At 58.7% G+C, this 57,671-nt stretch carries 51 protein-coding genes and 1 pseudogene (2 of these 52 only partly in view); 25 read left to right on the top strand and 27 right to left on the bottom strand.

Going from position 1 to position 57,671, the window contains the following annotated elements; genetic code table 11:
- Window positions 1-447: the 3' portion of a LysR family transcriptional regulator gene (locus AB7933_RS14155; protein ID WP_024074874.1), read on the top strand. Its footprint begins 435 nt before the window's first position; the window shows 447 of its 882 coding nt (coding positions 436-882); the start codon falls outside the window, past its left edge; it ends in the stop codon at window positions 445-447.
- Here AB7933_RS14155 and AB7933_RS14160 read toward each other — a convergent pair.
- Both AB7933_RS14160 and AB7933_RS14165 read right to left on the bottom strand, forming a co-directional pair.
- Window positions 434-1,471: an AraC family transcriptional regulator gene (locus tag AB7933_RS14160; protein ID WP_024074875.1), complete on the bottom strand. Its 1,038-nt coding sequence runs from the start codon at window positions 1,469-1,471 to the stop codon at window positions 434-436. The genes AB7933_RS14155 and AB7933_RS14160 overlap by 14 nt on opposite strands.
- A gap of 1 nt (window position 1,472) precedes the next feature.
- A complete protein-coding gene (locus tag AB7933_RS14165; RefSeq protein ID WP_024074876.1) occupies window positions 1,473-2,387 on the bottom strand; it encodes a GGDEF domain-containing protein in 915 nt (304 codons plus the stop codon).
- A 777-nt stretch (window positions 2,388-3,164) separates the two neighbouring features.
- On the opposite strand from AB7933_RS14165, the gene AB7933_RS14170 reads away from it, so the two are divergent.
- The 5 genes from AB7933_RS14170 to AB7933_RS14190 all read left to right on the top strand — a co-directional run bounded on the left by AB7933_RS14170 (window position 3,165) and on the right by AB7933_RS14190 (window position 9,647).
- Entirely contained in the window at window positions 3,165-5,678 is a 2,514-nt protein-coding gene (locus AB7933_RS14170; protein WP_024074877.1) for a TonB-dependent receptor, read from the top strand.
- A gap of 138 nt (window positions 5,679-5,816) precedes the next feature.
- The gene (locus AB7933_RS14175; RefSeq protein WP_024074878.1) at window positions 5,817-7,682 is read left to right on the top strand and encodes a phytase; all 1,866 of its coding nucleotides are present in this window, start codon (window positions 5,817-5,819) and stop codon (window positions 7,680-7,682) included.
- 47 nt (window positions 7,683-7,729) lie between these two features.
- Window positions 7,730-8,422, top strand: coding sequence for a protein TolQ (tolQ, locus tag AB7933_RS14180; protein WP_024074879.1), 693 nt, complete (start codon window positions 7,730-7,732; stop codon window positions 8,420-8,422).
- A gap of 14 nt (window positions 8,423-8,436) precedes the next feature.
- The gene (gene tolR / locus AB7933_RS14185; protein ID WP_024074880.1) at window positions 8,437-8,883 is read left to right on the top strand and encodes a protein TolR; all 447 of its coding nucleotides are present in this window, start codon (window positions 8,437-8,439) and stop codon (window positions 8,881-8,883) included.
- Window positions 8,880-9,647 (top strand): energy transducer TonB, encoded by a 768-nt coding sequence (locus tag AB7933_RS14190; RefSeq protein WP_024074881.1) that lies wholly within the window; start codon window positions 8,880-8,882, stop codon window positions 9,645-9,647. Before tolR ends, AB7933_RS14190 begins: the two co-directional genes overlap by 4 nt.
- A gap of 284 nt (window positions 9,648-9,931) precedes the next feature.
- Here the strand turns inward: AB7933_RS14190 and AB7933_RS14195 are convergent, their stop codons facing one another.
- The 6 genes from AB7933_RS14195 to AB7933_RS14220 form a co-directional block, all read right to left on the bottom strand.
- Entirely contained in the window at window positions 9,932-10,879 is a 948-nt protein-coding gene (locus tag AB7933_RS14195) for a D-isomer specific 2-hydroxyacid dehydrogenase family protein (RefSeq protein ID WP_024074882.1), read from the bottom strand.
- On the bottom strand, window positions 10,876-12,045 hold the full coding sequence (locus tag AB7933_RS14200) for an acyl-CoA dehydrogenase family protein (RefSeq protein ID WP_024074883.1): 1,170 nt from the start codon (window positions 12,043-12,045) through the stop codon (window positions 10,876-10,878). The genes AB7933_RS14195 and AB7933_RS14200 overlap by 4 nt, the downstream gene beginning before the upstream one ends.
- A 10-nt stretch (window positions 12,046-12,055) precedes the next feature.
- Entirely contained in the window at window positions 12,056-13,396 is a 1,341-nt protein-coding gene (locus tag AB7933_RS14205; protein ID WP_024074884.1) for an LLM class flavin-dependent oxidoreductase, read from the bottom strand.
- 10 nt (window positions 13,397-13,406) lie between these two features.
- Window positions 13,407-14,381, bottom strand: coding sequence for an ABC transporter substrate-binding protein (locus AB7933_RS14210; protein ID WP_024074885.1), 975 nt, complete (start codon window positions 14,379-14,381; stop codon window positions 13,407-13,409).
- Between the two features lie 272 nt (window positions 14,382-14,653).
- Entirely contained in the window at window positions 14,654-16,237 is a 1,584-nt protein-coding gene (locus AB7933_RS14215) for a rhodanese-related sulfurtransferase (RefSeq protein WP_024074886.1), read from the bottom strand.
- The gene (locus AB7933_RS14220; protein WP_024074887.1) at window positions 16,234-16,845 is read right to left on the bottom strand and encodes a cysteine dioxygenase; all 612 of its coding nucleotides are present in this window, start codon (window positions 16,843-16,845) and stop codon (window positions 16,234-16,236) included. Before AB7933_RS14220 ends, AB7933_RS14215 begins: the two co-directional genes overlap by 4 nt.
- Window positions 16,846-17,072: 227 nt before the next feature.
- Between AB7933_RS14220 and AB7933_RS14225 the strand changes: the two genes are divergently transcribed.
- Window positions 17,073-17,978, top strand: a complete 906-nt coding sequence (locus tag AB7933_RS14225) for a LysR family transcriptional regulator (RefSeq protein WP_024074888.1) — start codon at window positions 17,073-17,075, stop codon at window positions 17,976-17,978.
- A gap of 121 nt (window positions 17,979-18,099) precedes the next feature.
- Here the strand turns inward: AB7933_RS14225 and AB7933_RS14230 are convergent, their stop codons facing one another.
- Window positions 18,100-19,248 (bottom strand): integrase core domain-containing protein, encoded by a 1,149-nt coding sequence (locus tag AB7933_RS14230; protein WP_024074889.1) that lies wholly within the window; start codon window positions 19,246-19,248, stop codon window positions 18,100-18,102.
- Between the two features lie 333 nt (window positions 19,249-19,581).
- Here AB7933_RS14230 and AB7933_RS14235 point away from each other — a divergent pair, with 333 nt between their 5' ends.
- Window positions 19,582-20,376 carry a class II aldolase/adducin family protein gene (locus AB7933_RS14235; RefSeq protein ID WP_024074890.1) on the top strand — a complete coding sequence of 265 codons (795 nt, stop codon included), beginning with the start codon at window positions 19,582-19,584 and terminating at the stop codon, window positions 20,374-20,376.
- A 162-nt stretch (window positions 20,377-20,538) separates the two neighbouring features.
- Here the strand turns inward: AB7933_RS14235 and AB7933_RS14240 are convergent, their stop codons facing one another.
- Complete coding sequence (locus tag AB7933_RS14240) at window positions 20,539-21,615, bottom strand: LLM class flavin-dependent oxidoreductase (RefSeq protein ID WP_024074891.1); 1,077 nt, start codon at window positions 21,613-21,615, stop codon at window positions 20,539-20,541.
- 258 nt (window positions 21,616-21,873) lie between these two features.
- On the opposite strand from AB7933_RS14240, the gene AB7933_RS14245 reads away from it, so the two are divergent.
- Window positions 21,874-22,494: a phosphatase PAP2 family protein gene (locus tag AB7933_RS14245; protein WP_024074892.1), complete on the top strand. Its 621-nt coding sequence runs from the start codon at window positions 21,874-21,876 to the stop codon at window positions 22,492-22,494.
- On the opposite strand, the gene AB7933_RS14250 is transcribed toward AB7933_RS14245, so the two are convergent.
- The 10 genes from AB7933_RS14250 to AB7933_RS14295 all read right to left on the bottom strand — a co-directional run bounded on the left by AB7933_RS14250 (window position 22,446) and on the right by AB7933_RS14295 (window position 33,689).
- Entirely contained in the window at window positions 22,446-22,778 is a 333-nt protein-coding gene (locus tag AB7933_RS14250; protein WP_024074893.1) for a hypothetical protein, read from the bottom strand. The two genes, AB7933_RS14245 and AB7933_RS14250, sit on opposite strands and share 49 nt — an antisense overlap.
- On the bottom strand, window positions 22,775-23,083 hold the full coding sequence (locus AB7933_RS14255) for a hypothetical protein (protein ID WP_024074894.1): 309 nt from the start codon (window positions 23,081-23,083) through the stop codon (window positions 22,775-22,777). Before AB7933_RS14255 ends, AB7933_RS14250 begins: the two co-directional genes overlap by 4 nt.
- Window positions 23,084-23,261: 178 nt before the next feature.
- Window positions 23,262-24,404, bottom strand: a complete 1,143-nt coding sequence (locus AB7933_RS14260) for an acyltransferase family protein (RefSeq protein ID WP_024074895.1) — start codon at window positions 24,402-24,404, stop codon at window positions 23,262-23,264.
- Between the two features lie 239 nt (window positions 24,405-24,643).
- Entirely contained in the window at window positions 24,644-25,792 is a 1,149-nt protein-coding gene (locus AB7933_RS14265) for a glycosyltransferase family 4 protein (protein ID WP_024074896.1), read from the bottom strand.
- Between the two features lie 17 nt (window positions 25,793-25,809).
- Window positions 25,810-26,592, bottom strand: coding sequence for a glycosyltransferase family 2 protein (locus AB7933_RS14270; protein ID WP_024074897.1), 783 nt, complete (start codon window positions 26,590-26,592; stop codon window positions 25,810-25,812).
- Window positions 26,589-27,899 carry a hypothetical protein gene (locus tag AB7933_RS14275; RefSeq protein ID WP_143036969.1) on the bottom strand — a complete coding sequence of 437 codons (1,311 nt, stop codon included), beginning with the start codon at window positions 27,897-27,899 and terminating at the stop codon, window positions 26,589-26,591. The genes AB7933_RS14270 and AB7933_RS14275 overlap by 4 nt, the downstream gene beginning before the upstream one ends.
- A 153-nt stretch (window positions 27,900-28,052) precedes the next feature.
- Entirely contained in the window at window positions 28,053-29,291 is a 1,239-nt protein-coding gene (locus AB7933_RS14280; RefSeq protein WP_024074899.1) for a hypothetical protein, read from the bottom strand.
- Window positions 29,292-29,461: 170 nt separating this feature from the next.
- Window positions 29,462-30,784: a UDP-glucose dehydrogenase family protein gene (locus AB7933_RS14285; protein WP_024074900.1), complete on the bottom strand. Its 1,323-nt coding sequence runs from the start codon at window positions 30,782-30,784 to the stop codon at window positions 29,462-29,464.
- A gap of 196 nt (window positions 30,785-30,980) precedes the next feature.
- Entirely contained in the window at window positions 30,981-33,206 is a 2,226-nt protein-coding gene (locus tag AB7933_RS14290) for a polysaccharide biosynthesis tyrosine autokinase (RefSeq protein ID WP_024074901.1), read from the bottom strand.
- Window positions 33,207-33,248: 42 nt separating this feature from the next.
- Window positions 33,249-33,689 (bottom strand): low molecular weight protein-tyrosine-phosphatase, encoded by a 441-nt coding sequence (locus AB7933_RS14295; RefSeq protein ID WP_024074902.1) that lies wholly within the window; start codon window positions 33,687-33,689, stop codon window positions 33,249-33,251.
- A gap of 358 nt (window positions 33,690-34,047) precedes the next feature.
- Here AB7933_RS14295 and rfaH point away from each other — a divergent pair, with 358 nt between their 5' ends.
- The 14 genes from rfaH to AB7933_RS14365 all read left to right on the top strand — a co-directional run bounded on the left by rfaH (window position 34,048) and on the right by AB7933_RS14365 (window position 47,884).
- The gene (gene rfaH, locus AB7933_RS14300) at window positions 34,048-34,581 is read left to right on the top strand and encodes a transcription/translation regulatory transformer protein RfaH (RefSeq protein ID WP_219734135.1); all 534 of its coding nucleotides are present in this window, start codon (window positions 34,048-34,050) and stop codon (window positions 34,579-34,581) included.
- A gap of 249 nt (window positions 34,582-34,830) precedes the next feature.
- Window positions 34,831-35,976: a glycosyltransferase gene (locus AB7933_RS14305; protein ID WP_041161166.1), complete on the top strand. Its 1,146-nt coding sequence runs from the start codon at window positions 34,831-34,833 to the stop codon at window positions 35,974-35,976.
- Entirely contained in the window at window positions 35,973-36,542 is a 570-nt protein-coding gene (locus AB7933_RS14310) for an acetyltransferase (protein WP_041160909.1), read from the top strand. Before AB7933_RS14305 ends, AB7933_RS14310 begins: the two co-directional genes overlap by 4 nt.
- The gene (locus AB7933_RS14315; RefSeq protein WP_024074906.1) at window positions 36,539-37,474 is read left to right on the top strand and encodes a glycosyltransferase family 2 protein; all 936 of its coding nucleotides are present in this window, start codon (window positions 36,539-36,541) and stop codon (window positions 37,472-37,474) included. The genes AB7933_RS14310 and AB7933_RS14315 overlap by 4 nt, the downstream gene beginning before the upstream one ends.
- 69 nt (window positions 37,475-37,543) lie before the next feature.
- Window positions 37,544-38,665, top strand: a complete 1,122-nt coding sequence (gene gmd / locus AB7933_RS14320; RefSeq protein ID WP_024074907.1) for a GDP-mannose 4,6-dehydratase — start codon at window positions 37,544-37,546, stop codon at window positions 38,663-38,665.
- A 2-nt stretch (window positions 38,666-38,667) separates the two neighbouring features.
- On the top strand, window positions 38,668-39,645 hold the full coding sequence (gene fcl / locus AB7933_RS14325; protein WP_024074908.1) for a GDP-L-fucose synthase: 978 nt from the start codon (window positions 38,668-38,670) through the stop codon (window positions 39,643-39,645).
- Window positions 39,645-40,853, top strand: coding sequence for a glycosyltransferase WbuB (locus AB7933_RS14330; protein WP_024074909.1), 1,209 nt, complete (start codon window positions 39,645-39,647; stop codon window positions 40,851-40,853). The genes fcl and AB7933_RS14330 overlap by 1 nt, the downstream gene beginning before the upstream one ends.
- 5 nt (window positions 40,854-40,858) lie before the next feature.
- On the top strand, window positions 40,859-41,317 hold the full coding sequence (locus AB7933_RS14335) for a GDP-mannose mannosyl hydrolase (protein WP_041161167.1): 459 nt from the start codon (window positions 40,859-40,861) through the stop codon (window positions 41,315-41,317).
- Between the two features lie 23 nt (window positions 41,318-41,340).
- Window positions 41,341-42,750, top strand: coding sequence for a mannose-1-phosphate guanylyltransferase/mannose-6-phosphate isomerase (locus tag AB7933_RS14340; RefSeq protein WP_024074911.1), 1,410 nt, complete (start codon window positions 41,341-41,343; stop codon window positions 42,748-42,750).
- A gap of 180 nt (window positions 42,751-42,930) precedes the next feature.
- Window positions 42,931-43,170, top strand: a complete 240-nt coding sequence (locus AB7933_RS14345) for a hypothetical protein (RefSeq protein WP_024074912.1) — start codon at window positions 42,931-42,933, stop codon at window positions 43,168-43,170.
- Between the two features lie 93 nt (window positions 43,171-43,263).
- Complete coding sequence (locus tag AB7933_RS14350) at window positions 43,264-44,376, top strand: polysaccharide biosynthesis/export family protein (protein ID WP_024074913.1); 1,113 nt, start codon at window positions 43,264-43,266, stop codon at window positions 44,374-44,376.
- A gap of 12 nt (window positions 44,377-44,388) precedes the next feature.
- Window positions 44,389-45,048 carry a YjbF family lipoprotein gene (locus tag AB7933_RS14355; protein ID WP_024074914.1) on the top strand — a complete coding sequence of 220 codons (660 nt, stop codon included), beginning with the start codon at window positions 44,389-44,391 and terminating at the stop codon, window positions 45,046-45,048.
- Window positions 45,045-45,812 (top strand): capsule biosynthesis GfcC family protein, encoded by a 768-nt coding sequence (locus tag AB7933_RS14360; RefSeq protein WP_024074915.1) that lies wholly within the window; start codon window positions 45,045-45,047, stop codon window positions 45,810-45,812. The genes AB7933_RS14355 and AB7933_RS14360 overlap by 4 nt, the downstream gene beginning before the upstream one ends.
- Window positions 45,809-47,884, top strand: coding sequence for a YjbH domain-containing protein (locus tag AB7933_RS14365; RefSeq protein WP_024074916.1), 2,076 nt, complete (start codon window positions 45,809-45,811; stop codon window positions 47,882-47,884). Before AB7933_RS14360 ends, AB7933_RS14365 begins: the two co-directional genes overlap by 4 nt.
- A gap of 493 nt (window positions 47,885-48,377) precedes the next feature.
- Here the strand turns inward: AB7933_RS14365 and AB7933_RS14370 are convergent, their stop codons facing one another.
- The 4 genes from AB7933_RS14370 to AB7933_RS14385 form a co-directional block, all read right to left on the bottom strand.
- Entirely contained in the window at window positions 48,378-49,769 is a 1,392-nt protein-coding gene (locus AB7933_RS14370) for an undecaprenyl-phosphate glucose phosphotransferase (RefSeq protein ID WP_069076429.1), read from the bottom strand.
- Window positions 49,770-50,024: 255 nt separating this feature from the next.
- Window positions 50,025-50,708: a winged helix-turn-helix domain-containing protein gene (locus tag AB7933_RS14375; protein ID WP_024074918.1), complete on the bottom strand. Its 684-nt coding sequence runs from the start codon at window positions 50,706-50,708 to the stop codon at window positions 50,025-50,027.
- Between the two features lie 31 nt (window positions 50,709-50,739).
- Complete coding sequence (locus AB7933_RS14380) at window positions 50,740-51,495, bottom strand: hypothetical protein (RefSeq protein ID WP_024074919.1); 756 nt, start codon at window positions 51,493-51,495, stop codon at window positions 50,740-50,742.
- Window positions 51,488-52,216: a winged helix-turn-helix domain-containing protein gene (locus tag AB7933_RS14385; RefSeq protein WP_024074920.1), complete on the bottom strand. Its 729-nt coding sequence runs from the start codon at window positions 52,214-52,216 to the stop codon at window positions 51,488-51,490. The genes AB7933_RS14380 and AB7933_RS14385 overlap by 8 nt, the downstream gene beginning before the upstream one ends.
- A 296-nt stretch (window positions 52,217-52,512) precedes the next feature.
- Between AB7933_RS14385 and AB7933_RS14390 the strand changes: the two genes are divergently transcribed.
- Complete coding sequence (locus AB7933_RS14390) at window positions 52,513-53,475, top strand: IS30-like element ISPpu17 family transposase (RefSeq protein WP_004577240.1); 963 nt, start codon at window positions 52,513-52,515, stop codon at window positions 53,473-53,475.
- Window positions 53,476-53,582: 107 nt separating this feature from the next.
- Here AB7933_RS14390 and AB7933_RS14395 read toward each other — a convergent pair whose 3' ends face one another.
- Both AB7933_RS14395 and AB7933_RS14400 read right to left on the bottom strand, forming a co-directional pair.
- Entirely contained in the window at window positions 53,583-54,914 is a 1,332-nt protein-coding gene (locus tag AB7933_RS14395) for an ATP-binding protein (RefSeq protein ID WP_024074921.1), read from the bottom strand.
- Window positions 54,911-55,651 (bottom strand): response regulator, encoded by a 741-nt coding sequence (locus AB7933_RS14400; RefSeq protein WP_024074922.1) that lies wholly within the window; start codon window positions 55,649-55,651, stop codon window positions 54,911-54,913. The genes AB7933_RS14395 and AB7933_RS14400 overlap by 4 nt, the downstream gene beginning before the upstream one ends.
- Before the next feature lie 317 nt (window positions 55,652-55,968).
- Here AB7933_RS14400 and AB7933_RS14405 point away from each other — a divergent pair.
- Window positions 55,969-56,418 (top strand): annotated as a pseudogene (locus AB7933_RS14405) (thioredoxin family protein); the annotation flags it as partial.
- A 20-nt stretch (window positions 56,419-56,438) separates the two neighbouring features.
- Here AB7933_RS14405 and AB7933_RS14410 read toward each other — a convergent pair.
- Window positions 56,439-57,671: the 3' portion of a PLP-dependent aminotransferase family protein gene (locus tag AB7933_RS14410; RefSeq protein ID WP_024074924.1), read on the bottom strand. The gene runs 168 nt beyond the window's last position; the window shows 1,233 of its 1,401 coding nt (coding positions 169-1,401); the start codon falls outside the window, past its right edge; it ends in the stop codon at window positions 56,439-56,441.

Consider the following 57,671-nt stretch of genomic DNA (forward strand, 5'->3'; position numbering starts at 1 on the left):
GGCACCCTGGAAGACTCCACCCTGATCGCCCGCCGTATCGCCAGCATCCCGCGGGTGTATTGCGCCAGTCCCGACTACCTGGCCCTGCGCGGTACCCCGCAAAAACCCGAGGACCTCGCCGACCACGACTGCCTGCCCTATGGCCATGGCCGCCAGGTGCAGTGGCGCTTCAAAGGCAAGGTGCAGGCACTGCAGGTCAGTGGCCGCATACGTGTGAATAACGGCGACCTGCTGCGCGACACCGCCATCGCAGGGCTGGGTGTGACCTACTTGCCGACCTTTATCGTCGGCGATGCCTTGAAGGACGGGCGCCTGGTGAGCGTACTGGACGACTTCGCCCCCGAAGACCTGACCTTGTCGGCGGTGTATCCCCAGCATCGGCAAAGCTCACGGCCGGTGCAGGCGCTGGTGGCGTTCCTGCGCGAGCGCCTGGCTAGTGGCTGTTGAATAGCTGGCGGATCAGGCTCGGCGTGCTGCCGGTCCAGCGCTTGAATGAGCGCCGGAAGTTCGCCGCGTCGTTGAAGTTCAGGTACGCCGCCACCTCATCGTTGCTGTAGCCCTTCACCTGATACAGGTGCAACGCGACTTGCTTGCGCACCCGATCCACCTGCTCCTGGAAGCCGGTGTCGTGTTTGTGCAGCTTGCGCTTGAGGGTCGCCGGGCTCATGGCGAAGGCCTGGGCTGCCTGTTCCAGGCTCGGCGGCTGGCGCACCTGGTCGTGCAGGTAGTCGTACAGGCAGTCGAGAAAGCTGCAGGCAAAACCCAATTGTTCGATCTGCTCGCGCGCTTGCTGGCGGGCGACCTGGCCAGCGGTGGCCGAGGCGCCCGGCCAGGCGCGGGTGAGGTATTCGCGCGGGATGCTCATCATGTCCAGCGGGCGCTCGAAGCGCGTGTGTTCGCCCAGGTTGACCCAGTACTGTTCGACATAGCGCGGCTCGCCGTGGCTGAAACTGCACGCCCACGGCAGGCGCTGGCCGCTGAGCCATTGGCTCATGGCAACCAGCGAGGTCATGCTCGCTTCCAGCAGGAAGCGCCAATGCTCGCCGGCGCCGCAACTGTCCCGCCAGTACAGGTAGGCGTGGTGTTCATCCAGCTCCAGTTGCAGCGTGGCCAATGGGCTGAGCAGCACCTGTTGCTGGATCAGGATCTCCAGCGCCTGGTGCAGGTGTTGCGCATGGCCCAGAGCGTGACTGGCCGCGCCGTAGTAACCGGGCAATAGCCGCTGCCCCAACAAAAAGCTGCTGTCGTCGGCGTCCAACAGCTTGCGGCTGTTGCCGATCAAGCCGAGAAACTGCTGTGGGCTCAGGCGTGCGGTACCCGCCAGGATGTCCTCATGAAACAGCCCGGTGCCGCGCAGCAGGCGGTGGCTGTCGATGTCGCGGGACAGCGCCAGGTCGATCAGCGTGGCGGGTTGGTAATGGCCGGGGATGAAGCGGCTGTCGGCTTCATACCAGCTGGTTTTCACGGCCATCTCAGGCACTTTTCGCAAGCGGTTGCTTGGCCCTGGCCAACGCCAGGTTCAGACGCTTGAGCAAGTCCTGGGGCGGTTCTTCAAGCGCCATCACCACGGCGGTGGTCGCAGCCAGTTGCAGGCGTTCGCCCTGTTGCCGGGTCTTGTGGGCCAGGCCGCGCACCGCTTGCTGCAACTCCAGCGCCAGCTCCTTGGCCTGGCGTTCGCCGGTATTGGGCAGCAGCACGACAAAGCGGTCACCGGCCAGGCGGCACAGCAAGTCCTGGCGGCGCAGGTTGAGCAGGAGCAAATGGCTCAACGCCTGCAACACCGCATCGCCCTCGGCGTGGCCGTAGGCCTGGTTGATGGCGGCGAAATTGTCCAGGTCCAGGGCCAGCAACGACAGCGGTTGTTGTTGCTCGCGGCTGTCTTGCAGGCTGTCGGCCAACTGACGCTTGAGGTAATCGGCGCCGGCCAGCGGCGTGAGTTTGTCGAACAGGCGATGTTCGCGAAACAGCCGTTCGCGTTTCTCCATCTGCGCGCTGATCGCCAGTTGTTCGCGGTGCCAATGGTAGATGCCGATGGTCAGCAGGATCATGCCCACCGGCATCGGCCCGGACTCCAGCCAGTGGTCCCAGGTGATGCTGTCGGGCAGGCGGATGAATTCGTCGAGGCTGTCGATCCACCAGGAGAAAAAGATGCACGACAGGCCCAGCGCCAGGTAGTTGGTGACGCGGCCGGCGGGGCGGCTTTTCAGCACCAGGCCCAGCCACACCAGGGCGAGCAGGGCGGAACCGCCTTCGCCGAAGATATCCAGCCATACCCACTCACTGACGCTTTTCAACTCGCCACAGGCCAGGTGCAGGATCAGCCCGAGGTTGGCGGCGATCAGCAGCAACGAGAGTTTCCAGCGGTGGGGCTTGAGCACGGAAAACATGGCCGCGGGTCCTTGGACAAGTGAGCGAGGAGGCCAGCACAGCAGATGCATGTGACCGTTGGATGACGGTGGGGGAGGGTCGAATCAGCTCATCTCAAACACACTGGAGATCAAAAAATGTGGGAGGGGGCTTGCCCCCGATGGCTGTGTATCAGTCAACAGATATACCAGCTGACCCACCGCCATCGGGGCATGGGTATCTACACAATGTTGTATTAGCCAACGCTAACCACGATGCGAAGCGAGCCGCTCTTGATCTTGCTTTAGATCTTGATCTCAGGCGCCCCGTTAAACCACGCTGGCCGCAATTCGACAGTGATTTGGGGGGTAAACCGGCAGGGATGCCGGTTTAGCCGCCCCGCGCCATGGATGGCGCGTGGCGGCGGCCCCCCAAATCACTGTCGGATTGCGGGCACACCGAGCCTGGGCGAGGTGCCGAGTGGTGGGGCAAGAGCCCTTTGCTTACTTTGGGGCTTTTCCAAAGTGAGCCGCCGTAAGGGCGGAACCCTAAGTGGCCGTTACCGCAGCAACGGATATGTACCCGGTCCAAACCAAAAAAATAGTCGGCCCAGAGGCCGCCATCGGGGGCAAGCCCCCTCCCACAGGGGATCTTCACAGGTCATATCAGCTCATTCCACATCCAGAATCGGGCAAAACCCCCGGTTTACGGGGCTTCGCGCCGATCCCTGTCACAGAACCGTCATCCCCCACCCCTAGCTTGCCCTCCCAGTTGCCGGGCCACTTGCCTGGCGCCAACGGACTCTTGGGGAGGATTTCATGTACAAGCGCACCGGGCTCGTCAGCTTTACGCTTACTGCCTTGGCCCTGGCCATCGCCAGTGAACGGCTCAACGCGGCGGAAGCGGCCACCACCGAACACGTTGAAGTGGTCGGCCAGGCTGCGGCCATCGACAAGGCCCTCAAGGAGCAGCGTTCCTCCGACAGCATCAAGAGCGTGGTGCATGCCGACGGTGTGGCGCAGTTGCCCGACGAAAACGTTGCCGAAGCGGCGCAGCGCCTGCCGGGGATCAGCGTCGAGCGTGACCAGGGCGAAGGGCGCTTTGTCAGCGTGCGTGGCCTGGGCCCGGACCTTAACAGCGTGACCATCAACGGTACCCTGGTGCCATCGCCCGAGAGCAAGCGGCGCGCCGTGGCCCTTGATGTGCTGCCCTCGGAACTGGTGCAGTCGCTGTCGGTGATCAAGACCCTGACCCCAGACATGGACGCCAACTCCCTGGGCGGTACCGTCGACGTGAAGAGTCTCTCGGCCTTCGACCACAACGGCCTGTTCTACACCGGCAGCACCGAAGCCAGCTACGACAAGAATACCGGGCAGACCAGCCCGAAATTCTCCGGCGCCGCCAGTAACCGTTTCAGCCTCGGCGACGGCATCGACAACTTCGGCGTGGCGGCGGCGCTGAGCTGGCAAAAGCGCGACTTCGGCTCGGACAACGTCGAAACCGGCGGCGCCTGGGACTTCAGCCGGGGCGCGCGGCTTAACGAGTTCGAACAGCGCGACTACGACATCAGCCGCGAACGCGCCGGCGGTGGCCTGAACTTCGACTACAAGCCCGACGACCTCAGCAGCTACTACCTGCGCACCCTCTACAGCCGCTACAAAGACAGCGAAACCCGCAACTCCACCAGTATTGAATTTGCCGACCCCCAGGCCGCTGGCGAACTGGGCGATGCCGAGGGCAAGCGCAAGCTGAAGAACCGTGAAGAAACCCAGGAAATCCAGTCCTACGTGTTCGGCGGCGAACGCATGCTGGGCCTTTGGACCTTGAGCGGCCAGGCCGGTTACAGCCAGTCCAGCGAAGACAGCCCGGCGCATATCGCAGGCGCCACCTTCGACGGCGGCGACTTTGCCAACAGCGGTTTCTACGACAAGGACAAGCCCCGCCCGATCATCGGCAGCGGCTTCTACGACGCCAGCAACTTCACCCTCGACAAGGTCGACTGGGAAAAACAGAACACCCAGGACACCGAGAAAAACCTGCGCCTGGACCTGGCCCGCGACTATGACCTGAGCGGTTACGCCTCCCAGGTCAAGTTCGGCGGCAAGGTCAGTCGACGGAACAAGGACAACGACCTCGAAGCCTGGGTCTATAAAGACTTCGACACCCTGGGCTACAGTGCCGACCAGCTCAACCTCACCCAGTTCCAGAAGGGCAGCGTCGACTATCGCCTCGGCAACTACGGCCCAGGCATCAGCCCCGGCGCCATCAAACAACTGATTGGCAGCCTCAACCCGGCGGATTTCTACGACGAGACCGAATCGCGGGTCAACGACTTCACCCTCCGCGAAGACATCAACGCCGGCTACCTGATGAACACCATCGACATCGACGACTGGCGTTTTATCGCCGGCCTGCGTTACGAAGGCACCGAGTTCGAAGCCAAGGGGACCGGCGCCACCGACGGCCAGTTCACCGCCACCGAGACCAAGCGCCGTTATCACCACTGGCTGCCGGGCCTGCATGCGCGCTACCAGATCGACAAGAACACCCAGGTGCGCGCGGCCTGGACCAAATCGGTGGTGCGCCCGACCTTTGGCCAGCTGGCACCGGGCTTTGTGATCGACGATGACGAAGCCACCTTCGGCAACCCGGACCTCAAGCCCCTGGAGTCGAGCAACCTGGACCTGGGCATTGAACACTTCATGGGCCGCGCCGGGACCGTGTCGGCGTTCGTGTTCTACAAGGACATCAAGCATTTCGTCTACAACACCGACCTCGCCGGCACCGGCGCCTGGGCCAACTTCGCCGAGGCCCATACCTACGCCAACGGCGACAGCGCCAAGCTCTACGGCCTGGAACTGGCCTACTCACAGAAGTTCGACTGGCTGCCCGCACCGTGGAACGGTTTGCTGATCGGCGCCAACAGCACCTTCAGCCGGTCCAGCGCGGATATCGAAGGCTTCGACGCTGCCAGCGGCACGAACCGCAAGCGCACTATCAGCCTGCCCAACCAGTCGGACACCGTCGGTAACCTGATGCTCGGTTGGGAAGACGACACGCTCAGCCTGCGCCTGTCGGCCAACTACAAGTCGGCCTACCTGTATGAACTGGCGTCGATCAACGACAAGGCCCACGACCGGCACGTCGACGCGCAGACCTTCGTCGATTTCAGCGCGCGTTACTCGCTGACCAAGAACCTGCAAGTCAGCTTCGAGGCCCAGAACCTCACCGACGAGTCGTACTTCGTCTACACCGGCAACCGCAGCTACAACGGCCAATACGAAGAGTACGGCCCGACCTACAAAGTGGGCCTGACCTTCACCCATTTCTAACCCACCCCATACCCCACTGTAGGAGCGAGCTTGCTCGCGAAAAAGCCCGGAACACCGCGTGCATCCAGACAGCCCGCGACATCGTTGACGTTCTTCGCGAGCAAGCTCGCTCCTACAAGACAAGGATTTTGTTTGTTCATGAGACTTTCCAAGCTATACCTGCTGATCGCCCTGGCCACCGGCGGCAATGCATTCGCCGCCGACCTGGCGCTGACCCCTTGGGCACCCAGCCTGAAGGCCGAAGCCGTGGCCTTCCTGCCCAACGCCAGCGAGCGCGTGGCCGCCAGCACCCGTGACGGCCTGCAACTGCTCGACAGCAAAGGCGCCGAACTGGCGCGTTTCAAAGGCAACTTCAGCAGCCTCGACACCCGCGCCGCAGGCACCCACGTGCTGGTCGCCAGCCTCGACAACGACCGCCAGCAGGCGCTGCTGATCAACCTGGACAGCGCCAGCAAAACCTGGGGCACGCCGGTCTACCTGCCGACCCGCGACTACCCGGTGAATGGCCTGTGCCTGTACCGCGACGCAGCGGCCAACCTGTTTGTGTTCCTGGTGGGCGAGGAGGGCAAGGGCGAGCAATGGCTGGTGGGCAACGGCTCGACCTTGCTCGCTGAACCCCAGCGCGTACGCGGTTTGCCGCTGCCGCCGTCGGCGCAGTTCTGCCAGGTGGACGACGCCACCCAGCAATTGGTGGTGAATGAAGAGAATGTGGGCTGGTGGGCCTACCCGGCGCACCCGGAAGCCGATGTGAAACGCACCCCGGTGGCGCTGTTCGACAACCCCAAACGCGAAGCCGGGGCCATGGCGCTGGTACCCGGTGGCGTGGTCGCGCTGGACCCGAAGACCGCCCGGTTGCACCTGTTCCAGCAAACCGGCGAGCGCTGGGTGGAGCAATCGAGCCTGAGCCTGCCGGGCCTGAAAGAGCCGGAACAACTGGCGATCAATGGCCGCCAACTGCTGGTGCGCGATGACGACAGCGGCGCGCTCTACCAGGCCAGGCTCGACTGGCAGGCCAAGCCCGTCGCGGTGGCGCCGCTGCTGCCGGAGGTCGCGGCCTTGCGCCAGAGCGACCCGGTTGGCCGCCAGGGCGATGCGGCGGATGACCCGGCGATCTGGATTCACCCCGAAACACCGGGCAAAAGCCGTGTGCTCGGCACCAACAAAAAGCAAGGCCTGCTCGCCTACGACCTCGACGGCAAGCTGTTGCAGGAACTGGCGGTGGGCCGCCTGAATAACGTCGATGTACGCCCCCGCTTCAAGCTCGGCCAGCAAACGGTCGACCTGGCCGTGGCGAGCAACCGCGATCACAACAGCCTGAGCCTGTTCAGCATCGACCGTCAGAGCGGCGAGCTGCGTGAAGCCGGTGAAGTGCCCACGCCGCTCAAGGAAATCTACGGCATTTGCCTGTTCCAGCCAGCCAGCGGCGAGATCTACGCAATCGCCAACGGCAAGGACGGCACCTTCCTGCAATACCGCCTCAGCGCGCCGGACGGCCGGGTGCAGGGCGAGCTGGTGCGCCAGTTCAAGGTCGACAGCCAACCCGAAGGCTGTGTGGCCGACGACCAGCGCCAGCGCCTGTTTATCGGTGAAGAAGATGTGGGCGTGTGGGCGGTGGATGCGCGTGCCGATCAACCGGCGACCTTGACCAGCGTGATCAAGGTCGGCCCACAGTTGCATGCGGATGTCGAAGGCCTGGCGCTGTATCAGAGCGATAAGCATGACTACCTGGTGATCTCGAGCCAAGGCAATGACAGCTACCTGGTGGTGGATGCCGAGCCGCCGTTTGCCGTGCATGGCGGCTTCCGCGTCGGCTTGAACGCCGCTGCCGGGATCGACGGCGCTTCGGAAACCGATGGCCTGGAAGTCACCGCCATCAACCTCGGCGGGCCGTGGAGCCAGGGCATGCTGGTGGTGCAGGACGGGCGCAAGCGTATGCCCGAGCAAACCCAGAACTTCAAGTTCGTGCCCTGGGCCGAGGTCACCCGCGCATTGAAATTGCCGTGAACCGTCATCAACCGGTCATCACTTTTTAATCGAATGGGAGATTCACTATGCACGCGACGATGGAACATATGACGATCTGGGGTTTGATCAGCGACGCCAGCCTGTTGGTCAAGGCGGTCATGGTCACCTTGCTGTTGGCGTCCTTGCTCAGCTGGTACCTGATTATCCAGCGCGGCAGTGTGCTGCGCCGCCTGGAACGGCAGTTGAACGGTTTTGTGCAACGCTTTCGCGCCGCGCCGGACTTGCAGGCGCTGTACCGCGACACGTTGCAGGCGGGCGAGGGCGGCGTGGCGCCGATCTTTATTGCCGGGGTCCAGGAATACCAGCACCTGCACAGCCATGATCCGCAGGTGCTCGAAGGCGTCGAGCGGGCCTTGCAGGTAGCGATCACCGAGCAGGAAATCGAGCTGGAAAAGGGCCTGCAATTTCTCGCCACCGTGGGGTCGGTCAGCCCGTACATCGGTCTGTTCGGCACGGTGTGGGGCATCATGAATTCCTTTATCGGCCTTTCCCAGGTGCAGCAGGCCACGTTATCCACCGTAGCGCCGGGCATCGCCGAAGCCTTGATCGCCACGGCCATCGGCCTGTTTGCCGCCATCCCGGCGGTGATCGCCTATAACCGTTTCGCGGCGCGCGGCCAGACTCTGCTCACCCGTTACTACGCGTTTGGCAATGAGCTGCAAGTGCGCCTGCACCGCAGCCTGCGCGGTGCCGCGATCAACCTGGCCGTGGCCGCCTGAACAGGAGCGCTCCCATGTTAGTAAGGCCGCAACGCAAGCACGGGCCCAAGGCCGAGATGAACGTGGTGCCGTATATCGATGTGATGCTGGTGCTGCTGGTGATCTTCATGGTGACCGCGCCGATGTTGACCCAGGGCGTGAAGATCGAACTGCCCAAGGTCGCCGCCGAGGCGTTGGCCACCGACACCCGCCAGCAGATCCTCACGCTGTCGGTAAAGGCCGACGGTGGCTATTACTGGAACCTCGGCGGCGAACTCGATACCCAACACCAGACCGACAGCGCCGTGAGCCTGGAGGAAATGGGCGCCAAGGTCATGCAGGTGGTGGCCGCGCGCAGCGACACCCAGGTCTACATCCGCGCCGACGACAACGCCGGTTACGGCCGTGTGGTCGCGGCCATGGCGGTGTTGCAGAAGGGCGGGGTCAGCAACCTGGGGCTGGTGACCGAGGCCCCGCAATGACGGCGATGATCATGCACAGTCCGACCCTGCCGATGGCGCCCCGGGATGCTTCGGGTTTTTGCAGAAACAGCCTCGCCGCCAGCCTGGCGGTGGCGCTGCACGTGGGCGTGCTGGCCGCGTTGATGCTGGGCTGGTCGACGGAGAAGCCTGTGGTGGATGCCCCTCGGGTGATGCACACGCAGTTGGTCATGCTGCCACCGGCGCCAGCGCCCGAGCCTGAACCGGTGGTGGCCGCGCCCGCACCGTCGGAGCCGCTGGTGGTACCGGTGCCGGCCCCGGCAAAGCCCACGGTCGACCCGCAGATCCAGGCGCAAAAACTCGAGAAAGCCGCCTTGGCGCGTAAACGCGTCGAAGACAAGAAAATCGAGCAGCAGCAGGAACGCCTGGCCACCGAACAACGCCATCGTGAGCTGGAACAACAGCGCCTCGATCAGCAACGCCTGGCCGCTGAAAAAGCCCGAGCTGCTACCCCAGCCCCGGCAGCGGCCTTCGACAGCCGCCAATACCAACCCCTGAGCAAGGAGGCACCGGACTATCCCGAACGCGCCCTGGACAAGCACATCGAAGGCGACTGCTCGGTGGAATACACCGTCAACCCCCAGGGCCGGGTAGAGAACCCCAAGGTGCTGGACGGCTGCCACCCCTTGTTTATCCGGCCTTCATTGGCGGCGGCGAATACTTTCCGTTACCAGCCGCGGATCGTCGAAGGCAAGGCCGTGGCCGTACCAGCGGTGCGCAACACCTTCCACTACCGCATCAAATAAGATTTTCCAATGGACACAGGCGCCATGTGGGAGAGGGGGCAAGCCCTAATGAGGAACACTGTAACTGTGGCGGGCGGACTTGTTGTGGCGAGCGGGCTTGCCCCGCGTTGGGCTGCGAAGCGGCCCCAAAACCAGGCAGCGCGGTGTGTCAGTTAAAAACACATCGCCTGTGATGGGGCCGCTTCGCGCCCCAACGCGGGGCAAGCCCGCTCGCCACAACAAGCCCGATCACCACAGTAAGCCCGCTCGCCACGGCAAGCCCTCTCCCACATGGTTGAACGGCGTCAGGCGTTAGCTAGATTCGATAGTTCGATACCTGAAACGTAGCGTTCCAGATTCGCCAGGAACGTATCGGCAATCTCGTTGCGGCTATTGGTCGAGATCGCCGAGGTGTGCGGCGATAACCGCACCCGTGGGTGGCTGTACAGCGGGTGCCCATCCGGCAGCGGCTCCGGCTCAGTCACGTCAAGCGATGCCAGGCCGATTTGGCCGTTATCCAACGCCTCCAACAACGCCTCCTGATCCAGCAACCCACCGCGTGCGATGTTGATCAGGTGCAGCCCCGGCTTGGCGCTGCCCAGCACATCACGGTTGATGATATGCCGCGTGGCCTCCGTCAGCGGCGCTGCCACCACCAAGTGGTCGGCGCGGGCGAACAGGTCATGGATATCCGCCGCCGCCTGCACACCGTCAACACCCAACGGCGTCGAACGGTGGCGCAGCGCGACCACCTTGATGCCCAGGCCCAGGGCTTTGTGCGCCAGGCTTTGGCCAATTGCGCCGAAGCCGAGGATGCCCAGGGTGGTGCCCTTGAGCGGACGCAGGGCGGTGAAGTTCCATTGCGAGTCCTTCACCCAGATGTCCGGCAAATGCTTGGAGGCGGCAAAGATCGCCGCCAGGGCGAACTCGGCCAGGTTGTCGGCGGCGCTGCCCCGGGAGGTGGTCACCGGTGGGCCGTTGAACAGCCACTGCGGGTAGAAGTCGATACCCGATGAGACCAGGTGCACCCATTGCGCACCATAGGGCCAGCCCGGCGGTGGGGTGTCCGGTGCCGTGTAGCCGTGCACGTTGATCGGGCGCAGCAGCAGGATATTCGCCTGGGGCGGCAGGTCGCCTGGCACGCCCACCGGCACGCCGATCACCTGGGCTTGAGGGTGGATCGCAGTGACGCGCGCGCGGATCACGTCGTTGTAGTCTTCGCCCAGTTGGCTGGCAATAATCACCTGGCTCATGTGCGTTCCTTCTGGCGTTGGGCGAAGACGGCTTTGCCGACGCCTTGCAGCACGGCGTCGTTCTGTGGGGTATGCACGCGGCTGCACAGCACGTCGCGGTAATGCCGTTGCAGTGGGTTGTGTCGCGACAGGCCGGGGTTGCCGGACGCCTCAATGGCCAGCTCCACCGCACGGATGGCGTTACCGGTTACCAGGTACTTCAATTGAGCCGCATTGGCTGCCGGGGTGTGGCCTTCGGCGGCAGCGTCCAACAGGCTGCGGTTGGCAAACAACAGGGTGTCGATATGCCCAACGGTTTCCTGGAAACGCGGCAGGGTGGACAGCGCCGCGCCGAGGTTGGACGGCCTGCGTTCTTCCAGCCAATTCACCAGCCAGTCCCGCGCGGCCTGGGCCACGGCGTCATACACCGAGGACAACAACACCGACATCCATAGGAAATCCTCGCTATCCAGCTCGGGCTTTGGCGCGCTCCAGGGGCTGACGCTGACGGCGTGATCCAGCGGCACCAGCACGTTGTCGAGCACCACTTCATGGCTGCAAGTGGCGCGCATGCCCAGGTGGTCCCAGGTGTCGATGATGCTCACGCCGGGGCTGTCCTTGGGCACCAGCCAGATGCCCACCAGTGGGTCTGGGTCATCGCTGCGTGCCCATACGCTGAACCAGCTCAGGCCATGGCTGCCGGTGGAGTAGATCTTGCGCCCGCTGATGCGCCAGCCATCAACGGTGCGCACCGCCGTGGTCGCCGGCAGGCCCCCGCGGGCCGGGGTGCCGAGGTCGGGTTCGACGCGCAGGGCATTGATCAGCGCGCCGTTGCGTACCGCCTCTTCGGCGACTCGCACGCGCAGGTGCCGGGGCCAGGTCTTGCTGTCTTGCAGGCGGGTGTGTTGCAGGTACTGCATGACCAGGATCAGTGCAGTGGACGGTTCACCCTTGGCAATCGCGCTGATCGCCTTGCGCGCCTGGGGCAGGCTGGCTCCGCCGCCACCGAGGGCCTTGGGCACGGTGAGGGCGAGCAGGCCATGTTCATGCAGCAACGTGAAATTGTCGTGGGGGAAGGCACCGCTTTCGTCGTACAGGTGCGCGGTGCTGGCCAGCTCGGCGCCGAGGCGTTCGAGCAGGGCATCGAAGTGGGCGACTTCCACGGAGCGTAGAGACGGTTGGGTCATAAGAATGTACTCAGGCCAGGGCCTTTTCGGGGGCGTCGATCACGCTGTAGCGGTTGGCCGGTACGTCCAGGCCGAGATTGTCGCGCAGGGTCTGGCCGCTGTACTCGGTGCGGAACAGGCCGCGCTGTTGGAGCACCGGCACCACCAGCTCGGTGAAGTACTGCAAGCCATCCGGCAGTACCGAATTGACGATAAAACCATCGCTGGCGCCAGTCTCGAACCAGGTCTGGATCGCGTCGGCGACCTGTTCCGGGGTGCCGACGAAATCACGCTTGGGCCGTGAGAACCGCAGGGCCACTTCGCGCAGGGTCAACCCTTCGTCCCTGGCCAGTTGCTTGATGCGGTCCGAGCCGCCTTTCTGGCTGTTGGAGCCCAGGTCGCCGAGTTCCGGGAAGGGGGCGTCCAGGGGGTACTGGCTGAAGTCATGGTCATTGAACGGGCGGCCCAGGGCGACGATCGCGTCTTCCACGGTGACCAGGTCCACGGCCTGCTGATAGCGGCTTTCCACTTCGGCCTCGTCGCGGCCGACAATCGGGCGGATGCCCGGCAGGATAGACAGGCTGTCGGCGTCGCGGCCAAAGCCTTTGGCGCGGCGTTTGAGGTCCTGGGTGTAGGCCAGGCCTTCTTCGATGCTCTCCACGTGCACAAAGATGGCGTCGGCGTTCTGCGCCGCAAAGTTACGCCCATCTTCGGACGTGCCCGCCTGGAAAATCACCGGTTGGCCCTGGCGCGAGCGCGCAATGTTCAGCGGGCCTTTTACCGAGAAAAACTCGCCCTTGTGGTTCAGCGCATGCAGCTTGCTCGGCGTAAAGAATTCGCCGCTTTGCTTGTTGTAGGCAAAGGCGTCGTCTTCCCAGGAATCCCACAGGCCCTTGACCACGTTGAGGTGTTCCTTGGCGATGCGATAGCGCACGGCGTGCGGCGGGTGCTCTACCTTGCCGAAGTTGTCGGCGGTGCCGCTGAGCCACGAGGTGACCACGTTCCAACCGGCACGACCGCCGCTGATATGGTCCAGCGACGCGAACTGGCGCGCGACCTGATAGGGCTCGGTGTAGCTGACGGTCACGGTGGCGACCAGGCCGATGTGCGTGGTCAGTGCCGCGAGGGCCGAGAGGATGGTCAGCGGCTCGAAACGGTTGAGGTAATGCGGGCTGGACTTGGCGTGGATGTGAAGGCTGTCGGCGATGAACACGAAGTCGAACTTGGCCGCTTCGGCGAGCTCGGTCTGCTGCTTGTAGAAGCCGAAATTCGTGCTGGCGTTGGGTTGCGCCTGCGGGTGGCGCCATTCGCCCCAGCCGTGGCCGACACCGTGGACCATGGCCCCCAATTTCAATTGACGTGGCTTGCTCATGTTCTGCTCCTTAGCGCGAGGCTTGATTGTTGGGGGCACGCTTGGCGTTAAAGCTCTTGTCGAAGCCCTGGGACACGTCGATGTGCCTGGTCAGCAGGCCTTCTTGTTGGTAGGTGTCGGCGGTGGCTTGCAGGCCACTGATCACGCTGTCGTCAATCAGCACCGGGCTCAGGCGGGTCTCCTTGGCCACGGCCACATGCACGGCCAGCGGCAGCCCGGTGATTTTGGCCTGGGCGGCGGCGTACTCGTTGGGGTGGGTATTGGCCCAGGCGTAGGCGCGGTCGACGCGGGCGACAAAGTCGTCCAACTGCGTGCGCTTGTCGGCGATGGCCTGGCTGGTGGCGGCAAGGTACAGGTGGTTGCTCAACAGCGTGTTGCCGCTGGCCACGATCCGCGCCTGGCTTTGTGAGGTGACCACCGTGGTGTAAGGGTCCCAGGTCGACCAGGCGTCGACGGTGCCGTTATCCAGCACCAGGCGCGACTCGCTGGGCAACAGGAAAATGAACTGCACATCCTTGGTGGTCAGGCCGGCCGTGGCCAGGGCCTTGATCACCAGGTAGTGGCCGATGGACCCGCGTCCGGTCACGATTTTCTTGCCCTTGAGGTCGGCCACCGTCTTGATCGGCGAATCCTTGGGCACCAGCAGGGCGGTGGTGTTACGCCCTTCGGCGTGGATGATGCTGACCACCTTGAGCGACGCTCCGGCCCCCAAGGCAAACACGTAGGGTGCGTCACCCAAGGCGCCGATATCCACGGCCCCGGCATTCAAGGCTTCGCCCAGGGGCGAAGCGGACGGGAACTCCGACCACTGGATTTCATAAGGCACGTTTTTCGCCTCGCCCGAGACTTCCAGCAGCGTCTTGATCGTCGATTTCTGGTTGGCCACCCGCAGCGGTTGCAGGTCGGCGGCGTGGGCGCTGGTGGCCAGGCCAAGGGCCAGGGCGGTGCTCAGGAGCAGGCGCTTGAATGGGGTAGTAAAGACCATGGGATGCAGGCTCCAGGCAGATCAGAAAAAAGGTTTGGCTACCTCCGCCTGGAGAAGGGGTCGGTGAGGAGTTTACGTTATGCTCATAAAAACATACTGTGAAGTTCTTTTTGGTTATATGTTAATTATTAAAATAACTGATTATGTATTTATTGATTATTCTAAAATTGCATGGATTAACCCTGAGGTGGATGCGGTCCATGTGGGAGAGGCGGTGCGACGATTCGACTTGCTTCCTCCCACAGGGATCTGTGCCGGGTATGGAAAAGTGATCAGATCACATAGAACCCATGGGTGCCGTCGCGGGCCAGTTGGTCGACTAAACCGAACTCCCAGTCCAGGTAGGCCTGCATGGCTTCCTTGGGGTTGTCCGTGCCTTCGTAAGGGCGGCGGTAGCGGTCGATACGCGGTGAGGCCAGGTGGGTTTCACCTTCTTCCAGCGGCAGTTGCGCGTTGATCCAGCCAGCGGTGCCGTCTTGCAGCAGGAACACTTGCTTGCCGGTGATGGCTTCGACTTCGGCCACGGCCAGGCGCGCCAGTTGGCTGCTGCCGCAGGTCAGCACGTAGCGCTGGGCGGCCGGCACCTTGGCCAGCGCCTGGGGCAGTTGCGCGCGCAAGGCCCACCAGGCACCAGGGATATGGCGTTTGACGTAGTTGGCGCTGGCGGTGAAATCCAGTACCGCCGTGTCGCCATGGGCCAGCCACTCGGCGAGGGTGTGCGGGCTGATCAGTTCGGCCTGGGGCGGTGCGGGCACCGGCGCGACCCAGGCGCCATGCTCGCTGAAATCTGCGGCTTGCAGGCCGTCCAGCACATGCACTTCCCAGCCCAGTTGGGCCAGCCATGAAGCCGACATATTGGCGCGCACACCGTCATCATCGACCAGTACCAGGCGTGCACCGCGCACGCTGGCAACGTGATCGGTTTCCTGCACCAACTGCCCACCCGGGGTCGAGCGCGCGCCGCGCAGGTGGCCGGCTTCGAATTCCTCCGGGGTGCGCACATCGAACAAGTAGGTGGTACGGGACGCCTGCTGTTGCCAGCGCTGCAGGTCGGCGAGGGTGGCGCGGCCGACGCGGGCCTTGTCAGCCACACGCCGCGCATCCGCGGCGGCGACCTGGCGGTGGGCTTCCGAGGTCGGGGCAAAGCGTCGCGACTGACCATGGGCGAGCTTCTGCCCGGCCAACGTCCAGCCGATGGTGCCGTTGCGCAGGGCCGAGACCGGGTTGGCCACGCCGGCATTGATCAGTGACTGCGTGCCGATAATGCTGCGGGTGCGTCCGGCGCAGTTGACGATGATGCGGGTGGCCGGGTCCGGCGCCAGCTCACGGACGCGCAACACCAGTTCGGCACCCGGCACGCTGATGCCGGTGGGGATGCTCATGGTCTGGTATTCATCAAAACGGCGCGCGTCGAGCACCACCACATCGGCTTGGCTGTCGAGCAGCGCCTGCACGTCTTCAGCGGCCAGGGACGGCGTGTGACGCTCACTTTCGACCAGCTCGCCAAACGCCTTGCTCGGCACGTTGACGTCGATAAACAGCTCGCCACCGGCCTTGCGCCAACCGTCGAGCCCACCCTCGAGCAGGCTGACCTGGGTATAGCCCAGCGCGAGCAAACGTTCGGCCGCGCGGGCGGCCAGCCCTTCACCGTTGTCGTAGACGGTGACCTGGGTATCCCGGCGCGGAATGCGCGAGTACACCTCAAGCTCCAGCTTCGACAGCGGGATATTCGCGGCGAACAGGGGGTGGGATTCGGCAAACGGTGCTTCTTCGCGCACGTCTACCAGGGCGACTTCTTCACGGTCCAACAGGGCCTGGCGAATCTGGGCGTAGCTGCGGGTGGATACGGTGCTCATAGGGCGGGGCTCTTTTCTTTGGACAAATCCCAGATATTCGGGAGGAAGGCATTGGAATAGCCGGAGATAAACAGTTTCTCGCTGCCGTCGGGCTGGTACACCGCGCGGCGCACGGCACCGATATTGGCGCCGTACACATGAATGCTGATCGACACTTGGTCGCTGTGGGCATTGCTGACTTGATGGATGTCGCCGATCTTGGGCGATACCGCCTCGACCTGGCCCGGCACCAACTGGACCGGCTTGCCTTCGGCGACCAGGCGCCCGTCGGGCGCGCGCTGAAAGCCCTGGGAAAACTCCGCACCGCGCAACATGCCGATCAGCCCCCACACCCGATGGTCATGAATCGGCGTGCTTTGCCCCGGCCCCCACACAAAACTGACGATGCTGAACCGCTGGCGCGAATCGGCGTGCAGCAAAAATTGCTGATAGCGCTCGGGGTCGGGTTGGGCGAACTCATCGGGGAGCCAGTCGTCATGGCTGACCAGTTGCGCCAGCAGCTTGCCGCCACGGTGCAACAGGTCGCCTTCGCGTGGATTGCCGTCGATCAATTCCGCCAGGGCGCCTATGAAGGCTCTGAGTCTCTCGGGGTGCTTGGCTTGGGTCATGACAATTCCATCGGATACGTTTGATAGGAATGGGTTGATGGGTTTATATAAGCATAATGTTTATAGTTAATATGCTATTTTTTAATGATTAGCTTATAGCTGCAGGTAATTTAGAACCGGTCTGAATAGCGTTAGACGTTATCGATCACACGCTGGGCTATCCAGATAATCGTCCTGCAACTATGCTTTGCACACATCTTAATGACTGTTCTCTATGTGCGGCCCAAATGAAAATTGACGATATCGATGCCTTTGTCGAAGTGATTCGTTGCCAGTCCATCAGCCATGCCGCCGAGTCGTTGCAACTGACCCAGCCGGCCATCACCCGCCGCGTGCAGAACTTCGAGCAGGCGCTGGGCGTGGAGTTGTTCGACCGCAACACCAAGCCGCTCAAGCCTACGTTGATCGGCACCCGCGTCTATGAACAGTGCCGGTTGATCCTGCGCGAGATGGACGCCCTGCGCGAATTGGTCGCCACCGACGCACCGCCCACCGGCCTGTTACGCCTGGGCGTGCCGCAGACCATTGGTGACGTGGTGCTGCTCGATGCACTCAAGCACCTGCGCAGCGAATACCCCGACTTGCGCGCCCAGGTCGCCACTGGCTGGGGCAGCCAACTGGTGGGCAAGATCGAGCGCGGTGAGTTGGACGCGGCGGCGGCCCTGTTTCCGGCGGGCAAGATTTTCCCGGACAACGTGGTCGGCGAGTCCATCGGCAAGATGGAATTGGTGGTGGTCTGCGCCAAGGCCCAACTGCCGAAGAAGCCCTGCAAGCTGGCGGACGTGTACCAGAACGGTTGGATCCTCAACCCGGATGGCTGCGGTTTCCGCGCCGGTTTGCAGCGCACCTTGTCCGATCAAGGCCTGGCCCTGCGGGTCAACCTGGAGACGTTCGGCACTGAGTTGCAACTGGGCCTGGTGGCTGACGGCTTGGGCTTGGGCCTGGTGCCGCGGCCCTTGCTGGAGCGCAGTGCCCACCGCGAGCAACTGGCGGTGATGCCGCTCAAGGATTTCAAGCCGGTGATGGATTTGTGGCTGATCTACCCGCACTTCCTCGGTAACTTGCAGGGGCCGGTGGACGCGTTTGGCAAACTGGTGGCGGCGTCCCTGCATAAGATCCGCAACGCAGCCTGATCCATGTGGGAGGGGGCTTGCCCCTGATTGCGGTGTATCAGTCAGCTCGTCTGTCGCTGACCCACTGCCATCGGGGTGTAGAACCGTAGACATCGTTTACATCTGAAACCGGGGACATCGTTTACACATTTGAGGCTTGGACGCGGGTCGTACCTCGTCCAAGCCTCCCCAAGGGATAGTCACACAGGTACAAATCCCAGGCATCATCCTCAGCTTCTTTAAGCCCTATCCTTTCTCCGGATAGGGCCTCGCTGACAAATACCAACTTGCCATTCCACTTGATCGATCCATCCTGCCTGACGCTTCGCACCCGCATTTCTGCCGGATACTCCACATCGGGCAAGCATCCTGGGTACAGTCGGGTAGATGGTACGTACACCTCTCCCGGGCGCTTCATACCAAGCGCTTCATGAGGGCGTACGTAATTGAACTCATGTCGGAAATGTTCCAACAAAAGCTGCTGCTCGACCAAGTTGTTCCCTAGCGGTAGCTCAAGTTTCAGGCTGCGATGCATTCGTTCGTGTCGACCATTCTGGGCAGGTCTTCCTGGTATGGTGCGCTCGGGATAGATACCTAAACGGATCCACCAAACGGCCAGTGTGGACATTCTCGCCAAGCCAGGAGAGGCGAAGGGAACGCCATTGTCAGAACGAATGACTTCCGGCATGCCGTAATCCTGAAAAAGCCGCTCAAAGGTTTGTTTTACAGGCTGGGTCATGATTTTAGGATGAGCCCTGCAAGCCAGAATCAAACGGGATGCATGGTCTGTAACAGTCAGCGGGAAGCACATCTGGGCGTTGAGCATCTTGAATTGCCCTTTGTAGTCCACGCACCAGGTTTTGTTGGGGTCATTGGCCTCTCGCATTTCAATATGGGAGGTACCGTGCCGACGCTTGAACCGCCGTTTGCTGACCAGTCCAAGCCGATCCAGCCATTGGCCTGCTGTACTCGCAGAGGGCCATGCGATGGAGGGATCCTCGATTCGCAGTAGCTCGATAAGCTTCTTAGGTCCCCACTTATCGTGAGCTTCCTTCATGGCCACTACACGGGCCAAGATCTCATCGTCGGTCTTGTTGGGACTGTGATGAGGTCGTCGGGAAAGCTCGGACAACGACTTTAAATCGCCATCATACCGAGCAATCCATTTGTCTACCGTAGGCCGGCTCACGTTGAAACGACGCGCCAGCTGGGCTTTTGTGTAGTTGCCAGAAAGCCAGTTAGCAACCAGCTTGATTCGTTGATTCATGGGGGACTCTTGGTTCCAGGGCATGATCAGCTACCTCCTGATCATGCGTATTAACCTGTAAACCATGTCCCCGGTTAGAAATGTAAACGATGTCCCCGGTTTGTACCGGGGCAAGCCCCCTCCCACATTTGGACTGTGCAAGCCTTCAAGGCATTCTTGGCATTCACTGCCTTGGGCAACAGCTCCGGTTTGACTGGGTGTATAGAGATCAAAAATGTGGGAGGGGGCTTTGTGTTGGTGGTGTGGGTGTTATGAAAAAAAATAATAATTAGCTTAGATTAAAATGTGCTTTTTATTATTTTTTTCCATCCCCTAGGCTTGCTTGGAAGTCCTTAAGGCCATCCAGGAAGTTTTGCCATGAGCAGCGTCACCCCGATTTCCAGCGTTTCCAACCATGTTCGCCAGCGTGTCACTCCCGAAGAATGGGACGTGCGCGTCAAACTGGCCGCCGCTTACCGGCTGGCGGCCGTGTACAAGTGGACCGACCACATCTACACCCACTTCTCCGCCCGTGTACCTGGGCCGCACGAGCACTTCCTGATCAACGCCTTCGGGCTATTGTTCGATGAAATCAGTGCCTCCAACCTGGTCAAGGTCGACCTCGACGGCACCATCGTCGACGACCCTACCGGCTTGGGCATCAACTACGCCGGCTATGTGATCCACAGTGCCATCCACGGCGCACGCCACGACCTGCACGCCGTGTTGCATACCCATACCCGCGACGGCATTGCGGTGTCGGCGCAGAAGGACGGCTTGTTGCCGATCTCCCAGCACTCCATCGGCTTCTCGGGGCGTGTGGCTTACCACGGTTACGAAGGCGTGGCCCTCGACCTCGACGAACGTGAGCGCCTGGTGGCCGACCTGGGCGACAAGAGCGTGATGATCCTGCGTAACCATGGGCTGCTGACCGCGGGTGTCAGCGTTGAACATGCGTTTCAACAGCTGCAACAGCTGGAGCGCGCGTGCAATATCCAGGTCGCGGCGCAGGCAGCGGGGAATGCGGAGTTGATCTTCCCACCGGCTGAAGTGGTGGCGAAGGTCGAGCAACAGGCCAAGGCGTTTGCCAGCGGCGAGGGGCCGGGTGTGGCGCGGCATTGGAATGCGCTGATTCGGCAGTTGGAGCGCAACGATACCGACTATAAGAACTGATCCGGAGCTCGGTGAAGATCAAAGTGTGGGAGGGGCGGTGCGACGATTCGACTTGCCCCCGATGGCGGTGTATCAGTCAGCTCATCTGTTACTGACCCACTGCTATCGGGGGGCAAGTCGAATCGTCGCACCGCCCCTCCCACCTTGGTTTTGTAGTGGTTGTCAGGCGACTTTCTGCTCGCGTTCAGCAATCAGCTGGCGGGTGAGGGGGATCAACCGCTTGCCATAGTCGATCGCATCGTCGAGCGGATCAAACCCACGAATCAGGAAGGTGGTGATGCCGAGGTCGTAATAATCTACCAATGCCTCCGCAACTTGCTCGGCGGTGCCCACCAACGAGGTGGAGTTACCTTGTGCCCCCAGCAACCCAGCAATCCCGGTCCACAAACGCTTATCCAGTCGCGCCCCCTGCGCCGCCGCCGCGAGCAAGCGGCGTGAACCTTCGTTTGGCGGTTCACGCCGCACAAAACCGTTCTTCTGCGCCAGCGCCGTCGCCTGCTGCAAGATGCTCTCGGCCCGCGCCCACGCCAGTTCCTCGGTCTCGGCGAGGATCGGCCGCAACGACAGGCTGAAGCGAATCGTGCGCCCGTGCCTGGCCGCTTCAGCCCGCACCTGGGTCACGATTTCACGCACTTGCTCATAGGTCTCGCCCCACAACGCGTACACATCGGCATGCTTGCCTGCCACTTCAATCGCGGCCTTGGAGGAGCCGCCAAAGTACAGTGGGATATGCGGCTGTTGCGGTGACTTCACCGCAGAATGCGCGCCCTCCACCTGGTAGTAAGTGCCGGCGAAGTCGAAGGGCTGTTCGCTGGTCCATTCCTGGCGCACCACGCTCAGGTATTCGTCCGTGCGCGCGTAGCGTTCGTCTTTGCCGATATGGCTGCCGTCGGCGCGCAGTTCGCGGTCGTCACCCCCGGTGATGATATGCACGGCGGTACGCCCGCCGTTGAACACATCCAGGGTGGCGAACTGGCGCGCTGCCAGGGTCGGTTGGGCAAAACCGGGGCGGTGGGCAATCAGGAATTGCAGTTTTTTCGTCACGCTGGCCGCATGGGAGGCGATCAGCGTGCTGTCCGGGCTGTTGGAGTGGAAGGCCACCAGGGCGCGGTCGAAGCCGGCCTCTTCGTGGGCCCGGGCCACGGTCTCCACGTAGTCCGGTTGCAGGGTCGGGCCGCTGCGCGGGTGGATCTCGGATGCGTGATGGCCACCGATATAGCCGATGAATTCAATGCTCATGGTCTGTCCTTGTCGAGTACGGGGTTAACACCTCCACCGGGCAGGGGGTCGGTTATGTTCATACACGGTAGGGCCAGCCAAAGCCTGTGTAAAATGCCGTTTGGTTCTATTCTAATTATTAAAATATAGAATCATAGTTTAGTTGTTTGATCAGTAAATTGCATTTTGTGAGTAAGGCTGACGTTAGATAACGTTGTATTTTGCCCAGGGCTAAGGTCTGATGGGCGCCGAAAACGGCACCTCGAAGGTTGAGCATTGATGCGGGCAGAACTTGCGCAATATGGCGGTATCACCGTCATGATTCCGGCCGCGGTGGTGATTGCTGTCTGGTTAAGGTATTCCTCCCCTTGGGCGCTTCGGGCGTGGGTCATGACGGTCGGTGTGACTTATTCGATTGTGGCGGCTAGTAAGTTAATGTTCAAAGGGTGGGGTTTATCTTTCCAGCACGTGGACATTGCAGTAATAAGCGGCCATGCCATGAACACCTGTTTAATGGTGACGGTGGCAACAAGTATGTTGGCGCGCCAGTTCAATTTGGCGTGGCGCTGGCCGGCGGCGTGTGTGGCGCTCACGCTAAGTATCGGGTTCAGTGCTTATTGTGTCGCTCCCTATATACACCCACTGAATGAAGCCCTGGCCGGTGCCGCACTGGGCGCCGTCGCCGCGATTACCTTTCTCTGGCGTATTGATACCGCCAACGTCAAGGTATCCCCCTCGTTCATGAGCGGTGGGCTGGTGTTTTTGCTGGCCTGTGCGCTGGTGCCCAAATATAACGCGGAGTTGCTGCTCAACCGCGTTGCCGTGAGCCTTTCAGGGGCCGAACAAGCCCATCAGGAACCGGCCTGGCGTCTGGGCGCCGCGCGTGGCAAGGCCGAATAGGTCGCCAGGTCCAGGGCGCGGTTGCTCTCCACCATCAGTTCCAGCAGCACCGTTTGCGCATTGAACTGCCGCATATCGCCCCGACGTTGTGCACCCTGCATCTGCTTGAGCAGCGCATGGGTGATTTGCTGGGGTGAGCTGCCTTGCAACTGGTCCAGCCAGTAGCCTATTGCCCGGGTGTTCTGCTGGTACTGAGCGCCGACTGCTGGCTCCACAAGCCCTTCGAAAATGCCCGTGAGTTTTCTCAGGGCATGGCTACGGCGCAGGTCCTCCCACAGGTTCATGGCCGCTCCTCGGTGCCGGAGATATTAGCCAGCAACTCATCGGTCTTGACCTGCATGAACTGGCTGTCGCCACGGCTTTCCACGCACAGGCACACCGACAGTGCATCACTGACCTGCAGCTTGAAACGCCAGTCGGCGAAAACCATGGACAGCCCGGCGCCGGAGTCATCGCTGTCCAGGGAGTGGTCGGCGTACAGCACCTGCATGCGTTCGAGGACACGGGTCGAGTTATTCACCTCGATATGTATATTCCCTGAAGAAGGAAATAGGCCGATGCGCTCTACCAATAACTTTGGACTTTTCATGAGGGTACTCCGTTGCGTTGTTCAATAAGCCCAGGCTCCACCGAAAGGGCCCAGAGCATGAGTAATCGCTGATCATGAAGGGGTGGCCAATAGTTGTTTGGGGCACGTCAGCAGCCAATTTTGCTGTCGCGCCCAACTTGCAGGAAGGTCCATACAGCCAGTCAATAAACTGATCGCATCAGGGGAGTGCTGTGAGCTTTTTATCCCTTACAAAGATAAATGGCTTTTCTATCGCGGAAAAAGTCAAAACGGAAACAGCTGAGACCAGCGCAAGTACAATCGGTAATGATGCGATATATTGAAGTGCGCTGCCCTTCTCGAAGGAAAATACGTTAAATACTGAAAACAGCATATAAAGAATCAGTCCGTGAATCAGGTAGATACTATAGCTCACTTCGCCCAGGGTCTTGAGCCCCTTGCTTTCCAGTACACCAAAGATAGTATTGCCAAGGGCAATCATGATGAAGGGGATACCCAGTAGCAGCATCTGGAAAATAGAATATCCTTGGTCAATAAACATCCCAGAGGCGATAAAAGCTAAAACCACAACAGACGCCGTCCTCGATTTGGCAAACGACGAAAACGCCGGAAAATTTATATTTATGATTGCGGGAATAAAACCAATAAAGAATAGCAGGGCTAATTTAGGAACTACCAAGCCGAGGTAAATGCCTGGGATCGCCACTATCATTACCGTTACTGATAAGGCGAGATATTTGCCGTACCAGCGCCTATTGAAAATAGCAGCCACTGCGGGAAGAGATAAATAAAAAAGCCATTCATATCGGAGTGTCCAATGCGCGCCGGATGTCATATGAACGCTGTCTGGCGACCCATTAAAAGACGAACCGACAAAAAGCCCCCAGCTCACCAGGCCTTTTATGAGTCCCTTGGTGTCGGCATCAAAAACAAAACCGGTTTTCATAAGACTAATGACAAAGACCATGAGGACGACAAATATATAAAGTGGCATCACTCTTTGAATTCTTGACCTCAGTAGAAGGTTCCACTGCGGATTTTTTTGGTATATTTTTCCAAAAAATAGAAAGCCGGTTATCATGAAGAAAAGCGAAACTGGCACCACCCCCATATTATTTAAAATGGCACTTTGTGGACGCTCCCAAACCCCACTGACCTTCCAGTGGTAGGTCACAACAAAATGATGACAAACCACAGACGTGGCCAGCAGTCCGCGAAGGGCATCAATGGGCGAAGACCTCAAGAAGGTATGCTCGGTCAAGAGGTTGAGACGCGCAAAGGACACGCTTAAAAAAAGCAGGGAAATACTATATGCAGTAACGATCAAAAAAGCATTGTTCATACTGTCTGCTCGATCATTAATGGGTCTTGATCGTGTGCCCAATTTCACGAGGCGAAACGATGCACTTATAGTCGGTGGATGTGGCGACGATACGCATAGTCCTGATCGCCGGCGACGGTTTTAATTCGACAAAAACTAACAGGCTGGATTGAGTTTTTATCACGTGTTGGTTGAGGTTTTTAGCCCGTTATTACCTGGCGGAACGTTAAGAGTCCTCGACTGAGGAGAGAGGGGGGCCACTAACTGCATTTGTCATGTTTCTGGTAAAAAGCCTGCGGTCGAGCACCGTGACCGTCACTCCATGAAATCACCTGCATGAGATATTCAGCACCCGCATACGCTGAGAGAATGTTCACTGCCGTTGTAGTGCGTAGCGTTCTCTTGGCAGGTTTTAGTTCGCCTGTGTCTCTTAGCTGTTCAATGGCATCGGCAATCGCAGTAGGGTTATTGGGTGGAACGCAGCGACCAAAGAGACTTCGGTCCAGGACTATCGAGGCGCCGACGGTTGTGGTGGCCACAACGGCGACCCCGCACATGAGGGCTTCGCTGACAACAACACCCCACCCGTCATCGGACGTGGTAGAGGCTAATATCAGGACATCGATCTGACGGAAAAAACAATTAATTTCGCTCATGGGCAATACGCCCCGGAATGTCGCTTCGACGCCGGCTGAAATACAGTGGGCTTTCATTGCTTCTGCTTCGGGGCCGCCACCGGCAATATCGAACGTTACGCGGCCGTTCAATTGTGCCAGCGCGTCCACCACATCAAATATACCTTTTGACTTCACCAAACGTCCCAAGTAGCCGATGCGGAGTTTTTCGGTAGGCGGCGGTATATGGGACTTCACGATCGGAGGGGATATGAAGTAAGCAAATGGAATGACTTTTTCCGCAGGATAGCCAATCGATGTAAACCACGGTGGTCCATTACGACCGATGGCCAGGATGAACGCAGCGTGGCGACGGTGATAGCGTTCCTCGCCCCAGGACTGCAGCCACCGCAATGCACCAGACCAGCCTGAGGCGACGCGTGGTTCAGACATAATGGCATAGCGCGCTTTATTGGCTTTAATGGATGTCAGTCCTTTGAGGATCGTTGGAACCCACCTTATCCCTGAAAAGATGTGCAGCGAACTTGAAACGGACTCTGCCACTAACGATTCGATAGTTTGGAGATTGGGGGCAACGAGTGTTGTGTAGCCTATTGGGTCAGGAACACTCCAGCCGAGCGCGCGACGACTCTCAGAGAGTTCTTTATCGGCACAGCAAATCAACTCCAGTTGAGGGTTCAAGCGTGCCAGTGCCGTGAAGAAATCTGCCTTGTGCGGGGACAGTGACGGCTCCCAGATAACCAGTCTTCGAAGGGCGGGGGAATCGGTATGCATATCAAGTTATCCTGCAACTATCGGAGTCGGGCTATACGTCGTATCAGCCATGAAGGCTCAAGAAGCCATTTGCGCAGCCTTGCCAGAATCGCAATGTAACGGTCTCGTTCGGACCGTGGCCGTTTGAGCGCTGAGCGGAAAAGACGATCAGCGTCCCTCGCATACAATTCATTCAGGCGCCCGCTCCCAGTGATGGAGGCGTCATGCAAGCGAAAAATAGCCAAGTCTTCACCCATGGTGTTGAAACTGGCGCCTGCCAGTGCCATCTCTAAAAATAGTTCGCCATCCCAGCATGTACGATTTTCGGTATTGAAGCCGCCTACCTTTCTAAACCATTCGCTACGAAAAAAAGTGCCTTGTTGAAAGACTGAAACTGCGCCATACGCGTACCGCCAAGCCGTAAATTTCGATGGCGTAATTGATTTTATAAACGCGCCAGAGGCATCAACAAAGTAACCACAACCAGAAATAACGCTGGTTTGAGTGTTTGTCCGGAAAGCTTCAGCGACTTTTTCCAACGCCTCAGGAAGCAACTCATCGTCGGAGTTGATAAAGCCGAAAATATCGCCAGTGGCGCGTGAAAATCCTTTGTTAAGGCCGTCGGCGGCACCAGTATCTTTTTCGAAAACCTTAATTAATCGATCCCCATACGACTCGATTATTTCTCGACTACCGTCAGTGCTGCCAGGGTCAACGACAATATATTCGAGGTCGTTGAAATGTTGTGACAGGACTGAGTCTATGCATTTTTTTAGATAGTCAGCCTGGTTAAATGAAATGGTGACAATTGAGATTTTCAATGTGGTTTTCCGTGCTTTGACAGGTGTCTTGAGTAGCAGTAGAGCGCAGCAATGAATATGACAGTACTCCACCGTGCACTCGCACCAAAGGGTGAGAACATAATATTCCAGAACAACTCTATGATGCCGTTATAGAAATAAAATCCGAGAAATCTGAAGTTTTTAATAAACTCGATTAATAACCAGCGACTCATGACTATCCAGAAAAGACCACCGCCAACGCCAGCCCAGACCAGTCCACCCATGAGGTAGGAATGAACCGGTATGAGATCCGTGTTGTAGTTTGCTTCGTCTTTTTCCGAATAGCCCAATGCAAATTTAAGCGCGGTCAGTTTGTCCTGATAACCCCCTGTGTCTTTTGCCCATGAGCCATGTCCCAATAAGGGTTTGTCGAGGAAAGCACCCACAGACACAAGCATTTCACTGCGCCCCCCGAGCAGAGCGCCATATTCACCACTGGCCTGAATCTGAAATTTCTTCGCCGACTCTTCGGGCAGTTTATCCAGGAACCAGTCTGATGAAAAAATCGAGGTAAAGACGGCATTGATTAATAGAAGGAATGCAAAAATAAAAAAAAGCATTTTAGTCGCGGCAAATGGTCCTTTCATACTGTTGAGGGCTGCTGCAAGACGTTTTCGACTGAGCAGTGTATAAGCGGTGACCGCGAGAAGTGGAAAAATGGCCATGCTGCGTGAATCGTTAAAAAAACTGAAGATTGAAAAAATCGATATCAACAGGATGAGATGGGCATTTTTTTTCCGCGCAATGAAAAAAGTGTAAATCGTGGCAAAGAGTGCGATGACCAGTTGCCCTATCCCCCATTTCCAAGCATTGCCCAGGAAGTACTCACTGGGAAATAAAATAAATTGAGGGATAGCGCCGAGATAGGCACCGATTAAAAAAGATGGCATGCGCCGGATGTCACGATCAAAATATGTCGATAAGGCCACGAACGTACACAGAAAGATAACGGGCGCGCCAATACCTTTAACCGAGTCTACGGTTTCGGATTGATTGACTTGATCGGAAATAAATTGGCAAATGGTCCAAATCATACCGAATACAACAAGTGTGCCAATACCCTTTCCCAGCTTAAGCCGGCCCAGGTTCAACGCCAGATAAATGAGCGCAAGGATCTCTCCTGCATAAATCTCACCGCCGAAGGACAATTTCTGGCTGGAGAAAAAACCGATGAATAATGGCGTCAAACGGAGTGCCATTTTCAGTCGAGATCTTTTCAGGTCGATAGTTTTTTTAAGCGAAGGTAGCACCGTGGGTCGACCTGGTAGAGGATAAAGATCGGGCATGCGAATAGTCCCAGTCACAATAAGGTGGCGCGGTAGTTGCGCGAGGCTGTCCATTGAAAAAGGTGTCGTGAGTTTGTTTACGCTCACTATCTAATAAATAAGCCGACGAGCGTTGATCCACTTTAGAGAAGCCCGATCGCGATTTTTTATTAGCTAAGGACAGGTTGTCTGCAAATTTTTCGGGAGCGTCAGTTTGATGTGGCTTCTGAGAAGGCTTCCTCCGACCACCAGCCTGAGTACCTGGCAAGCATTCAATGACCAGATCATTCCGACTAATCCCAGTGTAGAGGTGGCTAATACTTTTGCCGTGAATAAAATGAATAAGTACACGATGTAGAGCTGTACCTGCTGCTTGATGACACCCGCACCGTTTAATACCATCGACTGTACAGTGCCTATGCACGTGAGTACTGCGAACACCGCCATGCCGGTCAGCACGGGGGAAGGAAGTGTCAGGTTTTGGTGGGTCCACACGTTGACCAGTCGTTCCCCGAAGAGCAAAAGAACCAAGCTGATGATGAACGCCAGCGTCCCTGTAAGGTAATAAGCCCAGCGGGTGATCTTTAGAATCCAGGCGCCATTCCCTTCCGCTTTTGCGTTGGCAATTTCTGGCCAGAGGGGAAATAGCGCAATGGAGACGAGGGCGGGTACATAGGTATACAGCCGGGTGTACACGTCCAGCGAGGGGACGATGTCGATGCCGATCAAACTGCCGGCCAGTAAGGTATTTATGCCTACTTCCGCGTACGGAACGACCTGCAGAATCAAAAATGACAGCCCCGTTATCAAGTAAGGTTTTAAAAGGGTGTGGTCATAATATTTAAATCGAGGCACCAACAGTTTCATGCTGCTTCTACGAAATACCACCAGCACTGAAACCCAGCCAATGATCACCGGTACGCCAATCACCCCGAAGACGAGCAGTGACAAGTTTGCGGCTCCGCTCTCTACCACAGCCCATACAAACAGCAGGGACAGCAGGCGTCCACTGGTGGTCCAGGCATTAGCCTCCGTCGTACGGTGACGTGCGAACAAAATCCGTTGGATGAGCCCTGATGGCAAACCCACGAAGACGCAGGCGGAACCCAACAACATCGCCTGATAGCGTGCAATGTCAGCGATGGGCGCGTAGTGGTAGACCCACAGTGCTAACCCGCCCGTCACGATCAGGGCCACGCATGCAATCGTCAGTAATGTAAACCAGACCACCGAAACCGCTTTGCGTGAGCCTTCGGACACTGAATCTTTGCTCTCTCCCGCAAGGGTGTTGACAATGGCCAAGCCAATACCAAAGTCTGCGTAGGCGGACAGTACTGATAACGATATCGCCATTGACAGAAATGCATAATCAACCACGCTCAGCGCGTTAATAGTGAGCGGGATAAGAGCCATTACAATCAACAGATTAAATAATCGGGCGGCCGCGGACCCAAAAATATTCTTGACCAGCCTTCGAAGTCGATTATCTAGACGCACAGCATAAGATCTCTGGTTTGGGTGGGGCAGGGGGCTTGTGTCAATGGTGAATTCGATCGTTCGAGGGGGCTGTAGGCCTGATTTACTTATCGCCCGATGGAGTAATGAGTGATGCCTTTCTTTTTCATTCGTGCGGGCTCATACAAGTTACGACCATCGAAAATCACGGGCTGGTGGAGCTGCTGTTTGATGAACTCGAAGTCCGGTGCTTTGAACGCTGGCCAGTCGGTAACAATCACCAGTGCCTCTGCATCTTTCAGTGCCGTTTCCTTGGTGCCACACAAATTCAGATCGTCACGGACGCCATAGATACGCTGGGTTTCTTCCATGGCTTCCGGATCGTAGACACTAACCTTGGCTCCCGCGTCCCATAGCGCTTCAATAAGTACTCGGCTGGGGGCCTCACGCATATCATCAGTGTTGGGCTTGAAACTCAGGCCCCAGACAGCGAATGTCTTACCCACCAGATCACCCGAAAAATGCTTATGGATTTGTTTGAACTGGAGGGTTTTTTGTTCATTATTCCGGTGTTCAACTGCTTTCAAGATGCTGGCATCGAAATTGACGCTGCTGGCTGTGCGAATCAGCGCTTGTACATCTTTCGGAAAGCACGATCCGCCGTAACCGACACCAGGGTAGATGAAGTGGTAGCCGATACGGGGATCAGCACCTATGCCTTGGCGAACCATCTCGATGTCCGCGCCGAGCATCGCCGCAAGGTTAGCCATTTCGTTCATAAAGCTAATTTTGGTGGCAAGCATGCAATTGGCCGCGTATTTCGTGAGTTCGGCACTCCGTACATCCATGACAATAATTTTTTCATGGTTGCGGTTGAACGGTGCATACAGTTCACGTATGACCTCCTCGGCATATGCACTGTCAGTGCCGATGACAATGCGGTCAGGGCGCATACAGTCTGCGACTGCGGAGCCTTCCTTGAGAAACTCGGGATTTGACACGACCTCGAATGTCAGTTCTTCACGTCCTCGCTGAGCAAGGACTTCCACGATACGCCTATTGACCTTGTCGGCCGTTCCTACGGGCACGGTGGATTTGTCAATGATTGTCTTATGGCTTTCCATGTACTGGGCGATTGTTTCGGCGACGCCGAGCACGTACTTCAAATCGGCCGATCCGTCTTCATCCGGTGGCGTCCCAACGGCAATAAACTGCACATCACCATGTTTCACGGCTGAGGCTGCATCTGTGGTGAAAGTGAGACGACCCGCTGCGTAATTTTCTTTTACCAAGGTTTCCAAGCCCGGCTCGTAGATCGGTACGTGCCCCTGCTTGAGTTGTTGGACCTTATCAGCATCAATATCAACGCAGACGACCTCGTGACCGACTTCGGCCAGGACCGCGCCTTGGACCAACCCTACGTAACCAATGCCGAAAACGGTGACTTTCATGTCGATTCTCTATGGAAGTATTTAAGTGCGAAAAGTTAATGTGTTGGGCACGCTACCGCCCCAGGATGTTCTGCTAGTCCCTGAGAGCGATATCGATTGATTAGTTAATTGCATCCAAGCCGATAGAGGCTCAGTAGGCGCTTACTGAATACACGGTGAAACTGGAAAAATCGAATCACCTGCAGTGGGTGGCGCTTTAAGCCTTGTCGGACTTATAGTCATAGTGATAGTAGCCGTAGTTTGAATAACCATAAGCTGCCGACGCTCGTCTTTCAACTCCGTTAAAGATGGCACCTTTCAGGTGTATGCCATTTTGAGAGAAACGACGCATAGTCAATTCAATTTCACGGGCCGGGCTCATGCCAAAGCGCGTAACAATCAAGCTGGTACCGGCCTGGCGTCCAACAATGGCGGCGTCTGTCACTGCCAATAGTGGCGGTGTATCAAGAATTACGAGGTCGTAAAGGGCACTGACTTGATCTAACAATTCACTGAAGTTGAAGTGCATCAACAGTTCCGACGGATTGGGAGGGATTTGCCCTCGTCCGATGATATCGAAGTTTTCGATATCCGTTTTGTGTATGGCGGTGATGAGATCACAGCGTTTAACCAGCAAGTCGGACAGCCCATTTTCTGCCGGCGTTCCCAGTACTTTATGCAAATAGCCTTTTCGCATATCCACATCGATCAACAAGACCCTCTGCCCTGACTGCGCGATCACCGCGGCGAGGTTTGCCGAGACAAACGTTTTCCCCACCAGCGGGCTGGGACCGGAGATCATCAAACGGTTGTTAGGTGCTTCCAGCATTGCAAAGTGCAGGCTGGTGCGCAGACTGCGCAGCGCTTCAATCGCCAGGTCGGTAGGATGAGACAGGGTGAGCAAAGCGGCAGCCTTGTAAAGGCCCTGACCTCGATGGGTCTTTGCTTCCTCGGATTCCTGCAACACGCTGTAGGGAATAGAGGCATACACTGGCAAGCCTAATTGCTCGATCGCATCCGGGTTTTCCAACCCTTTGTTCAATGTTTTTCGAAATAACACCAGGGCCACAGCGAAGAAACCGCCGAATAGGGTAGCGCCCAGTACGATCAAGAATTTCTTGGGTTTGACGGGCTTCTGAATATTCACATCCGCAGTATCGATCAAGCGCACGTTTCCGACGGTGCCCGCCCGCATGACGTCAAGTTCCTGGGATTTATTCAACAGCTGTGTGTAGACCTCAGTGCCAACCTCAACATCGCGAGTGAGGCTGAGTAATTCCTGCTGGGTGGCGGGTAGGCTGGTAACTTTTCTCTCCAGCATCTTTTGTTTTTCGGTCAACTCACCGATCTGCGTCAAAAGAGCGCGGTAAGCGGGGTGTTCAGGGGTAAACTTTCTATCCATCTCCGCTTGCTGGAGTTTCATGTTGGATATGTTGGTATCCAAATTGACCATCTGCTCAAGGATCGACTTGGTTTCCAGACTGATGTCCACGGACTTGTTACGTGTCTGGTATTGGTTCAGCGCATTCCCGGCTTTCTCCAGATCTTTTTTGATCTCTGGGAGCTTTTCTCTCAAAAAGTCCAGGCTTTGAGCAGCCTCTGCCGAGGTGCGTTGCACGTTTTGGCGTACATAAAGCTCAGCAATGGTATTTAGTATCTTTACCGATTTTCTCGCGTCTTTACTTTCCAGTGAAAGATTGAGAATGCCTGATTCTTTCCCGCGTTCAAGCACATCCAAGGCGTCTTGATATTCCAAAATGCTGTTCAGACGAGGGTTGCGGACAACGCTGAACTTCGTTCCTGGATTCGCGCGCAGTTCATCAATTTGAAGTTTAATCCCCCGCTGATTGACTGCTTGCCCCCTCTCGCCCTCCACCAACAGATTGCCGTCTTCGTCGAGCAGTACGTAATCCCCACTGTCGCCGGCGACGAGGGTCAGTTTTTTACCGAGTAGACTTTCCGGCAGGTTGAGTTGAGACACCTTAAGAGACTCTCCGCCCCACGCGAAGCTGTTCATACCCAGCCACGGGCTGGCGACCTCGCCCTGAGCCGTCCCTTTGAAACGGCGAGAAATGAACTCACCTACCACAGGGAAGTAGTTCGGAACGATGACAATATCAAGTTGTAGTTTATCGACCGTCTCGCCAATAATTGCACGCGACCTGATCAGTTCGATCTCGGTGGTAGAAGGAGATTCTTTACCCAGCATACTGCTGACATCCGAGAACCCGAGCAGGTCATTCTTTTTGGACTCAACTTGCACCAGCGCATTCGCCTGATAGATGGGCGAGGCCAACAGCGCATACGCAATGCCCACGATCATAAAGATCACGGTAATTGCCATAATCAACCATTTGTGATCTATCATCGTTCCGAACATGCCGAGAAGATCAATCTCGTCATCGTCATAATCCTGCGCATTCACTACGATTGACTGTTGCATAAGTTAGTTTATCGGCCCTGATGACTATGTGGTGAATGACACTCAGCGTGCGAGACGCTGTGCCCATGCCTGTACGGCTTCTTCTATCAACGTATAAGCATGTACAAAAGCAGGTTTCCCTTGACGGTAGGGGTCTCTGATTTCGCGGTTGTCTTGCCATTTACCCAGCAAGAAGACTTTTCCCCGTGCTTCGGGGGCGATGTTCAAAACACCCTTGATATGGCCTTGCTCCATCACCAGGATAATGTCCGACCCACATACCGATTCTGAGGTCAGTTGACTGGCTTTGTGCGCAGTGGGCACGTAGCCGTGTTCCTCAAGGACCATTCGCGCAGTAGGCTCGATAGGGTTATCGTCCAGGGCGGCGAGGCCAGCCGAGCTAACTTCGATGTCGGAGCGAGCGAGGGCTTCACGTAACAAAACTTCTGCAGTAGGACTGCGACATATGTTGCCGATGCAGACGACCAGAATTTTTTTAAACACGGCAACCTCCTTGGCGCGTAGACAAGTGCTCAGGTGAACTAACCCATTCGAGAATGCTGAGGGGTATTGTAAGGTTTAAGCGTCAGTTGAATAATTTGCTTAGAGGGATTCACGTTGAGAAGCTTAACGTTGAATGCGCCGTAACAGCAACCCTAAATATCACCTGTGTACTTAATGCCATATTGTTCGAAGTTCGCCAGCTTTTAAAGTTCGACAAAAAATAACACTTCAGTTTCCAACTGACAAAAAATAACATTCATGGCTTTTTTGGGCGTCGCTCGGTATAAAGTGAGTTAGTTGTTTTTGACGTTAGTGTGCAGGAAGTCCGTTAACCTTGCTTAGTTGGAGGCTGAAAGTGTTGGCACATGACGCGACAAGCATTCCGATTATCCAGAGTGAGGACGTTGGTTCCACTGCCTGGTATTTGGTCCAATGCAAGGCGAATCAGGATGAGCGAGCTGAAAATAATCTGATCGAACAAGGCTATACCTGTTTTCGTCCCACGCATCGGCGTGAGCGGATTCTAAAAGGGCAACGAAGGGTGGTTTGTGAGTCTCTCTTTCCCAGCTATTTATTTATCCAAGTCAGTTCAAACGACAATTGGGGGCCTCTGCGTTCGACCCGTGGAGTATTACGGGTTGTGGCATTTGGTGGTAAGCCGCTGCCGGTCCGTGATGTGTTGATTGCGCAGCTTTACGAGCGCAATAGCGATGCTCCCGTAGCGGCATGCCTTACTCCCGGGGAAACAGTGCGTATTAATGAAGGCCTCTTTGCCGAGTTGAAGGCGATCTTTCTGACAATGGAGGGAAGTGAGAGGGTTGTTTTGCTGATGAATTTCCTGCTAGGAGAGCAGGTATTCAGTTTGCCGCTGGCGGGCGTTAGCAGGCTTTAACTACTCACTAATAGTTAATAATCACCTGGCGCGCCAACACGGCACTCTTTGATGTGGCGCGGTGGCAGGAAAGCGTATTCAGTGCGGTCCCTGAGATAACAGTGGGTTGTTTGTCAGTGTGCGAATTTCATATTGCCGACTTTATTCAAGGCAGGGCCAATACCTGATCGTCAGGCGTGAACGCTGTCTACCTGGATCTTGCTACTTGTAAGAAGACCTGAATCTATTCAACGGATGAGCGGACAGCACTTGAAGTTATTAAGAATCATCTCTTCGGTTAAACCGGAAAATGGCGGTCCTATTAATGCCGCTCGGGAAATTGACAAGGTCCTCGTTCAGGACGGGCATCGTGTTGATGTATTGACGCTGGATGCGGATTTCGCTGTCGACTATCCGGGAACGGTGCACTTCATGGGGCCGAGCCGATTTGGCTACGGTTTGAACGCAAACATTCGGCAGTGGCTTGAACAGCACGCACGGCACTATGACTTTTTCATCATCAATGGACTATGGCAGTACCACGGTTTCGTCGCTCGCCAGGTGCTGAACAAGTTGGGCCGACCCTACATTGTGTATACCCACGGGATGCTTGATCCCTGGTTTAAGCACGCTTATCCACTCAAGCATTTGAAGAAATGGTTGTATTGGCCGTGGGGTGAGTACCGGGTGCTGAGGGATGCGAAGCGCGTGGTATTTACCAGTGAAGAAGAGAAAATCCGTGCGCGTGAGTCGTTCTGGTTATACCGGGCTAATGAAACGATAACGGCTTACGGTACCGCCAGCCCGCCGTCGGACGATGCACGATTGGCTCAGGCTTTCGTCAATGACCACCCGGAGTTGAAGGGCAAACGGGTGATCCTGTTCTTGAGTCGTATCCATGAAAAGAAAGGTTGCGACCAACTGCTGCAGGCATTTGCCCAGGTCGCAGGGCAAGATGAGCGTTTGCATCTGGTCATGGCCGGCCCTGATCAAGGGGGCTGGGTACAGGCGTTGAAGACCCAAGCCTTGGACTTGGGAGTGGCTCATCGAGTGACGTGGCCTGGCATGTTGCAGGGGGAGGCAAAGTGGGGGGCGTTTTATGCGGCCGAGGTATTTTGCCTGCCTTCACATCAGGAAAATTTCGGCGTAGTCGTGGCGGAGGCGCTGGCCTGTGGCAAACCGGTGCTGATCAGTAACAAGGTCAATATCTGGCGTGAAATCGAAAAGGACGCCGTAGGGTTTGTCAGCGAAGACACTGCTGCTGGCGCCGTGCAAAACCTGCAACGCTGGTTGCGACTCGACTTGCCCGGCTACGGTCAAATGTCCGGGCGAGCCCAAGCGTGCTTCGCCGAGCGCTTTCATATTCGACGTGGGGCTCAGCGTCTGTTGGAGATCGTGCGGGAGTGCCTCCCATGATTCTTCAAGGCAATGACCCCCATCACTCGCCCTCGTTTTCGTTCGTGCACAGGGTGCGTCGCCAACTCTGGAATATGGTGTACGTGTTGCTGTTTCGGCCCAGTCCGCGCCCGTTTCATGCCTGGAGAGCCTTCTTACTGAGACTGTTCGGCGCACGCCTGGGCAAAGGTGTACATGTTTATCCGCGCGCGAAAGTGTGGGCACCCTGGAATCTTGAACTCGGTGATCATGTTGGTATTGCCGATGGCACCAATCTTTACAACATGGCCATGATTTCCATCGGACGCTACAGCGTCATTTCCCAGGGCGCTCATTTGTGCGGCGGTTCCCACGACTACAACAGTCGAAACTTTCAGTTGTACGCAAAGCCCATTGTGCTGGGGGAGCATGTGTGGGTGTGCGCCGACGCGTTCGTCACCCTTGGAGTCTGTATTGCCGATGGCGTGGTAGTGGGCGCCCGCACCCTGGTGATCAAGAGCATTGCGCAGCCGTGGACCGTCCACGCCGGGCATCCCGCCCGGCAAATCGGCCACCGCACACAACACTTGCACGAGGTGATGCCATGACGCGTGAAACCATCACCGTAATCATCCTCACCTATAACGAAAGCCTTCACATCGCCCGAGCCATCGAGTCGGCGCGTGCCTTCAGCGATGAAGTGCTGGTGGTGGATTCGTTCTCCAGCGACGACACCTGTGACATCGCCCGGCTCCATGGTGCGCTAGTGGTGCAGCATGCGTTCGTCAACCAGGCCAAGCAGTTCCAGTGGGCATTGGACCATTTGCCGATCACCGGCAACTGGACGATGCGTCTGGACGCCGATGAGATCATCGAGGCGGACCTGGCCGCCGCCATCAATACCCGGCTGCCCACACTGACCAGTGACATCACCGGCATCAACTTCAAGCGCAAGCATATTTTCATGGGGCGCTGGGTGCGTCATGGCGGCCGCTATCCGTTGAAGATGCTGCGGTTGTGGCGTACCGGGAAAGGCCGTATCGAAGACCGTTGGATGGACGAGCACATCTCGGTGGCCGAGGGCCGCACCATCACGCTGGAAGGCGGTTTTGCCGACCACAATTTGCATGACTTGACCTTCTTCACCCACAAGCACAACGGCTATGCCACCCGTGAAGCGATTGAAGTGCTGAATGCACGGCTGGGGCTGTTTGAAATACGTGACGACTTGCATGCCGGGCAGAGTTCGTTCCAGGCCAGGGCGAAGCGCCTTGTGAAAAACCGCCTATATAACCGCGTGCCATTCACCCTGAGTTCTACCGCGTATTTCCTGTGGCGCTACATCATCCAGCTGGGGTTTCTCGATGGCCGCAGTGGTCTGGTCTATCACCTGCTCCAGGGCTATTGGTACCGCTTTCTGGTGGGCGCCAAAGTGCTCGAACTGGAAACCGCGATTGCGCACTTAAACGATAAGGAAGCCATTGTCCGGGAACTATCAAAGTTGACCGGACATAACTTGAACCTGCCCACACCGAAGTAACTGAGCGTTTTTAACAAACACCCAAGTCTGGGTGTCGGCCTTCGCTCGCCTATCAATTGGGAGACAGACATGAATAAAGTCGCGCTTATCACCGGGATCACCGGTCAGGATGGCTCGTACCTGGCAGAACTGCTGCTGGAAAAAGGCTATACCGTGCACGGCCTCAAGCGACGTTCTTCGTCGTTCAATACCCAGCGCATCGATCATATTTACCAGGACCCGCAGGCCCTGCGTAAGAACCTGATCCTGCACTATGGCGACCTGGCGGATTCGTCGAACCTGACGCGCATCATCCAGCAGATCCAGCCCGACGAAATCTACAACCTCGGCGCCCAATCCCACGTGGCGGTGAGCTTCGATTCGCCGGAATACACCGCCGATGTGGATGCCCTGGGTGCCTTGCGCATCCTTGAGGCGATCCGCCTGTTGGGCCTGGAAAAGAAGACCCGTTTCTACCAGGCCTCGACCTCCGAGTTGTACGGTCTGGTGCAGGAAACGCCGCAGAAGGAAACCACGCCGTTCTACCCGCGCTCGCCCTACGCGGTGGCCAAGCTGTACGCCTACTGGATCACCGTGAACTTCCGCGAAGCCTATGGGCTGTATGCGTGCAACGGCATCCTGTTCAACCACGAGTCGCCGCGTCGCGGTGAGACCTTCGTGACCCGCAAGATCACCCGCGCCCTGAGCAACATCGCCCTGGGCCTGGAACAATGCCTGTACATGGGCAACATGGATGCACTGCGCGACTGGGGCCACGCCAAGGACTACGTGCGCATGCAGTGGATGATGCTGCAACAGGAGCACCCCGAGGACTTCGTGATCGCCACCGGCGTGCAGTATTCGGTGCGCGACTTTATTCGCTGGTCTGCGGCGGAACTGGGCCTGCATTTGCGCTTTGTTGGCGAGGGCGTGGAAGAGGTGGCGGTGGTCGAGCAGATCGACGGTGATCTGGCGCCGGGTATCCTGGTGGGCGATGTGATTGTGCGCGTCGACCCGCGTTACTTCCGCCCGGCGGAAGTCGAGACGCTGTTGGGCGACCCGTCGAAGGCCAAGCGCCTGCTCGGCTGGGTGCCAGAAATCAGCGCCCAGGAAATGTGCGCGGAGATGGTTCGCGAAGACCTCAAAATCGCCCAGCGCCACGCCTTGTTGCGCCTGCACGGGCATGACGCACCGATTGCAGTGGAGAACTGAGCATGGCACGTGACTTTGATGCGCGGATCTTCGTGGCCGGCCATCGCGGCATGGTCGGTTCGGCCATCGTGCGGCGCCTATGGGCCCTGGGCTACACGCAGTTGCTCACCGCCGGCCGTGACGAACTGGACCTGCTCGATCCGGCGGCGGTGCAGGCGTACTTCGCCAGGCACCGTGTGGACCAGGTGTACCTGGCGGCTGCCAAGGTCGGCGGGATTCACGCCAATGCGACGTACCCGGCCGATTTCATCTACCAGAACCTGATGATCCAGGCCAACGTGATCCACGCTGCCCACAGCCATGACGTGGAAAAGCTGTTGTTCCTTGGCTCGTCGTGCATCTACCCGGTGCATGCGCCGCAACCGATGATCGAAGCGGTGTTGCTGGACGGCGCGCTGGAACCCACCAACGAACCCTACGCGGTGGCCAAGATCGCCGGGATCAAGCTGTGCGAAAGCTACAACCGCCAGCATGGCCGCGATTACCGCAGCGTGATGCCCACCAACCTGTACGGGCCGGGCGACAACTACCATCCGCAGAACAGCCATGTGATCGCCGCCTTGCTGCGGCGCTTCCATGAGGCAACCCAGCGCGGCGATGAGGAAGTGGTGATCTGGGGCAGTGGCAAGCCGCGGCGCGAGTTCCTGCATGTGGATGATATGGCGGCGGCCAGCGTGCATGTGATGGAACTCAGCCAGGAACGTCACCGCGAGCAGACCCAGCCGATGTGTTCGCATTTGAACGTCGGCACCGGGGTGGATTGCACCATCGCCGAACTGGCCCAGGCGCTGGTGCGTGTCACCGGCTTCAAGGGGCAGTTACGCTTTGACGCCAGCAAGCCCGACGGCGCGCCGCGCAAGCTGCTGGATGTGAGCCGGATCAACGCCCTCGGCTGGGAAGCCTATGTGCCGCTGGAGGAGGGCCTGCGCGACGCCTACAACGCCTACCTCGCGGCCCTTGAACAGCCTCGGGGCTACTGATGAAGATCCTCCTGTACGGCATCAACTACAGCCCGGAGCTCACCGGCATCGGCAAGTACAGCGGTGAACAGGCACGCTGGATGGCGGGCCAGGGGCATGACGTGCGGGTGGTGACGGCGCCGCCGTATTACCCGCTGTGGCAGGTGGGCGAGGGGTATTCGCCATGGCGCTTTCGCACCGAGCAGGATGAGGGTGTGAAGGTGATTCGTTGTCCGCTGTATGTACCGCGCCAGCCTCGTGCGCTGACGCGGTTGCTGCACCTGATGAGCTTTTCCGCCAGTTCTTTTCTTGCGGTCATGGGGCAGTTGCGCTGGAAACCGGACCTGGTGATCCTGGTAGTGCCCACCCTGTTTTGTGCGCCCCAGGCACTATTGTTGGCCAAGCTCAGTGGCGCGCGCTCGGTGCTGCACATCCAGGACTACGAGGTGGACGCGATGTTCGGCCTCGGCCTCGGTGGCGGCTCCCTTATGCGTCGCCTGGCGTTTGGGCTTGAACGCTGGCTGTTGCGGCGCTTTGACCGGGTCTCGACGATTTCCAGCGGCATGCTCGACAAGGCCCGGGGCAAAGGCGTGAGCAGCAAGCGCCTGCTGTTCTTTCCCAATTGGTCGGAAACCGCCCGCTTTCGCCAGGTGCCCCACAGTCGTGGGCTGCTGCAACGCCTGGGTGTGGCGCCCGGCCAAAAGGTGTTGTTGTACTCCGGCAATATCGGCGAGAAGCAGGGCCTGGAATTGATCCTCGATGCAGCCCAGGCCCATGTCGATCGCCCGGAGCTGGTGTTCCTGATCGTCGGCCAGGGCACCGGCAAGGCGCGCTTGCTTGAGCGTGTGCAGCGTGATGGCCTGCGCAATGTGCTGTTTGCGCCGTTGCAGGCCTACGAGGATTTACCGGCGCTGCTGGCCTCGGCCGACGTGCACCTGGTGATCCAGAAGCGCGGGGTGGCGGACTCGGTGCTGCCTTCCAAGTTGACCAACATTCTGGCGGTGGGCGGCCACGCCATCATCACCGCCGACCCTGGCACCACCCTCGGCCGCCTGTGCGAGGAACACCCCGGCATTGCGGTGTTGACTGAACCGGAATCCGTCGCGGCGTTGAGCACAGGGATCGAGCGGGCACTGGCATTGCCCGCGCGCAACGAGGTGGCGCTGAACTACGCCAAGGAGTTCCTCGACAAGGAACGCATTCTGCAACGCTTTCTGGCACAGGTCTGATGGGTATGTGGCTTGATTTACCGACCTTCAATACGGTCGTGGCATCGACGCCGCTGGTGGCGATCGACCTGGTGGTAAGAAATACCCGTGGCGAGGCCCTGCTGGGCTTGCGCGTCAACCGGCCGGCCTACGGCTTCTGGTTCGTGCCCGGCGGGCGTATCCAGAAAAACGAAAACCTCGACAGCGCATTCCGGCGCATCACCTGCGACGAACTGGGGTACACCTTCGAGCGCGCTGAGGCGCGGCTGTTGGGGGTGTTCGAGCACTTCTACGACGACAGCGTGTTTGCCAACGCCGGGGCCGGGCCGGACACCCATTATGTGGTGCTCAGCTATTGCCTGGACCTGCCGGAAGGCCAGACCCTGCAGCCGCCCACGGAGCAACACCAGCATTACCGCTGGTGGTCCGAGGATGAACTGCGCATCAGCCTGCGGGTGCATGAACACACTCGCGCCTATTTCTGACTCTCTCTCCCGAGGACGCTCTCATGTTGTTACCCGTGATCATGGCAGGCGGTTCGGGGTCGCGCCTGTGGCCGCTTTCGCGGCAACTGAACCCCAAGCAGTTCCTGCGCTTGACCGACGCGCACCTTTCGATGCTGCAGCAGACCATCACGCGGCTGGAAGGCGCTAACGTCGCGCTGCCGCAGTTGATCTGCAATGAACAGCACCGCTTCCTGGTGGCCGAGCAGTTGCGCCAGTTGGGCATGGAACAGGCCAGCATCCTGTTGGAGCCGGCGGGGCGCAACACGGCGCCGGCCATCGCGCTGGCGGCGTGCAAGGCGGTGGCCGAGGACCAGGACCCGATCCTTCTGGTGCTGGCAGCGGACCATTTGATCGAAGACATCCCAGCGTTTCATGCCAGCCTGGAAGTGGCGCTGCCGCTTGCCCGTGACGGCAAGCTGGTGACCTTCGGTATCTCGCCCACCAGCGCCCATACCGGCTACGGCTATATCGAACAAGGCGCGGCGGCGGGCGAGGGCGGTTATCAGGTCAAGCGCTTTGTGGAGAAGCCGGACGCCGCCACCGCTGCCGCGTATGTGGCCGATGGTGGGTATTACTGGAACAGCGGCATGTTCATGTTCCGCGCCAGCCGTTACCTGGAGGAACTGGAACGCTTCCAGCCGGCCATCCTCAAGGCCTGTCGCGTGGCGCTGGAAGGCGGCAGCCAGGATCAACCCTTCACCCGCGTGCATGCCGCGACCTTTGCCGCTTGCCCCGACGACTCCATCGATTACGCGGTGATGGAAAAAACCAGTGACGCGGTGATGGTGCCGTTGCAGGCCGGCTGGAGTGATATTGGCTCGTGGTCGGCGTTGTGGGAGGCCAGCGAAAAAGACTCCAGCGGCAATGTGATACGCGGCGATGGGCTAAGCCTGGACACTCACGATACCTACGTACACGCTGACAGTCGGCTGGTGGCCACGGTGGGGGTGCAGAACCTGATCATTGTCGAGACCAAGGACGCGGTGCTGGTGGCCCACAAGGACCAGGTGCAGCAGGTCAAGGGCATCGTCGACCTGCTCAAGCAGGCCGGGCGCCATGAACATCTCAACCACCGCGAGGTGTATCGACCATGGGGCATGTACGACTCGGTGGACAACGGCCAGCGCTATCAGGTCAAGCGTATCACGGTGAAGCCGGGGGCCAAGTTGTCGGTGCAGATGCACCACCACCGCGCCGAGCATTGGATCGTGGTCAGCGGTACGGCCAGGGTCACCAATGGCGAGCAGACTTACCTGGTGGCGGAAAACCAGTCGACCTACATCCCCATCGGTCAGGTGCATGCCTTGGAAAACCCAGGAGTGATTCCCCTGGAATTGATCGAGGTGCAGTCGGGTTCCTACCTGGGCGAGGACGATATCGTGCGCTTTGAAGACAAGTACGGCAGGGCCTGATGTTTTTCGACAATTAATAACGTTTTAAATAACTTTGATTGTCCCGATGCAGTGGCCACCGGGCGCTTCACCGGAAAAACGTTATTTTCAACTAAGTCAGTTAAAAGTTGCGCGTCTGGTGCGTTGTTTAGTTGAGTGGCACTATCGACTTTCCTGTTCACTGACGATAAGGAGTCTGAAATGAGAAAATCACTGGCTATCATGGTGCTCAGTGTCTTGAGCACTTCTGCGTTGGCCGATGAGTTGCCGTTGGGACTTGATACGCAAGTGGTGGGTACCGTGACAGTTGGGCAAACGCTGCTGGTTGGCGCTGCCCTGATTGCGGGTGTTGCCGCGGTGTCCAACAGCGGCGGCAGCTCCAATGGCGGCGGCACTACGGGTACCACCGGTACTACCGGTACCACGAGTACCAGTCGCTAGTTGCCAGTTGCAAACCTTCCGCTTTTAGACCGCTTGGCACCCCCATCCAAGTGGTCTTTTTTTCTTGTTGTTTATCGCGAGTGTCCTAACACTATGATGCGTATTTTTCCCCTGGCCGTCGTGGCCGCTGTCTTATTGCAAGGCTGCATGTTTGCCCCGGGTCAATATATGGACACCGCGGCCTTGACTGAGCCGGGCGGGGCAGAGAGTAGCCGAGTGGATCTAATTCCAATTACCCCAAAGTTATTGGCCATGGACGCTGCCACGCAAGTGCCTTATGCCATCCCGGCGGAACTACTGAGTTATAAACCCGGCCCGTATCTGATCGGTGCCAATGATGCGTTGTATATCACCGTGTGGGATCACCCTGAACTCACCGCGCCGTCCGGCCCGCAACAGCAGATCGATGCTAATGGCCGACTGGTTAGCCCGGAGGGCAATCTGTTTTACCCCTATGTGGGCGAATTGGTTGCCAAGGGCCGTTCCATTGAGGCGCTGCGCAGCGAGATCACCGACAAGTTGCGCCGATACATCGACAGCCCCCAAGTGGATGTCAGTGTGCTGCGCTTTGCCAGCCAGAAAGTGGTGATCAGCGGCGCAGTGGTCAAGGCCGGGCCGGTGCCGATCACCACCATCCCCATGAACGTCAGTGAAGCCCTGGGGGCCGCCGGTATAGACCCGCTCAATGCTGACCTGTCGAACCTGACCCTGACCCGTGGCGGCAAGCACTACACCTTGGACCTGGATACGCTCAACCTCGAAGCGTCGCGTTTGAACGAGGTCTACCTCAAGGACGGTGACCAGCTTTACCTGGCCTACAACGATCGCAAGCGCATCTATGTTATGGGTGAAGTCATGCAGCCCCGTGCGTTGAGTTTCAAGACCCGCAGCATGAACCTCTCCGATGTGCTGGGTTCGGTGGGCGGGGTCAACCAGAACACCTCCAACGCCGATGCCATCTACGTGATTCGCGGTGCGCAGAACATTGATGTGGAACCGGCCAAGGTGTTCCAGTTGGAAGCCGGCTCCCCCTCAGCCATGGCCCTGGCCACGCGCTTTGATGTGCAGCCCCAGGACGTGGTGTTTGTCGGGCCGGCGAATATCACGCGTTGGAACCGCTTTATCAGCCAACTGGTGCCTTCCGCGTCGATTATCGGCATTGGTGCATCCACTCAGAACAACCTGAGCGAAGCCAACAGCCGATAGGGTGGAACCTGCGTGAACAGTCTGAAAATCGGTACGTACGCGGGGTTGGCGTGGCTGTTGGCTGGCTGCAATCCGCTGATGCAGGCCTCGCTCGACACCTTCAAGGCGGCGGTCTCGGGGCCTTCGCCCCTGGAGCTGACCCAGGCCCAGGTGGACGCCGTGCCGTTTCCCCAGATCCTGGTGAAGACGGTGTCCAGCGAAGGGGTGATGGCGATGATTCGCCAGCGCGGCGACCTGCAATTCTGGGTCGCGTCCGGCAAACAGGTGCTGTTGCTGCGCGACGGCCTGGTGGTGCGCACCGTAGGCCTGGGCACTGACCTGGACGGCACGCACTGGGACGGCCCGTCGCCCTTCCAACAGGGCCTGCACCGCGTGCCGGATGGCTATCGCAGTACGCGGCGGATCGACCTGGTGGACGGTTATCGCGTCGGCATCAGCGTCACCAGCCGCCTGACCCGCGAGGGCCTGGAGACCGTCGATATCCTCGACAAACCCTACACCTTGCTGCGCGTGGATGAAGACATCGAAGCCGCCGCCCTGGGCTTTCGGGCGCGCAACCGTTACTGGGTCGACCCCCGTGACGGTTTTATCGTGCAGAGCGAACAACACCTCAGCCCGCGCCTCACCTTGAAAATCACCCAATTGCAACCCGCACGCAAGGAGGCCCGATGAGCTGCCGTAGACGCTGGGTGCTGGCGCTGGCGTGGAGCTGTGCCGGCGCGTGCCAGGCCGCCATGACCGTCAGCGGTCAAGTGCTTCATCCGGGGCCGATCCCCTTGGCTCCCGAGGCCCGCTTGCTCGACGTGATCATCGCGTCGCAGCCGGATGCCGAGGGCTACTGGCTGGGTGCGGCCTGGCTGCGCCGGCCGTTGCTGGAACGCCAGGCACGCCTCAAGGCCGGTGTGCTGTTTGACCTTCAGACATTGCGCAACGCCGCGTTGGACGCCGGGCGCGAGAACCGCGCCGTTCAGGCGGCGCGCCTTTATCAGCAGGTGCAGGCACTGCCGGTGACCGGCCGGCAAGTCGCGGTGCTGGACCCGGTGGCGGTGGAAGTCGGCTTTGCGCCCAACCCGCGCGTCAACGATGGCGACCAGTTGATCTATCCACCCAGGCCCGCAAGCGTGCGCATCCTCGGCGCCGTCGCGGCGTCATGCACGGTGGCCTTCCAGGCGCAGCGCCAGGCCCGTGATTACCTGGATGAATGCCCGCCCGTGGCGGGCGCCGATCGCGACTACCTGTGGCTGATCCAGCCCGACGGCCACGTCACCCGCCTGGGCATTGCCCCATGGAACCGCGAGGAGGGCGCCGCGCCGGCACCGGGCAGCACCGTGCTGGTGCCGTTGCGCAGCGACGACCTGGAGCCGCCCACCCCCGAGTTGAACCAGCAACTGGCCGAGTTTCTCGCCACCCAACCCCTGGCCGAGGTCACGCCTTGAAATTATGTATTGCGGCCGTGCTGCTGGTGCCCTGTGGCGTCGCGCATGGCGAACCCCGTTACACCCAGAATGACTTCGGCGGCGTCGGGCTGCTGCAAACCCCCACCGCACGCATGGCCCCGCTTGGCGAACTCAGCGTGAATGCCAGCCGCACCGACCCCTATAGCCGCTACAGTTTTTCGGCGCAGCCGCTGGACTGGCTTGAAGGCACCTTCCGCTACACCGCGATCACCAACCGCCCCTATGGCCCTGAGTCGTTCAGTGGCGGCCAGAGCTACAAGGACAAGGCCGTCGATGCCAAAGTGCGCCTGTATGAGGAGAGCCACTGGCTGCCCCAGGTCGCGTTGGGGATGATGGACTTGGGCGGTACGGGGCTGTTTTCCAGCGAGTACCTGGTGGCCAACAAGCGCTATGGCGATGTGGATTTCAGTGCCGGTATTGCCTGGGGCTACATGGGCAGCCGTGGCGATTTGGGCAACCCGTTGGGCGCGCTGGATGATCGTTTCAACCAGCGACCCACGGCCGAAGGCTCCGGCAGTTTTTCCAACGGATATTTTCGCGGCCGGCCGGCGCTGTTTGGAGGCGTCGCCTACCAGACACCCTGGGCGCCGCTGAGCCTCAAGCTTGAATACGAGGGCAATGACTACCAGCACGAGCCGCGCGATAACAACCAGCGCCAGGACTCGCCGATCAACCTTGGCCTGGTCTTCAAGGTCGCCGACTCCATCGACCTGAGTGCCGCCTGGGAGCGGGGCAACACCGCCATGTTCGGGATTACCCTGCACACCAACTTCGTCAGCCGCAAGGCACCGGTCAAGACGTATGACCCACCGCCGCCGCCACTGCCCGCGCAGGCACCGACCACGCCCATGGACCAGGTGGATTGGGCGGCAGTGTCCAAGCGCTTGCAGGACAATGCCGGCTACAGCGTCCAACGCATCGCCCAGCGCGGGCCGGAGTTGCTGGTGTATGGCGAGCAACAGCGCTATTTCCATGGCGCCAAGGCCGTGGGCCGCGCCAGTCGTATCCTCGACAACAGTGTCAATGACCAGATCAGCTGGTTCACCCTGGTCAGCGAGCGGTACGCGATGCCGATCGAAGAAACCAGCGTGCCTCGCGAGACGTTTCGTGAGGTGGTCGCCAACCGCGAGGACTTGCAGGACCTGCACCGCCAGACCGAAGTCAATCGTGCCAGCGCGCACAACCAGACGGTGCTCTACACCCAATCCGCCAACCCCCTGAGCTACGGCGCCGGGCTGGGCTACAAGCAGAACGTCGGCGGCCCGGATGGCTTGCTCTACCAGGTTTCCGCCGACCTCGACGCCGAGTACCGTTTCACCCGCAACACCTGGTGGAGCGGCTTGCTCAGCGTCAACCTGCTGAACAACTACGATGGCTTCACCTACGACGCGCCCAGTGGCTTGCCACGGGTACGTACCGATCTGCGCAAGTACATGACCACGTCCGATGTGACCTTGCCGACCTTTCAGCTCAACCGTGCGGTGCAGTTGGACCAGGACCTCTACGGCATGGTCTACGGTGGTTTGCTGGAGTCGATGTATGCCGGTGTCGGCAGTGAAGTGCTGTACCGGTCGATGGGCCAGCGCTGGGCGCTGGGGGCTGACCTGAACTATGTGCGCCAGCGCGGGTTCGAGCAGGACTTCAGCCTGCGCGACTACCGCACGCTCACCGGCCATATCACCGGCTACACCGACTTGCCGTTCAACACCCAGGGCGCACTGAGTGTCGGCCGCTACCTGGCGCGGGATTGGGGCGCGACCCTTGACCTGTCGCGGCAATTCAACAATGGCGTGCGTATTGGCGCGTGGGTCACGCGGACCACGGCCTCCAAGGAAGCCTACGGTGAAGGCAGTTTCGACAAGGGCCTGTACCTGTCGATTCCCTTCGATGAGTTGATGAGCCTGTCGACCCTGCGCCGCGCCAACCTGGTGTGGGCACCGCTGACGCGTGATGGCGGTGCGCGACTCAACCGCGCGTACTCACTGCATTCGATGACCGATGGGCGTGACAGTGACCTGTTCTACAAGAACTTCGAGAAGATCACTGAGTAGGCAGTAGCCCTTGTGGCATGCGGGCTTGCCCTAATCGGCTTCTGTAGGAGCGAGCTTGCTCGCGAAAAACGTCAACGACAACGCGTGCTTCCTGAATGAACGCGGCGCCTGTGAGTTCTTCGCGAGCAAGCTCGCTCCTACAAAAAAGCCTTAACTGAACGGCATGCGGGCTTGCCCTAATCGGCTTCTGTAGGAGCGAGCGTGCTCGCGAAAAACGTCAACGATAACGCGTGTTTCCTGAATGAACGCGGCGCCTGTGAGTTCTTCGCGAGCAAGCTCGCTCCTACAAAAAACCCTTAACTGAACGGCATGAGGGCAAGCCCTAATGCCGTTTCAGTTAAGCGTACATCGCCTTCTGTAGGAGCGAGCGTGCTCGCGAAAAACGTCAACGATAACGCGTGCTTCCTGAATGAACGCAGCGCCTCTGAGTTCTTCGCGAGCAAGCTCGCTCCTACAAAAAGCCTTAACGGGCAAGCCCGCTCGCCACAGTGATCTAGTAGATGTCTTTGGACAGCAGCGTAAACGGCGTTTTCAGCAGGATCTTGATGTCCAGCCACAGTGACCAGTTGTTGATGTAGCGCAGGTCGATATCGACGCGTTTTTGCATCTTCTCCAGGGTCTCCGTTTCCCCGCGGCAACCATTGATCTGTGCCAGGCCGGTGATACCGGGCTTGATGCGATGGCGTGCCATGTACGCGTGAATCTTCCCGGAGTAGTAGTCGTTGTGCGCCACCGCATGGGGGCGTGGGCCGACCAACGCCATGTGCCCCTGCAATACGTTGAACAATTGCGGCAGTTCATCGATGGAGGTGCGGCGAATGAAGCGGCCCACCGGGGTGATGCGCGAATCGTTGCGACTGGCCTGGCGCACTTCCTTGTCGTCATGCACACGCATCGAGCGGAATTTCCACACCTTGATCACCTGGCCGTTCCAGCCGTGCCGGTCCTGTTTGAAAATCACCGGGCCGGGAGAGGTGAGCTTGATCAGCACGGCGAACAGTAACAACAACGGGCTTAGCAGGATGATCGCCAGCAATGCCAGGCTCTTGTCCAGCAGCGACTTGCTCAGGGCCGCGGTCGGGCGGCTGGTCAGTGGGCTTTCATTGAGGAAAATCGCCGGCAAGCCATCCACCTCGGCGACGCAGTGGTTGAGCAGCAGCATGTTATTGAGGTCGGGCACCCAGATCACATCCACGCTGATGTCCAACAGGTTGATGTACAACGCCTCGATATGCGTGGCTTCCTGCAGTGAATGGGTGATGTAGAGCCGACGGATACCGTGCTGGCGAATCAACTGCGGCAGGTCCGGCAGCTCGCCGAGTATCTGCGACTGCAGCTGCGGCGCAGCGGTGTCGCGGGCGCCGACCAAGCCAACCAGGGGCGAGCGTTTACGCCGGGACAGGGTGGTGGCCAGGTCTGCGGCGAGCTTGCCTGTACCGACGATCAGCGATTTATGCCGCTCGTGAAGTTGGTTGTGGTAATAACGGGAAAGACTATGAATAGGGATATAGCATAATGCTAGTAGCGCGTAGCTGGTGGCGGCCCACAGTAACAGGATCTCCAGGGGGAACAGTGCCCCGGCATTACAGGCGATGCCCACGGCTAATAAAATAATCAGTGTTAGCAGCCAGCCCATGAAGAGCCGCCCCAGGCCCACGCCATAATCATCTTTCTTGCTGTACACATCGCACAACATATACGCCGGTAGAGAGGCAAGTATCGTAAAAGCGGCCAATGCCCGATAGTAATAGTCAAGTTGGCCGGTCTTTAAAACAACCAATGCAAATAGTAATGCCACGACCAGGCTGGAGGCCAGTGTCCATTGCCCCCAGAAGGTCAAGCCTTTAGGTGTTAGATGACGATGCATTCTTTGGTTATTCAGCATGCTACTGCTCCCAGTGGTGACCACTCGTGGTGGCAGAGTTAAGCGACACGTGGCGTTAATAACCACCAAACGACAGGCGCGCAGAGGCGCACAAAGGGATAGTAATCAACGGTAGGGAGCAATAGCTGACGACTTATAACAGGGTCATGGCAGTATCTAGTAGCTGTATGACGAGGAGGGGGTTGTTATAAAAAGGCAGTTTTAATAGGGTGGTGGGTGGCAGGGTGATTATTGTGTAAGTGTATTATTTTTGTTTTAGTGGCGTTGCGTGGTGAGCTCCAGTGATTTTTTTATCTTCTGCGTCAAACAATAGCCTCGATTTCGCACTGAACGAAACAAGCGCTCGCCGTCGTTAACCCGTTTGAATTTTTCCTGGAGGCGGCTAAGGCACATTTCCAGACCGCGATACAGTTCAGGTTCGCGCCCGATGTTGCGGATCAGTTCCTCTTTGCTGACCACCCGTTCTTCATGGTGGAGCATCTTCTTGATCAGCGCCGATTCAATCGTGGTTAATGAAATACGCAGGCCACCTTTAACCAGTATCCGATCCTGTTGTGTCAGTAACCAAAAGTCCGGCGTGTGCAGCGCGGTGAAGTCAGCGTTGTTTTCCTGGAGATTGCGATGTGTCTTAGTATTGGTAAGTTGAGATTTTAAGTGGCTGTCACTGGACGGTTGTGCAGCAGCCTGCAGACACGGTGTTGACGGGGTAGTTGAGAAGTTGAGTTTATCAATGACAATGTAGTGACTTGTCGGTGGGGTGAAGTAGTGGTTGTGATGCAACGGAGTGTCGATCACCGCAGACGTTAGCGTGGCCCTCACGGTATTGTCCCGTAAAGTATAAGTGTGGTCGCGATAGGTCAACTCGACGTTGGGTGCAAAATCCTGAAGCGCAATAGGCACAGGTGCGGGCGAGAAGGCGTGCTTTTTGAGTGAGCTCATCGTGTTCACCGTTATCAGTGGGGGGAGAAAACTATAAACTTTCAGCGGGCGAGTAATAACCGCCCTGAAAGTAATTAAAAGGCAGGTGTTTGGCGAGCATGGCACTGTCGGAAAATTCAACCTGGTCCGCGATAAATGACACGCGCGTGACGCTTATCAGCTCTAGCATACGGTCGTAGAGCCGATTGAACAGGTCGGAGTGCGTATTTAGGCTCAAGCGGATGGCCGTGTCCGGAAAGGGCATTTTTATATAGTCATAGAGCTTGAGTTCTATCAGCAGGTCAGCCGGCTTTGTATCGAGTTTGTAGTTGTTGTAGGCAAGTTTGATACCGCTGCGGTCTTTCAGGGTATAAAGCTGGCGCACCATGGCCCTGCGCTCCACTGGACTTGGCAATGCGTCCAAGGGGTTTTCTACGCTGATGACGAGTTGCTGTTTGTACTGCTCCAACGTATCGGAAGTTTGGATTAACTGCTTGATCATGTCTGGGCACATCAGTGCCGATTGGTCAATGCGCAGGAACTTATGCATGGCCGGGTAACGCGAAGCCGCTGGTAGTTTTCGGGTTGCGTTCGTTGAACGTGGCGTCAACAGTTGCAGGGCCTCACGATAGGCACATTGCAGTTGTTCGCGGCACATCGGATGCAGCTCATGCGCATGAGTGAGCAAGTTGGTCGTGCTGTCGACGCGAGTTTCACTTCCCCATAGCGTGCAGTTTCGTTCAACTATCGCCTGCCTCAGGAACTTGAACTCGGCAATGCCTGCAGGTGATATTTTCTCGCTATTCACGATTCGACCTCTCCTTGACAGGGTGCAGATGGTTGGCAGAAATAATCCCGCGGCTTAATTTATAGCCGTAGCCTCGAATATTCTGAATGATGTTTTCGCCATATTGCGCCTTGATCTTGCTGCGCAGGCGGCTGATGGATTTTTCCAGAGCGCGGGAATCGTAGAACTTGGTATTGAGCCCCATGACCGCGGCGATTTCATCGTGACTGAGCAGTCGCTTATGAATCAGTGCTTCGAGTACCTTCATTTCAACGAAGGAGATCTCTAACTTTTGGCCACCGCCATAAATGCACATGCGGTCCTGGTCGAGGATCAGTTCGCAAGAATCCGACCGATACGTTTCATTCAGAAACGCATCGACTAAATCGAGTTTTTTCTCGGGGGAAGTTTCGACTACTTTGATGCAGTAATCGGCGCCGGCCAAATAGTATTTGGTCTTGCTCTGGGTGGACGCAAATGTCACCACGACACATATGATGCAACCCGGATGTTGGGTTCGTGTCTTCTTTATGATGTCCAGAGTTTGATGGCTGGCAGAGGGCGTATCGATTTCTATAATGATGGCGCGGTAATTGACGGGGTCATCCAGTGAGTCAACTAGTTGGCCGTAGCTACGTGTATCGACTTTTAAATCATTCGGTACAGTGCGAACTATAAGCGCTCTAAAATCCTCGGTTTTAGACGGAGTCCGTGCAATAGCGAGGACGTTGGAAAAATGCATCACCTACTCCCTTTTCCGGCATGCAAGGCCGACAGTTCAATCGCTGCTAGCGTTTAGATACTAATCGAATTGATTACGGCAAAACGTGACAAATTTTAACATTCGTCCGTTTATTCTATAGGAGTGAACGCGGTGAGCGGGGGGTGTTGCGAGGGTATTTGTGCAGCTGTAGACATATGCTAGTGCAGTTTTTTAATGCGCCTGAATTCATAGAATAAGCGCAACGCTTGAAACGAGAGGCAGAGAGCCAGCCACCGGTAGAATCCAGGCTCTCACACCGAAGGATTCAAGCGCAGATGACTACGCATTACCGGCAGCTGACTCAGGGACAACGTTACCAGATTGAGGCTGGCTTGAGCGCCGCAGAGAGCCAGGCGAGCATTGCAAAGCGGGTCGGCGTGCATCCCTCGACGATCAGTCGCGAGGTTCGCCGCAACAGCACCCAGAATATCTACAAGGCTGTTTCTGCGGCCCATGAAAGTGATGCTCGTCGAGCGGGTGCGCGCAAGTTTTGCAAGCCGGCGACATGGCTCAGCCATCATCTCCCGGTGTGGCTCAAGCATGGCATGAGTCCGGAGCAGATCGCCCAGCGGTTGAAGCAGGAGCAGCCAAGCCGGGCGGTCAGCCATGAGTGGATTTATCGGTTCATTGCCGCCGAACAGCGCGCCGGTGGTGAGCTTTATACCTATCTGCGACATCGCCGAAAGCGCTACCGGAAACGCTATGGAAGCCACGATCGGCGCGGGCAGCTGCGTAATCGCGTGTCAATCAGTGAACGCCCAGCCGAGGTCGAAAGCCGCGAGCGCCTGGGGGACTGGGAGGGCGATACGGTACATGGACTGGGCGGTAACCTGGTGACCCTGGTTGATCGCAAAAGCGGCTATCTGAGCGCCTATCCGGTCAAGCGCAGAACGCGCCGGCAGGTAACGCGGGCGATCAATCTGATGCTTCAGGGCCATGCCGCTCACACGCTGACGCTGGATAACGGAAGGGAGTTTGCCGGGCATGAACGCATCGCGCTACGGAGCCAGTGCCAGGTCTTTTTTGCAGACCCCTATTCATCCTGGCAACGTGGCACCAATGAAAACACCAACGGTCTGCTCCGCCAGTATTTCCCCAAGGGCAGCGACTTCAGCAAGCTGACCGTCGAAGCCGTCAATCGGACAGTAGCGAGGATCAATCTACGCCCGCGCAAGCGCTTGGGCTGGAAGACGCCGTACGAAGTGCATACAGGGGTGAGCGTTGCACTTATGTGTTGAATTCAGGGCGTGATAAGTAATTTAGGTGAAGCGGTCTTTGTCCGTGATGGCAGTTTAGTATTTGTCATATGTGGAGGATCGTGAGGTGTCGACCAAGCCCCTTCGCACTATAAGTCTTTGCGCGGCCGACTGACTGGCCGACCCAGGCGAATCTCGGCACACAACCCGCCGCCCAGACGATTGCTCAAGGTCAGCGTCCCGCCAATCGCCACCACCAGTTGTTGCGCAATTGCCAACCCCAGCCCCGTGCCGCCGGTGCCACGATTGCGTGAGTTTTCCACCCGGTAAAACGGCTGCAGCACTTGCGTCAGTTCACCCTCGGCAATCCCGGGGCCGCGGTCCAGCACCTTGATCGACAGTTCGCCCGTCGCCGTAGCGCCCACTTCCAGCTCGGCGCTGCCGGCAAATTTCAGCGCGTTGTCCACCAGGTTGACCAGCACGCGGCGCAGTGCGTGGGGGCGGGTGTCGAAGACCCGAGCGCTTCTGCCAGACAGGCTGACGCGCTTGTTCATGTCCTGATAGTCAAACACCAGGCTGTCGAGGAATGCGTCGAGGTTGATACGTGCACTGGCCTCGCTGGCGCCGTGCACGCTGCGTGCGTAGGCCACGCCTTCGCGCACCAGATGCTCCATTTCGCCGAGGTCGCTCCACAGTTTGTCGCGGTCGGTGGAGTCTTCCATGAGTTCGGCGCGCAGTTTCATGCGGGTGATGGGGGTTTGCAGGTCGTGGGAAATCGCCGCAAGGATCTGCATGCGTTCCTTGAGGTACTCGGCAATGCGTTGCTGCATGGCATTGAACGCGACCGCGGCGTGGGCGACTTCGGTGGGGCCGGTTTCGTCCAGGGGCGTCGGGTGGGCGTTCGGGTCGAGGGTTTCCACGGCGCGGGCCAGACGGGTCAGCGGGCGGATGGCCAGGCGCACGGCCGCCCAGGTACAGCCGAGCAGCAGCGCCAGTTGCAGGACCAGCACCACCGGCAGCCAGTGTGCAACGGGCGGGGCGGCGGGGCGTACGTCGAGGGTGATCGGGTTGCCATCAGCCAGCGTCAGGTGCGCCTGAAAGTGTTTCTGTAGGCCGGGGATCGTGCGAAAGGTCAGGGGGTAATGCTCGCCCAGGGCATGCCTGATCGACGCGGCCGCCATTGGTATGTCATCACTTTTCATTGGTTCGCCGCTTTCGCCGGCATTGAGCAGGTAGCGATAGTTCTGCCGGTCCAGGCGCGGCAGCCAGCTGGCGCGCTCATTGGCGGGCAGGCGGTCGAGGATTGCCACCGAGGTGGCCACATCGTTTTCCAGGTTATCCAGCATCGTGGTGCGCGCGCTGATATAGCGCTCGTAGAACTGCGCACTGAAGGACAGGCCATGGGCACACACCAGGCTGACCAGAAAGATCAGCGACAACTGCGACGCCAGCGTGCGTGGCCAGCCGAGGCGCCACTTCATTGTCCGGCCCCGAGGATTTCCACCGGCAGGGAGAATACATAACCCTCGCTGCGCACGGTCTTGATATAGGCCGGTTCGCGGGCATCATCCAGCAGGCGCTGGCGCAGGCGGCTGACCAGCAGGTCGATGGAGCGGTCGTATAGGTCCGCGTCGCGACCCTGGGTCAGGTTGAGCAACTGGTCGCGGCTGAGTACCCGTTGCGGGTGATCCAGGAACACGCGCAGCAGACGATATTCCGCGCCGCTCAGGGCCACCTGGCTGTCGTCGGTATCGAGCAGATGGCGCGCGGTGGTGTCCAGGCGCCAGCGCCCGAAACGGATCAGGCGCCCGGTTTCGCTGACCACCAGGTTCGGCGGCAGCATGCGCGTGCGGCGCAGCACCGCGTTGATCCGGGCCAGCAGCTCGCGTGCGGCGAAGGGTTTGACCAGGTAATCATCCGCGCCCATTTCCAGGCCGATGATGCGGTCGGTTTCATCGTTGCGCGCGGTGAGCATCAGCACCGGCGTGCCCTTGTGCTTGCCGACCCGCAGTTCCCGGCACAGCTGCAAGCCATCGTCGCCGGGCATCATGATATCCAGCACGATCAGGTCCACCGGGGTGGTGTCGAGGAAGCTGCGCATCTGGCGACCGTCGCCGACCACGCTGGTGCGCATGCCGTTTTTCTTCAGGTAATGACCGAGCAGTTCGCGGATCTCCCGGTCGTCATCCACGATCAGGATGTGATCGACGTGGTCCATGCTGTTTTCCTCAAGCAGTCATTATTGCTGCGCAGTCTAGTCACTGCCCGATGCCTTGCCTTGTGCCCTTTGTATGCCAGTGTATCTGGCGATAAGCAGATACACGGTGAGGCTAAAATACCGATCCCGCGGGCTTTTTTCGACACAATCCCGATACCTCGCGCAGGCTCAATGAGCGTCATCGAACACCTGCCGAGGACGCTGTGATGAAGACCCGGACCATCTGCTGTTTATTCGCGAGCCTGACCCTGGCCGCTGCCTTATGTTACCTGCCGCCCAAAACCGTCGACGCCGAGCCTTTCAGCCAGTCCGACCCGACCATGCCGTCCCTGGACGGCGCCGTGGCCTGGCTCAACTCAGCACCGCTTGATGCGGCCGCGCTGAAGGGCAAAGTGGTGTTGGTGGATTTCTGGACCTACGACTGCATCAACTGCCAGCGCAGCTTGCCGTACGTGAACCAGTGGGCGAACAAGTACGCCAAGGACGGCCTGGTGGTGATCGGCGTGCACACCCCCGAGTACGACCACGAAAAAGTGCTGGATAACGTGCGTCAGCAGGTGAAGAAACTGGGGATCGGGTACCCGGTGGCTATCGATAACGACTTCAGGATCTGGCAGGCGTTCGACAACCAGGCCTGGCCGGCCCATTACTTCTTCGACGCCACCGGCAAAAGGCGCTACAGCCATTGGGGAGAGGGCCGTTATGACGAGCAGGAGCAGGTGATCCAGACACTGTTGGAGGAAGCCAGGGCGTTGCATCCGGCTGCACCTGGCACGGTTGGGGCGCGTCACGCCTTGAGCAGCAGCGCCTCGAACAGCTGCCGCACCTGCGCTTCATCACTGTGGGCGACATTGAAGCGCATCGAGTCGCGATGGGCCGGGTCGTAGCCGAACAGTGCGCCGGGCGCCAGCACCATGCCTTGCTTCAATGCGACCTGGGCCAAGCGCTCGCCGTCCACACCGGCGGGCAGGCGCGCCCAGATGAACATCCCGCCTTCATACCCCATCGGCAGTTCACAGCCACACCGCTTGAGCCATTGCTCCACCCGCCCACCGGCCTCCGTCAGGCGCTGCACCATGCGCTTGCGATGTTTGGCGTAGCTGCCTTCGCTGAGCATGCGGTAGACGATCTGCTCGAACAGCTCGGAGGTCACGCCGCCGCTCATCAACTTCATGTGGGTCAGGTTCGCCGCCAATTGTGGCGCCGCCACCACGTAGCTGACGCGGGTGTTGGCGCTGAGGATCTTGGAGAAGCCTGACAGGTAGGTGACCTGGTCGAGCCCGGCGAGGGCGGCCAGGCGGGGCGGCGGGTTGGGGTGAAGGTCGCCGTAGAGGTCATCCTCGATGATATGGCAGTGGTAGCGCTGGGTCAGTTGCAGCAGGCGAAACGCCTGGCCAGGGCTGAAGGAATGCCCGGTGGGGTTGTGCAGCACGCTGGTGGTCAGGTACAGGCTGGGGCGGTGCTCGGCCAGCAGCTGTTCGAGGGCGGCGAAGTCGAAACCGTCGGGACGACGTTGGATCGTCAACACCTTGACCCCGTGCAGGGCCAGGTTGGCGTGGAAGTTGAAGTAGCACGGTGCGTCCAGCAGCACCGTGTCGCCGGGGCGCGCGAGCAGGCGCATCAGCATGTCCAGGCCCTGCACGGTGTTGGGGGTGGTGATGATTTGCTCCACCGGTACCGACAAGCCTTCGCCGTGCAGCTTATGTTGCAGCGCCTGGCGCAACGGCAACAGCCCGGCCGGCGTGCCCAGCCCGGCGATACGCAGCGATGGCGCACGTACGACGCTGCGCATCGCCTGGCGAATCGCCTCGCTGTCCAGCCAGCTTTCCGGTAAGTGGCCGCCGCCGGGGCGCAGGTCGCTGCCGGCGCTGACCAAGGGCCGTCGCAACACACTGAGCAGGTCCTGGGGCAGCAGGTCGACCCAGGCCGCCGAGGCGGGGCGGGCGGTGTCCATCGCCACGAAGAAACCGCGGCCTTGGCTGGACGTCAGCAGGTTGCGCCCGCGCAGGCGATCCAGCGC

This window comes from Pseudomonas gorinensis, assembly GCF_042015035.1.
GTDB lineage: Bacteria > Pseudomonadota > Gammaproteobacteria > Pseudomonadales > Pseudomonadaceae > Aquipseudomonas > Aquipseudomonas gorinensis.

Bases quoted from the DNA above. Each gene is read 5' to 3' on its own strand.
- AB7933_RS14160 (WP_024074875.1), bottom strand. From the start codon at position 1,471: ATGGCCGTGAAAACCAGCTGGTATGAAGCCGACAGCCGCTTCATCCCC.
- AB7933_RS14165 (WP_024074876.1), bottom strand. From the start codon at position 2,387: ATGTTTTCCGTGCTCAAGCCCCACCGCTGGAAACTCTCGTTGCTGCTG.
- AB7933_RS14170 (WP_024074877.1), top strand. From the start codon at position 3,165: ATGTACAAGCGCACCGGGCTCGTCAGCTTTACGCTTACTGCCTTGGCC.
- AB7933_RS14175 (WP_024074878.1), top strand. From the start codon at position 5,817: ATGAGACTTTCCAAGCTATACCTGCTGATCGCCCTGGCCACCGGCGGC.
- tolQ (WP_024074879.1), top strand. From the start codon at position 7,730: ATGCACGCGACGATGGAACATATGACGATCTGGGGTTTGATCAGCGAC.
- tolR (WP_024074880.1), top strand. From the start codon at position 8,437: ATGTTAGTAAGGCCGCAACGCAAGCACGGGCCCAAGGCCGAGATGAAC.
- AB7933_RS14190 (WP_024074881.1), top strand. From the start codon at position 8,880: ATGACGGCGATGATCATGCACAGTCCGACCCTGCCGATGGCGCCCCGG.
- AB7933_RS14195 (WP_024074882.1), bottom strand. From the start codon at position 10,879: ATGAGCCAGGTGATTATTGCCAGCCAACTGGGCGAAGACTACAACGAC.
- AB7933_RS14200 (WP_024074883.1), bottom strand. From the start codon at position 12,045: ATGACCCAACCGTCTCTACGCTCCGTGGAAGTCGCCCACTTCGATGCC.
- AB7933_RS14205 (WP_024074884.1), bottom strand. From the start codon at position 13,396: ATGAGCAAGCCACGTCAATTGAAATTGGGGGCCATGGTCCACGGTGTC.
- AB7933_RS14210 (WP_024074885.1), bottom strand. From the start codon at position 14,381: ATGGTCTTTACTACCCCATTCAAGCGCCTGCTCCTGAGCACCGCCCTG.
- AB7933_RS14215 (WP_024074886.1), bottom strand. From the start codon at position 16,237: ATGAGCACCGTATCCACCCGCAGCTACGCCCAGATTCGCCAGGCCCTG.
- AB7933_RS14220 (WP_024074887.1), bottom strand. From the start codon at position 16,845: ATGACCCAAGCCAAGCACCCCGAGAGACTCAGAGCCTTCATAGGCGCC.
- AB7933_RS14225 (WP_024074888.1), top strand. From the start codon at position 17,073: ATGAAAATTGACGATATCGATGCCTTTGTCGAAGTGATTCGTTGCCAG.
- AB7933_RS14230 (WP_024074889.1), bottom strand. From the start codon at position 19,248: ATGCCCTGGAACCAAGAGTCCCCCATGAATCAACGAATCAAGCTGGTT.
- AB7933_RS14235 (WP_024074890.1), top strand. From the start codon at position 19,582: ATGAGCAGCGTCACCCCGATTTCCAGCGTTTCCAACCATGTTCGCCAG.
- AB7933_RS14240 (WP_024074891.1), bottom strand. From the start codon at position 21,615: ATGAGCATTGAATTCATCGGCTATATCGGTGGCCATCACGCATCCGAG.
- AB7933_RS14245 (WP_024074892.1), top strand. From the start codon at position 21,874: ATGCGGGCAGAACTTGCGCAATATGGCGGTATCACCGTCATGATTCCG.
- AB7933_RS14250 (WP_024074893.1), bottom strand. From the start codon at position 22,778: ATGAACCTGTGGGAGGACCTGCGCCGTAGCCATGCCCTGAGAAAACTC.
- AB7933_RS14255 (WP_024074894.1), bottom strand. From the start codon at position 23,083: ATGAAAAGTCCAAAGTTATTGGTAGAGCGCATCGGCCTATTTCCTTCT.
- AB7933_RS14260 (WP_024074895.1), bottom strand. From the start codon at position 24,404: ATGAACAATGCTTTTTTGATCGTTACTGCATATAGTATTTCCCTGCTT.
- AB7933_RS14265 (WP_024074896.1), bottom strand. From the start codon at position 25,792: ATGCATACCGATTCCCCCGCCCTTCGAAGACTGGTTATCTGGGAGCCG.
- AB7933_RS14275 (WP_143036969.1), bottom strand. From the start codon at position 27,899: ATGCCCGATCTTTATCCTCTACCAGGTCGACCCACGGTGCTACCTTCG.
- AB7933_RS14280 (WP_024074899.1), bottom strand. From the start codon at position 29,291: ATGGCTCTTATCCCGCTCACTATTAACGCGCTGAGCGTGGTTGATTAT.
- AB7933_RS14285 (WP_024074900.1), bottom strand. From the start codon at position 30,784: ATGAAAGTCACCGTTTTCGGCATTGGTTACGTAGGGTTGGTCCAAGGC.
- AB7933_RS14290 (WP_024074901.1), bottom strand. From the start codon at position 33,206: ATGCAACAGTCAATCGTAGTGAATGCGCAGGATTATGACGATGACGAG.
- AB7933_RS14310 (WP_041160909.1), top strand. From the start codon at position 35,973: ATGATTCTTCAAGGCAATGACCCCCATCACTCGCCCTCGTTTTCGTTC.
- AB7933_RS14315 (WP_024074906.1), top strand. From the start codon at position 36,539: ATGACGCGTGAAACCATCACCGTAATCATCCTCACCTATAACGAAAGC.
- gmd (WP_024074907.1), top strand. From the start codon at position 37,544: ATGAATAAAGTCGCGCTTATCACCGGGATCACCGGTCAGGATGGCTCG.
- fcl (WP_024074908.1), top strand. From the start codon at position 38,668: ATGGCACGTGACTTTGATGCGCGGATCTTCGTGGCCGGCCATCGCGGC.
- AB7933_RS14330 (WP_024074909.1), top strand. From the start codon at position 39,645: ATGAAGATCCTCCTGTACGGCATCAACTACAGCCCGGAGCTCACCGGC.
- AB7933_RS14335 (WP_041161167.1), top strand. From the start codon at position 40,859: ATGTGGCTTGATTTACCGACCTTCAATACGGTCGTGGCATCGACGCCG.
- AB7933_RS14340 (WP_024074911.1), top strand. From the start codon at position 41,341: ATGTTGTTACCCGTGATCATGGCAGGCGGTTCGGGGTCGCGCCTGTGG.
- AB7933_RS14345 (WP_024074912.1), top strand. From the start codon at position 42,931: ATGAGAAAATCACTGGCTATCATGGTGCTCAGTGTCTTGAGCACTTCT.
- AB7933_RS14350 (WP_024074913.1), top strand. From the start codon at position 43,264: ATGATGCGTATTTTTCCCCTGGCCGTCGTGGCCGCTGTCTTATTGCAA.
- AB7933_RS14360 (WP_024074915.1), top strand. From the start codon at position 45,045: ATGAGCTGCCGTAGACGCTGGGTGCTGGCGCTGGCGTGGAGCTGTGCC.
- AB7933_RS14370 (WP_069076429.1), bottom strand. From the start codon at position 49,769: ATGCTGAATAACCAAAGAATGCATCGTCATCTAACACCTAAAGGCTTG.
- AB7933_RS14375 (WP_024074918.1), bottom strand. From the start codon at position 50,708: ATGAGCTCACTCAAAAAGCACGCCTTCTCGCCCGCACCTGTGCCTATT.
- AB7933_RS14385 (WP_024074920.1), bottom strand. From the start codon at position 52,216: ATGCATTTTTCCAACGTCCTCGCTATTGCACGGACTCCGTCTAAAACC.
- AB7933_RS14390 (WP_004577240.1), top strand. From the start codon at position 52,513: ATGACTACGCATTACCGGCAGCTGACTCAGGGACAACGTTACCAGATT.
- AB7933_RS14395 (WP_024074921.1), bottom strand. From the start codon at position 54,914: ATGAAGTGGCGCCTCGGCTGGCCACGCACGCTGGCGTCGCAGTTGTCG.
- AB7933_RS14400 (WP_024074922.1), bottom strand. From the start codon at position 55,651: ATGGACCACGTCGATCACATCCTGATCGTGGATGACGACCGGGAGATC.